Source organism: Shewanella sp. 10N.286.51.B2 (assembly GCF_041469265.1).
GTDB lineage: Bacteria > Pseudomonadota > Gammaproteobacteria > Enterobacterales > Shewanellaceae > Shewanella.
The window spans coordinates 1-52,787 of sequence record NZ_JBFRKH010000035.1; the positions used below are offsets into that span (position 1 = coordinate 1).

Annotated in this window: 40 protein-coding genes and 1 tRNA gene; 20 read left to right on the top strand and 21 right to left on the bottom strand. The window is 40.7% G+C overall.

Annotated features, from left to right (window positions below; translation table 11 throughout):
- Nucleotides 1-319: 319 nt before the first annotated feature.
- Nucleotides 320-970 (bottom strand): YidC/Oxa1 family membrane protein insertase, encoded by a 651-nt coding sequence (locus AB4140_RS09470; protein ID WP_303414319.1) that lies wholly within the window; start codon nucleotides 968-970, stop codon nucleotides 320-322.
- Nucleotides 971-2,127: 1,157 nt separating this feature from the next.
- Here AB4140_RS09470 and AB4140_RS09475 point away from each other — a divergent pair.
- A complete protein-coding gene (locus tag AB4140_RS09475; RefSeq protein ID WP_241904075.1) occupies nucleotides 2,128-3,348 on the top strand; it encodes a DcaP family trimeric outer membrane transporter in 1,221 nt (406 codons plus the stop codon).
- A gap of 162 nt (nucleotides 3,349-3,510) precedes the next feature.
- Here the strand turns inward: AB4140_RS09475 and AB4140_RS09480 are convergent, their stop codons facing one another.
- The 5 genes from AB4140_RS09480 to rmuC all read right to left on the bottom strand — a co-directional run bounded on the left by AB4140_RS09480 (nucleotide 3,511) and on the right by rmuC (nucleotide 11,574).
- Nucleotides 3,511-5,595: a transglutaminaseTgpA domain-containing protein gene (locus AB4140_RS09480; RefSeq protein ID WP_372000729.1), complete on the bottom strand. Its 2,085-nt coding sequence runs from the start codon at nucleotides 5,593-5,595 to the stop codon at nucleotides 3,511-3,513.
- Nucleotides 5,592-6,710 (bottom strand): DUF58 domain-containing protein, encoded by a 1,119-nt coding sequence (locus AB4140_RS09485; protein ID WP_372000731.1) that lies wholly within the window; start codon nucleotides 6,708-6,710, stop codon nucleotides 5,592-5,594. Before AB4140_RS09485 ends, AB4140_RS09480 begins: the two co-directional genes overlap by 4 nt.
- Nucleotides 6,711-6,727: 17 nt before the next feature.
- Nucleotides 6,728-7,639, bottom strand: coding sequence for a MoxR family ATPase (locus AB4140_RS09490; protein ID WP_102439756.1), 912 nt, complete (start codon nucleotides 7,637-7,639; stop codon nucleotides 6,728-6,730).
- Nucleotides 7,640-7,938: 299 nt separating this feature from the next.
- Nucleotides 7,939-9,873 carry a transglycosylase SLT domain-containing protein gene (locus tag AB4140_RS09495; RefSeq protein ID WP_102439757.1) on the bottom strand — a complete coding sequence of 645 codons (1,935 nt, stop codon included), beginning with the start codon at nucleotides 9,871-9,873 and terminating at the stop codon, nucleotides 7,939-7,941.
- A gap of 219 nt (nucleotides 9,874-10,092) precedes the next feature.
- On the bottom strand, nucleotides 10,093-11,574 hold the full coding sequence (gene rmuC / locus AB4140_RS09500; RefSeq protein WP_102439758.1) for a DNA recombination protein RmuC: 1,482 nt from the start codon (nucleotides 11,572-11,574) through the stop codon (nucleotides 10,093-10,095).
- A 195-nt stretch (nucleotides 11,575-11,769) separates the two neighbouring features.
- Between rmuC and msrP the strand changes: the two genes are divergently transcribed.
- The gene (gene msrP / locus AB4140_RS09505; RefSeq protein ID WP_102476121.1) at nucleotides 11,770-12,804 is read left to right on the top strand and encodes a protein-methionine-sulfoxide reductase catalytic subunit MsrP; all 1,035 of its coding nucleotides are present in this window, start codon (nucleotides 11,770-11,772) and stop codon (nucleotides 12,802-12,804) included.
- Entirely contained in the window at nucleotides 12,804-13,451 is a 648-nt protein-coding gene (gene msrQ / locus AB4140_RS09510) for a protein-methionine-sulfoxide reductase heme-binding subunit MsrQ (protein ID WP_303503780.1), read from the top strand. Before msrP ends, msrQ begins: the two co-directional genes overlap by 1 nt.
- Nucleotides 13,452-13,583: 132 nt before the next feature.
- Here msrQ and AB4140_RS09515 read toward each other — a convergent pair whose 3' ends face one another.
- From AB4140_RS09515 to AB4140_RS09530, 4 genes are all read right to left on the bottom strand, one after another.
- Nucleotides 13,584-13,931, bottom strand: a complete 348-nt coding sequence (locus AB4140_RS09515) for a hypothetical protein (RefSeq protein ID WP_303414302.1) — start codon at nucleotides 13,929-13,931, stop codon at nucleotides 13,584-13,586.
- A gap of 343 nt (nucleotides 13,932-14,274) precedes the next feature.
- Nucleotides 14,275-14,351, bottom strand: a tRNA-Pro gene (locus AB4140_RS09520).
- 198 nt (nucleotides 14,352-14,549) lie between these two features.
- Complete coding sequence (locus AB4140_RS09525; protein WP_372000734.1) at nucleotides 14,550-16,340, bottom strand: DUF3413 domain-containing protein; 1,791 nt, start codon at nucleotides 16,338-16,340, stop codon at nucleotides 14,550-14,552.
- A 76-nt stretch (nucleotides 16,341-16,416) separates the two neighbouring features.
- Complete coding sequence (locus tag AB4140_RS09530; RefSeq protein ID WP_076536859.1) at nucleotides 16,417-16,635, bottom strand: YejL family protein; 219 nt, start codon at nucleotides 16,633-16,635, stop codon at nucleotides 16,417-16,419.
- 265 nt (nucleotides 16,636-16,900) lie between these two features.
- On the opposite strand from AB4140_RS09530, the gene yejK reads away from it, so the two are divergent.
- Together yejK and corA are read left to right on the top strand one after the other, a co-directional pair.
- Complete coding sequence (yejK, locus tag AB4140_RS09535; protein ID WP_102439763.1) at nucleotides 16,901-17,929, top strand: nucleoid-associated protein YejK; 1,029 nt, start codon at nucleotides 16,901-16,903, stop codon at nucleotides 17,927-17,929.
- Nucleotides 17,930-18,129: 200 nt separating this feature from the next.
- Nucleotides 18,130-19,077 carry a magnesium/cobalt transporter CorA gene (corA, locus tag AB4140_RS09540; RefSeq protein WP_102439764.1) on the top strand — a complete coding sequence of 316 codons (948 nt, stop codon included), beginning with the start codon at nucleotides 18,130-18,132 and terminating at the stop codon, nucleotides 19,075-19,077.
- A 101-nt stretch (nucleotides 19,078-19,178) separates the two neighbouring features.
- On the opposite strand, the gene AB4140_RS09545 is transcribed toward corA, so the two are convergent.
- Complete coding sequence (locus AB4140_RS09545) at nucleotides 19,179-20,441, bottom strand: HD-GYP domain-containing protein (RefSeq protein WP_372000737.1); 1,263 nt, start codon at nucleotides 20,439-20,441, stop codon at nucleotides 19,179-19,181.
- Between the two features lie 123 nt (nucleotides 20,442-20,564).
- On the opposite strand from AB4140_RS09545, the gene AB4140_RS09550 reads away from it, so the two are divergent.
- A complete protein-coding gene (locus AB4140_RS09550; RefSeq protein ID WP_372000739.1) occupies nucleotides 20,565-21,263 on the top strand; it encodes a 2OG-Fe(II) oxygenase in 699 nt (232 codons plus the stop codon).
- 3 nt (nucleotides 21,264-21,266) lie between these two features.
- Here AB4140_RS09550 and AB4140_RS09555 read toward each other — a convergent pair whose 3' ends face one another.
- The 4 genes from AB4140_RS09555 to AB4140_RS09570 all read right to left on the bottom strand — a co-directional run bounded on the left by AB4140_RS09555 (nucleotide 21,267) and on the right by AB4140_RS09570 (nucleotide 25,460).
- Complete coding sequence (locus AB4140_RS09555) at nucleotides 21,267-22,619, bottom strand: ATP-binding protein (protein ID WP_372000741.1); 1,353 nt, start codon at nucleotides 22,617-22,619, stop codon at nucleotides 21,267-21,269.
- Nucleotides 22,610-23,284 carry a response regulator gene (locus AB4140_RS09560; RefSeq protein WP_102439768.1) on the bottom strand — a complete coding sequence of 225 codons (675 nt, stop codon included), beginning with the start codon at nucleotides 23,282-23,284 and terminating at the stop codon, nucleotides 22,610-22,612. Before AB4140_RS09560 ends, AB4140_RS09555 begins: the two co-directional genes overlap by 10 nt.
- Before the next feature lie 94 nt (nucleotides 23,285-23,378).
- Nucleotides 23,379-24,053, bottom strand: a complete 675-nt coding sequence (locus AB4140_RS09565) for a LysE family transporter (protein ID WP_102439769.1) — start codon at nucleotides 24,051-24,053, stop codon at nucleotides 23,379-23,381.
- 96 nt (nucleotides 24,054-24,149) lie between these two features.
- Nucleotides 24,150-25,460: a dicarboxylate/amino acid:cation symporter gene (locus tag AB4140_RS09570; protein WP_102439770.1), complete on the bottom strand. Its 1,311-nt coding sequence runs from the start codon at nucleotides 25,458-25,460 to the stop codon at nucleotides 24,150-24,152.
- Nucleotides 25,461-25,682: 222 nt separating this feature from the next.
- Between AB4140_RS09570 and AB4140_RS09575 the strand changes: the two genes are divergently transcribed.
- Nucleotides 25,683-30,665, top strand: coding sequence for a beta strand repeat-containing protein (locus AB4140_RS09575; RefSeq protein ID WP_372000744.1), 4,983 nt, complete (start codon nucleotides 25,683-25,685; stop codon nucleotides 30,663-30,665).
- A gap of 123 nt (nucleotides 30,666-30,788) precedes the next feature.
- Here the strand turns inward: AB4140_RS09575 and astB are convergent, their stop codons facing one another.
- Nucleotides 30,789-32,123, bottom strand: a complete 1,335-nt coding sequence (gene astB / locus AB4140_RS09580; RefSeq protein ID WP_372000746.1) for an N-succinylarginine dihydrolase — start codon at nucleotides 32,121-32,123, stop codon at nucleotides 30,789-30,791.
- A 346-nt stretch (nucleotides 32,124-32,469) separates the two neighbouring features.
- Between astB and topA the strand changes: the two genes are divergently transcribed.
- Entirely contained in the window at nucleotides 32,470-35,163 is a 2,694-nt protein-coding gene (gene topA / locus AB4140_RS09585) for a type I DNA topoisomerase (RefSeq protein ID WP_372000748.1), read from the top strand.
- Nucleotides 35,164-35,373: 210 nt separating this feature from the next.
- Here the strand turns inward: topA and AB4140_RS09590 are convergent, their stop codons facing one another.
- Complete coding sequence (locus AB4140_RS09590) at nucleotides 35,374-36,159, bottom strand: hypothetical protein (protein ID WP_102476128.1); 786 nt, start codon at nucleotides 36,157-36,159, stop codon at nucleotides 35,374-35,376.
- A 286-nt stretch (nucleotides 36,160-36,445) separates the two neighbouring features.
- Between AB4140_RS09590 and cysB the strand changes: the two genes are divergently transcribed.
- Entirely contained in the window at nucleotides 36,446-37,420 is a 975-nt protein-coding gene (gene cysB / locus AB4140_RS09595) for an HTH-type transcriptional regulator CysB (RefSeq protein ID WP_102440502.1), read from the top strand.
- A 93-nt stretch (nucleotides 37,421-37,513) separates the two neighbouring features.
- Here cysB and purN read toward each other — a convergent pair whose 3' ends face one another.
- Together purN and purM are read right to left on the bottom strand one after the other, a co-directional pair.
- Nucleotides 37,514-38,158: a phosphoribosylglycinamide formyltransferase gene (gene purN, locus AB4140_RS09600; RefSeq protein ID WP_102440496.1), complete on the bottom strand. Its 645-nt coding sequence runs from the start codon at nucleotides 38,156-38,158 to the stop codon at nucleotides 37,514-37,516.
- On the bottom strand, nucleotides 38,159-39,196 hold the full coding sequence (gene purM, locus AB4140_RS09605) for a phosphoribosylformylglycinamidine cyclo-ligase (protein ID WP_102440497.1): 1,038 nt from the start codon (nucleotides 39,194-39,196) through the stop codon (nucleotides 38,159-38,161).
- Nucleotides 39,197-39,437: 241 nt separating this feature from the next.
- On the opposite strand from purM, the gene upp reads away from it, so the two are divergent.
- Nucleotides 39,438-40,064 (top strand): uracil phosphoribosyltransferase, encoded by a 627-nt coding sequence (upp, locus tag AB4140_RS09610; RefSeq protein WP_372000751.1) that lies wholly within the window; start codon nucleotides 39,438-39,440, stop codon nucleotides 40,062-40,064.
- A 76-nt stretch (nucleotides 40,065-40,140) separates the two neighbouring features.
- On the opposite strand, the gene AB4140_RS09615 is transcribed toward upp, so the two are convergent.
- Nucleotides 40,141-41,460, bottom strand: coding sequence for a Na+/H+ antiporter family protein (locus AB4140_RS09615; RefSeq protein WP_372000753.1), 1,320 nt, complete (start codon nucleotides 41,458-41,460; stop codon nucleotides 40,141-40,143).
- Between the two features lie 409 nt (nucleotides 41,461-41,869).
- Here AB4140_RS09615 and AB4140_RS09620 point away from each other — a divergent pair, with 409 nt between their 5' ends.
- Nucleotides 41,870-42,475, top strand: a complete 606-nt coding sequence (locus AB4140_RS09620) for a peroxiredoxin (protein ID WP_102440499.1) — start codon at nucleotides 41,870-41,872, stop codon at nucleotides 42,473-42,475.
- 123 nt (nucleotides 42,476-42,598) lie between these two features.
- Here the strand turns inward: AB4140_RS09620 and rnt are convergent, their stop codons facing one another.
- Entirely contained in the window at nucleotides 42,599-43,306 is a 708-nt protein-coding gene (gene rnt, locus AB4140_RS09625; protein WP_102440500.1) for a ribonuclease T, read from the bottom strand.
- 139 nt (nucleotides 43,307-43,445) lie between these two features.
- Here rnt and AB4140_RS09630 point away from each other — a divergent pair, with 139 nt between their 5' ends.
- From AB4140_RS09630 to ybgF, 9 genes are all read left to right on the top strand, one after another.
- Nucleotides 43,446-44,315 carry an OmpA family protein gene (locus tag AB4140_RS09630; protein ID WP_102440501.1) on the top strand — a complete coding sequence of 290 codons (870 nt, stop codon included), beginning with the start codon at nucleotides 43,446-43,448 and terminating at the stop codon, nucleotides 44,313-44,315.
- Nucleotides 44,316-44,952: 637 nt separating this feature from the next.
- The gene (locus tag AB4140_RS09635) at nucleotides 44,953-47,127 is read left to right on the top strand and encodes a prolyl oligopeptidase family protein (RefSeq protein ID WP_372000756.1); all 2,175 of its coding nucleotides are present in this window, start codon (nucleotides 44,953-44,955) and stop codon (nucleotides 47,125-47,127) included.
- A gap of 279 nt (nucleotides 47,128-47,406) precedes the next feature.
- Nucleotides 47,407-47,808 (top strand): tol-pal system-associated acyl-CoA thioesterase, encoded by a 402-nt coding sequence (ybgC, locus tag AB4140_RS09640; RefSeq protein ID WP_102440503.1) that lies wholly within the window; start codon nucleotides 47,407-47,409, stop codon nucleotides 47,806-47,808.
- Nucleotides 47,798-48,487, top strand: a complete 690-nt coding sequence (tolQ, locus tag AB4140_RS09645; RefSeq protein ID WP_076536823.1) for a protein TolQ — start codon at nucleotides 47,798-47,800, stop codon at nucleotides 48,485-48,487. The genes ybgC and tolQ overlap by 11 nt, the downstream gene beginning before the upstream one ends.
- A complete protein-coding gene (tolR, locus tag AB4140_RS09650; RefSeq protein ID WP_076536821.1) occupies nucleotides 48,487-48,912 on the top strand; it encodes a protein TolR in 426 nt (141 codons plus the stop codon). Before tolQ ends, tolR begins: the two co-directional genes overlap by 1 nt.
- A gap of 4 nt (nucleotides 48,913-48,916) precedes the next feature.
- The gene (gene tolA, locus AB4140_RS09655) at nucleotides 48,917-49,849 is read left to right on the top strand and encodes a cell envelope integrity protein TolA (RefSeq protein WP_102436501.1); all 933 of its coding nucleotides are present in this window, start codon (nucleotides 48,917-48,919) and stop codon (nucleotides 49,847-49,849) included.
- Between the two features lie 9 nt (nucleotides 49,850-49,858).
- Nucleotides 49,859-51,187, top strand: coding sequence for a Tol-Pal system beta propeller repeat protein TolB (gene tolB / locus AB4140_RS09660; RefSeq protein WP_102476132.1), 1,329 nt, complete (start codon nucleotides 49,859-49,861; stop codon nucleotides 51,185-51,187).
- Nucleotides 51,188-51,205: 18 nt separating this feature from the next.
- Nucleotides 51,206-51,754 (top strand): peptidoglycan-associated lipoprotein Pal, encoded by a 549-nt coding sequence (gene pal / locus AB4140_RS09665; protein WP_102436493.1) that lies wholly within the window; start codon nucleotides 51,206-51,208, stop codon nucleotides 51,752-51,754.
- Nucleotides 51,755-51,818: 64 nt separating this feature from the next.
- Nucleotides 51,819-52,544 carry a tol-pal system protein YbgF gene (ybgF, locus tag AB4140_RS09670; RefSeq protein ID WP_102436491.1) on the top strand — a complete coding sequence of 242 codons (726 nt, stop codon included), beginning with the start codon at nucleotides 51,819-51,821 and terminating at the stop codon, nucleotides 52,542-52,544.
- Nucleotides 52,545-52,787 lie beyond the last annotated feature (243 nt).

Sequence of the window (52,787 nt, forward strand, 5' to 3'; positions counted from 1 at the left end):
GTTATTTTTGGTGATTAATGGTGAAATATTCAGTCCTTTGACAGGGATCGTCCATCAGTAAATGAATTTTGGTGTTGGCAACTCACGAAGGCGTTATGTTATAAGTTTAAAGTAATGGGTGGCTTTATATTTTGTATCACATCTAGGGTTTAAGCGCTAAATAAGCAACCAAATTCGATAAGAATTGGTTGGTGGGATTAGCTTGTTTTTGTGCTGTTGAGGGGTACTTAATGGAGAATGTTGGAGACACAAAATTTAGAGAATGGCTAGTTGATAAAAGGTCAGAATAATGTTTATTCTGACCTTTTATCTGTTCAAATTAAATAGCTTTATATGTGTCTTGTTGATGAAAGAATTTAGTAAGCACCAAGGATTGAAATAAACTCGTCACGCTAGATGTAGCCCAATATAAACCGATAGCGGATGGAAAGCTTATTAAGGTAACAACACAAATAATAGCGGGGATTATAAGCAACAAAGTACTGGTCTGCTCCGCGCTACCTGGCATCATAGTCATAGAAAAGTATGTAATAACGCCAACAAGCAATGCCAGTGCAACATCAGGTTTTGCAATGTTAGCAATCCAAGCAAATTTACTATTAAACACTATCTGTTGAAGGGCTTGGAACATGCATAACCCAAAAGCACCCTGACTGACAATATTAACTGCACTGCTTTTATCCAGAATTTTAATATTGTGTTTTTTATATAGTGCCATTGTACATTTAGCTATTTCATTTGGTTTGTCTTTATATATTGTTTTTATTTCTTCTAACTCTGGTTTTATTGCAGATATCGCTTTTTTATTTCTATACATATTCGCCATAGCTAAAACGTTAATAGGCATTAAAGCTAAGCGGCCAATTAGAGTAAACAATATTATTGCTACGGCCTCAGTCACACCAACTTCGTTAGTAAAAAAACCAATAGTTTGTACAATAAAACTGGTGAAAAAATTCCAAATATCCATTTACACTTCCTTGTTTGACATATTATGTCTAAGTTAGCTTTTGAGACATATTATGTCAATTGTTTTTTATTTGACCATTTAGTGAATGAAATATGCAGGAACTAAGAAAGCCTTCAATTTTTACTGAGATGACTTAACAACTTATTGGGCTGGATTTAGACTAAGAAAAAGGTAAAAGGCTCTGATCTCGACGTGATTTACGTTAAGCGCATTGGTTAAGTTATGGGAAACACATAGCTTCAATTTAACTTATTGCCTGCCGCAGGCCTATGTGCAGATACAACTGCGAGACGCTGCAAGTACATCCTTGTAAGCTCTGCCAAAACGTCCCTGTTTTGGAAGCTCGCTGCTGCATCTACACCGGAATTTTCATATCTTCGATTTAACTTTATATATTGCGTTTAGTAACAGCGAAAAAAGTTGAATATCTATTTGTCTCTGGCTCAACTTTAATTGAGGCATCGAGAAAAGGCCGTGAGCTTGGCATGGATGCCAAGCTAGCTTTCGTTGGGCCAGGGAAGGCCCATCGGAAGCGTTAGGTTTTTTCGACAATGACCGAAGCCATCTACAAACGAAGTCAAAAGCTGGATTAATCCCCATCGAAAATCATGCGTTTTTCAGCATTTTTCGTCTGGGGCGCTGAGGGATTGTTAAGGGGGACAAGCGCTTTTCCCCTTGGCTCTGGTGTGGGCGAAGCACCACGACTTTGATCTAATCATTAATCTAAACGAAGTTTAGAAATAAACAGACCCATCTTAACCTTCCTAAATTAGCGCTTAAGCAACCGTTGATGAAACACCATTTGTGTCACCGATAAATGTTGGTATTGAAGCGTAATAAAATGCTCTCTAAATGCCTGAAAGTTATCAGCCAATCCCCAGTAGATTTACTTCTTTATTTAATAAGCGTTAGTCAACATTCTGGCATTAATGTCAAAATGCTACCGTTGTCACTTTAAATACAATTATGGAACCAAGATTTAACTTATTGGTTACAGCTTGGTTGTTTTTTCCAAACCCTATTGCAATCCTCGTTTTGGAATTCATTCCAGTTCTATGATCACATCATTGATTACACATAGTTTCTCTGTGAGGCACCTTCTTTAAAGCTTAATTATTAGAGAAGGTTTTTTTAACAATAAAAATAATGGTGATGTGATGAAAAAACGTTTATTTCGAAACAATAAAAACTCGGCAAATAGTCAATTTAATCATACCAAAATAGGATTGAATTTAATTGGCGTATTGATTGGGAGTGCGCTTTCTGTGACTGGTGCAAACGCGGCAGTTATTGAAAATACCGATGTACAATTTGGTGGTTATATTAAAGTCGACACCATGTTCAGTGATTATAGCCATGGTGCACCAGATTCAGGGTCTATTTCTAGGCAGTTTTATGTACCTGGGACAATATATGGCGTAGAGGGTAACGGAAATCAGGTGGTCGATTTTCAGGCGAGAGAAACACGATTTAACTTTAAAACGATTACAGATATTGATGACCATAAGTTAACCGGCTTTATCGAACTGGATTTTATGACTCATGCTGACGGTAACGAACGAGTGTCCAACAGTTATTCGCCACGTATTCGTCATGCATTTGTGAGTTTTGATAATTGGACTGTTGGTCAATCATGGACCACTTTTCAAAATCCAGCCGCTTTACCTGAGAACCTCGATTTTGTTGGCGCTGCAGAAGGCACCCCATTTGTACGCCAAACTCAAATACGCTATACCAATGGCGGCTTTCAATTATCTGTAGAAAACCCTGAAACCACCTTAAATGGTTACCAAAGCCCTAGCCGAATTCTGAGCGGTAGTGGCATGGTACCTGATGTTGTTGCACGCTATAACTTCAAAACAGAGGCTGGTGCTAAATTGTCTGTTGCTGGTATTGCAAGGCAACTCAATATTGAAACTCGCATTAGCGATACTCAATTTGATGCAACGGCTTTGGGTTACGGCGTTAGTTTTAGCGGTATTTTACCCGTAGGTGCAGATGATATTAAATTTACTGCGACTTATGGTGAAGGTCTTGGCCGATATATGGCGCTCAATTATGTCAATGCGGGAGTTATCGATGCCGATGGCGATATTGAGGCGATTACCTCTTATGGTGGTTTTATTGCTTATCGCCATTGGTGGAATGACCAATGGCGTACCAGTGTGACAGCGTCAGCGTTTAGCGCGGATAATGATGTCAGCTTGATGGGCGAAAATGTTAATAAAGACTCATATTCTGGCTATGTGAATTTACTTTATTCACCAGTGAAACCATTAACTGTGGGTGTTGAATATATGTACGCTAAAAACAGTAAAGAAAACGGTATTGAAGGCGAACTTAATCGGGTGATGTTTTCTGCTAAATACGTGCTTTAGTTTACTTATAATTAGTGAGAATAGATATATAGCGAGAACAGAGACATAGCATGAGCCTGACAGCAGTCAGGCTCGATTTTAAGTACGTTTACAGGCCGATAGTAAGTGCTAGCCTTGTTATATACTATGTTAAAAATAATCAAATGGCCTTTGATTACCACATTAATTCATTAAATTCCTTTTCAGCTTACTAAAGTAGCGTTTAAACAACCTTTGGTGCAAAACAACTTGTTTAGCGCTCAAAGGTTGATATTGCAAGGCTATAAAGTGTTCAGTCATTTTGTCAAAATTAGCCACCAGTTGTGGTTGCTGCTCACTAAATGCTTGCTGAATAAACTGGGCATAAGCTTGTGGTGGCATCGCATCACGTTGAAATCCTTTATTCGCAAGCTTTGCGCAAATAAGGTTATAGCGTTTGATGCAAGGATCTTGTTTGGGCTGCAGTTTAAACACGCCAGCAAAATAGGCAATGATAAGGGCAATGATGATAAAGCAGATGATCATCATAATAGCCACTTTACTGCTGCTGACATTGCCAAGGAGTTTGGCTAATACTTGTTGCTGGCGTTGCTCATCAAAACCCAGTACCCACACACTCCAGTAAAAATCGATGCTCGCCAGTTGCAGGCGAATATTGTTTAACCACGGAATATTTTTGACCTGTAAACTGGTAAATAGGCTGTCTTGTAAGTAACTGTCTTGGCCTGTAAACGTGGCATCAAAGCCGTCTAATACTCGCTCTGGGGCAATCATGGCGGTGGGGTCAAACCTTACCCAGCCTTGGCCTTCAAGCCAAACTTCAGTCCATGCATGGGCCATGTATTGATAGATGCTGTAATAACCGGCTTTGGGGTTATATTCGCCGCCTTGGTAACCGGTGACCATTCTGGCAGGTATGCCACTTGAACGGGCGAGAAATACTAGCGCTGAAGCGTAGTGGGAGCAAAAGCCTGCTTGGTTAGTAAATAAAAAGTCATCTACTTGCTGTTGGCCAAGCTTTGGCGGGCTTAAGGTGTAGTAAAAAGCCTGCTCAGCAAAGTAACCCATCATGGCATTGATGCGGGCTGCTGGCTGTGGGTAATCCTTAGCAAATTGGGCTGCCAACTGGCGAGTTTGTGGATTGCTATTATTAGGAATGGCCAAATTTATCTTGCTGATGTCTGGCGCGAGTTTGGCATCAAGAGCGCTACTTGGATAAGAGCTCACTTGGTAACTTAAGCGTTGATCAATGTTGCGCAGTGAGAATAGCCTAAAGTCGGATAACTCGACAATGTGCTCAGATTGACTAAAAGCCTGATCTAAACCAAACAACCATTTTTGATAGGTCGGCTCGGTGATCACTTGATAAATTAATGGCGCAGTAAGACCTGCTGAATTGGGCTTAGCGCGCTTAGGTTTATTGCCATAGGCGCTACGTTGTTCATTTTTACGATAAGGCGACTGACTCCAGCGTTGACCATCGTAGTTTTCCATGACCAGTGTGCGCCAGTACAGTTGCTCATTGCTAATGAGTTGCTGCTTATCGGTGTTATTGAGTTCATTTTCAAAACCGACTCTAAATGCCAAATTCGGCGAGCGGGTTAACTTACTAATATCCCCTAATGCAATTTCATCTGACAGGCCGGTAGTAGCATTTTTCATGCTGGGGGCTAACCACAATGGTGGCAGCCTTGGAAACACCACAAAAAGCAGTATGGCTAAAGGCAAGCTTTGGGCAAACAATTTCATCCCGAAGCGAAAGTTCACCTTGCGACTTGAATGCTGATAAATACTGATTAAGACACAGGTATTAATGATGACGACAAAGCTTAGTTGCAGGGTGTCGAGTATGGATTGACGATCTAATAGCGCAAAACCGATTAAGAAAAAGCCCACCAAAACCACGACTTTAACATCGCGCACTTGGCGCATTTCGATGTATTTAAGGGCATAGCCGAGCAGTAACAAATTAACTAATGCGTTTAGTAAACCAATTTCCTGTGATACTAAAGCCAAGGTGACAGCGGCGCCAATGGCTAGCCCTGTGACTAATACTTTAGGAGGCGCCGCTACCTTGCCAAGGTAAATTCCCACACGCCACACAAAGCAAATGGCGCAAATGCCGATGCTCCATAAGGTGGCATGCTGGTATAACGGTGATAGCACCAATACATTGGTAATTAATAACCAAAAGAGGGTATTACGACCAATGTTCTCATTAAATGGATCATTTAACTGATGTTTTAACGCCTCTGAGCCTTGGGTCATTTTCTGTTCCCCACTGGGTGTTTATCAGTAAATGCTGACGTTGACTCAGGTGTATTTGTTGACTCAGGTGTAACTCTTGGTTCTGTTGTAATTGCTGGCTTAGCTACTGAACCATAAAGCGCAATCATTTGCTGACATTGTTTTCTGTGTGACTCGCCACTGTCTTGTTCGATAATTTGTTGGTTTAATGCCAAGCCAAAAACTTGCTGCGATTGAGATAAGGCGTTGACTTGCCACGCCAGCTTACTGAGTTTTTGTTCAAGACTATCACCGAGGGTGTCGTCTAAACTTAGCCACACCGGTTTGCCTTCAGGTTGGGCAAATTCTTTTGTTAGCATTCCGCGCCCTTGTGCCCATTGCTTCCACGCCACTTGTTTAAGTGACTCACCTTCAACGAAGGTTTTAAGGCCTTTATAGTCATCAACCCCTGGTTGTAATTTACCGTGTTCAAATTCGGTTTGATTGTCATTATCTAAACTGGTTAACGATACATGGGTGGCCAGCGGCGCGGCATAAATAATATGCTGGATATTTAAATCCACATAGGACCAAGTGTTAAATAACCCCAGTGGGAAACTGGATGAGACGCGAATTCTACCGGGGTTAACTAGGCCTCTGGATTGCGCGGTACAGCTGACGCTGGTATCGACGCCTTCAGCGACATCGGTAATGCGGCTATGGCGCTCATTAGGTAGATTCAAGCAAATTTGCTGGTGGCTGGTTTGGCTGTTGTCTTTGTTGATTTTACTGGATAATACAATCGGAAAGGCCAAGTTTTGGTTGGCATAAGTCTCAGGCGGGGTTAATGCTGTTAAGGTTAAACCTGCAAGATTTTTATAGCTGTAAATAATGCAACTATGGAACACACTGGCCAGCAATAAACTTAAGCCGATCACCAAATTGTTTTGATAGTTGGTGCCAAATAAATACAGCACCACTATCAGCACAAACCAAGCGACGCCAAAGCCACTGGGTAAAATAAAAATACTTTTATGGCTTAAGGTAATTTGTTTGTTCGCCGGTATTCGCTTATCTAGCCACTTTGACCAGCGCTGCTTAATCGCGGCGGGGATCAAGCGTGAATACCATTTTTTTGCTGCCTTGGAATTATTCATCTGCAATTAATTTCTGCTTAGCTTATTGGGTTAACGCGTGCGAGAATTTGATCTGACAGCGCTTGCCCCTGCAGTTGGCTATTGGTTCTTATGCGGTGCTCTGCTACGCAATGAAATACGGCCTGAATATCTTCTGGTACCACATAATTACGATGATTTAATAGCGCCCAGGCTTTAGCTGCGTCTAGCAGTGCAATACTGGCCCGAGGCGATAGCCCATTGCCATCGATTTGCTGACGAGAGTATTGGGCAAGATTGATCAAATACTTAAGCACAGCATCAGAGGCACTGACTTTTTGTACTTGTTGTTGCAAGCTCATTAGCTCGGTTGGGCTTAAGCATTGTGTGAGCGGCGGGGCATCGCTGCGCTGATGTAGTCCTTTTAGCATGGCTAACTCAGCATGTTCATCTGGGTAGCCAATAGAAATGCGCATCATAAAGCGGTCAAGTTGCGATTCAGGCAGCGGGAACGTCCCTGATTGCTCAATGGGGTTTTGGGTAGCGATAACAAAAAAAGGCTGTGGCAATGTGTGTGTTTCACCATCAATGGTGATTTGTCTTTCTGCCATGGCTTCAAGTAAGGCACTTTGGGTTTTAGGGCTGGCGCGGTTGATTTCATCGGCTAATAACATTTGATTAAAAATCGGCCCTGGGTGAAATTCAAACACTTGATTTTGTTGCTGGTAAATGGATACCCCTAGAATATCAGCGGGTAACATGTCACTGGTAAATTGAATACGTTGATAGCTCATGCCCAGTGAGGTGGCTAAGGCCTGAGAAAGACTGGTTTTACCCATGCCAGGTAAATCTTCAATCAGTAAATGACCTTTAGCGAGAATGCAGGCTAGCGCCAGTTTGATTTGCTCAGGCTTACCTAATAATACCGTTTCTAATTGGCTTAACAGCGATTGTAGTTTTGTTGCTGACACTAAACACTCCGTTAGTTAACAAAAAGGGCCTAATTAAGCTATTTTGCTAACAAGTACATCGAATGGCTTACGTTAACCTGCCAAAGATAATAAAGGAAGATATTCAGTGATAAAAAATGATAGCTAAACTCTGTGATGAGTTTAACTATCGTGGCAGTGAGTTATCGGTTTCGAACACTACTCACGACAGCCTTAGTAAGTCTTAAGCGGCGTTAAAGTGGCTAAGCTATTAAGCTAAGGCTAATGGCTATTGGTTAATGACAAAGTGACCAATAAACACATTGCCGCCGTCAAATCTATCAGTAAGCAAACTTGCGTTCGGCTTCGCTGAACATAGGGGCATCGCGACCCTCTTGTTGCTGATAGATCATTCTATAGCTCAGTACGGCTTGCACATATTCCCGGGTTTCCTTAAAGGGAATGGTTTCGATAAAGCTCATGACATCCAGTTTTCCGTCAGACTCTTTTAACCAACGGGTGACCCTGTGGGGGCCGGCATTATAGGCTGCTGTGGCGAGCACGCGATTTTGATCAAACTGTTTGAGCAATTGGCCGTAATAAGCGCTACCAAGTTGAACATTATAATTTACCTTATATAGGTCATTTTTATTGTTAAATTTGAGCTTATTTTTTCGGGCGGTTTCTTTTGCTGTTGCGGGCATGAGTTGCATTAATCCGCGCGCACCCACACCCGAGGTGGCATAAGGGTAAAACGCACTTTCGCGGCGGGCGATTGCGCGTATTTCATCTATCTCAACCTGATATTTTTTACTGGCTTGTTCAAATTCGTTTTGGGCGGCGTTAGGAAAGCGCAATTGCAAACTATTCCATTGTCTGGCTTGTATGCTGGCTTCGACGCTATAATCAAACCAGCCATTTTTAAGGGCGAGTAGGCCATATTCAGCCTTCATCGCAGTATCATGGCGGCGCAGCAAATGAACCCATTCACTGCGAGCATCGCGGGTTTTATCGATGGCAATCAATTCGATAATTCTGGCAAGCCCTGGGTCATCATGAAGTTTTTTGGCAAGCAGTGGCGATGACTGTAACTTGTCATTATTTAACGCCAGCGGGGCCTTTATGGATTGGGCGGCGTAAAAACCATAAAAATTACGTGCTTGGCTAAGTTGCTTCGTTATCTTGTCTGCTTGGGTTTTATCTGTGGTTTTATTTATGCGTGCGCTCCAATACTGCCAGCGAGAGTCATCAATGACATCATCACTGAGTAAGGTTAGATAGTGTTTGATTGCTTTTGTATCTTGCGCTGCGATTGCCCAGCGCAAACGAATTTGAAATAAGTCATCAGAGTCTAAAATCGGTAAGCTTGCATCAATGTGTTCCAGTAAATCAGCTTCTTTTCTGATTAATGCTCGGCGGACAATATAACGATTAAGTTGTTGGCCTTTGATGGCATTAAAACGGTTAGCTTTATCATATTTCTTATATAATTTTACCGCTTGTTTTAAGTCTTTTCTGGCAAGTTTTCTGAGCCCAACATTAACAATATCCGCCACAATGGGCGTTTTAGAAGAAAACTTTTTGGTATTACGTAGGCTGTTGGGATCGCGATAAACTGAAATTAGTAAATCGGCCTCAGCTTTATTTTTGGTGATTTTTCTGGATAGGTATTGGGTTAAGCCATATTGGTTTTCATTAAAACTAAGTAACATTCTTGACCAAATTAATGCTTGGGTTCTTTTACCGGCCTTGGTCCATTGACTAAATAACACATCACAAGCCTTGGGGCGTGAGCGACCATAAAGCCACAGTTTTTCAGCGCCGTCATAAGCGATGTTGTTATTGCCTTGAGATAATTGAGCGCGGTAATAGTAACACTGCAAGGTGACATCATTAGGGGCGTTAGGTGAGATGGCTAAAAAGTTTTGCCACTGCTTTTTCTCGCCAGCATTTTTCAAATAGCGATAACGTAAGCCGTTATAAAGCGGAGTGGTATTAAACTGCTCGATGGCTTTATGGGCCTGAGTTCCACTCATTTTTATAATGTCGGCTACTTGCTCATGGTAATCAAGGTAGACAGTTAATGGGTAATCACCCAACTGCTTACGTAGCTTTTGGTATTGGTTGAGCTGTTGTTTATCTAGCGCTTTGCGGGCATCAAGATACAATTGTTGCTGGGGGCTTAAACTTGATTCTTCAGCATGGGCGAGATTAACGCTAGCTGACAGCCACAATAACCCTTGAAAAAATACAAAACTAACCAATATGTTGCGCATAATAATGAGAATCTCCGCCTCAGTATGACATCTTTTGCGAACCAAACTGTTTGAATCTAATTAATAAATAGTATCTATTAAGCTGCATTATCAATATTAGCCAAGTGTCTATTTTTGCTTAAGGTGTTGCCACCTCAAGCCAAAGAATAGTGCAATTAGCTATAATTGCTCATAAAAATTGCTCATAAAAATTGCTCATAAAAACTGAATTAAAACCGCTTATGACTCTTTAGAGTCATCTAAGGCTTTATTTATTAGTTGAGGATCAAGGTTTTTACTGGTTTCAACGCCCAACTTTTGCATAACATGGGCTTGCCTTATTAAATTACCTTTACCTTGGGACAGTTTATTCATTGCTTGCTGGTAGGCTTTATCGGCAGTGTCTAAAGCGCGGCCAAGTTTATCCATGTCGTCAACATAGCTGCATAATTTATCGTAAATTTTACCTGCTTGGGCTGCGATACTTTGGGCATTTTGGTTTTGGTACTCATAGCGCCAAATATTGTTAATGGTGCGCAGTGCTACTAATAAGTTGGTTGGACTGACTAACATAATATTATGATCGAGGGCGAAGTTCACTAAGCTAGGATCTGACTCCAGAGCCAGTAAAAATGCAGGTTCTATTGGAATAAACATTAATACATAGTCGAGACTTTTTAGGCCGTGTAGCTTGTGATAGTCCTTATGGCTTAGGCCTTTAATGTGTTGACGAATAGACAAAGCCAGCTCTTTTATCGCTTGTTGCTGTACTAGCTCGTCTTCACTATTAAAGAAGCGCTCGTAGGCAATTAATGACATTTTGGCATCAATCACCACATCTTTTTGTTCAGGAAGGTGAACGATGACATCAGGTTTAAAGCGCTTACCTTGATCGTCTTTTAAATCTTGCTGAGTATGGTATTCATGGCCTTCACGTAGACCACTTTCTTGTAGGACCCGCTCAAGGATGACTTCACCCCAATTACCTTGCTGCTTGTTATCGCCTTTGAGCGCCTTAGTAAGATTGACTGCATCTTGACTCATTCGCAAATTAAGTTCTTTGAGTGCATCAAGTTGATGTTTAAGGGCGCTGCGTTCAGTTTGCTCCTGGCTATAGGATTCTCTAACTTGTTGTCTAAAGCCTTCTAGCTGCTGTTTTAATGGCCCAAGCACGCCATCCATTTGGCTGACATTTTGCTTTTTAAAGTTTTCTGACTTCTCCTCGAAAATACGATTCGCCAGATTTTCAAATTGCAGTTTTAGTCTTTCTTCGGCTGATTCTAGTAAGGCGATTTTGTCATTTAAAGCGGTTTTTTCGATATTAGCCTGCGCTTGAATGCTTTGTTGAATCGCATTAGATTTAGACAGTGCTAGCTGGGTTTCCATGAATTTACGCTGGCCATCGTTTAACTGTTGTTCTAGTAATGGCACTCTTTCGGCAAAGGCTTCCATTTTAGCTAATTGACCAATCAATGACTCGAGCTTATTTTGAGTGAGCATTAGCGCATCTTGTTTGTCATCAATTTGCTCTGTAAGTGATTGCTGTTTAATTTCAAATTCAGCAGTTAATTGGCTCATTTCTTCAGCAATGCGTTGTCTGTGTTGCTCCCAGCGCTGACGGGTTAATCGCTGATTAAGTAGTGCGCCAATTAGAAGAGATAAAAAAGCGACGGCGGCTAAAACGATAATTTCGGGGATAGTTAAACTTGTAGGAAATGTCATGCAAAAAACCTGCAAAAAATGATGCTTAAGATTCTCATGCAGGGCAGTACACTGCAAGGCTCAAAAGGACTAATTAATACTTAAGCGCTTAATTATTAAACTCAAAACATCAAAATAGTAAACTTTTTGAAATTTTAACGCGTATTAGACTGTCTACTATTTATATCAAATGATAATAATTGAATGAGGTGACCTATGGTGTCAAAGAAAGGTTTTTTCAAAGGCATTGCCAACCCACCATCATGGGCATTAAAAGAAAATCAAGTCACTCCAGAAACGGTGTTTCGGGATCGACGCAATATCGTTAAAGCCTTGGGGCTAGGCTCGCTCGGGGCTAGCTTGCCGGGGCAAGTGCAGGCGGGTTTGTTCGATTTATTTGGCAGCGACGATAAACCTGCGTTTGCGGTGCAAGGTATTGATTATACAAAGCCTAGCCGCTTTCAAATCAATGATAAATTAACCCCAGAAGATAAAATTACCCGTCACAATAATTTCTATGAATTTGGCACTAATAAACAAGACCCGTTTGAAAATGCGCAATCATTTCAAGTTAATCCCTGGGAGCTTAAAATTGAAGGCTTAGTGGATAAACCGTTAACCTTAGATTTGAACGACTTAACCAGTAAATTCGCCCTTGAAGAACGTATTTATCGCTTAAGATGTGTAGAGGCGTGGTCAATGGTGGTGCCTTGGGTAGGGTTTTCATTGGCTGAGTTATTGAAAATGGCAGGGGTATCTAATAAGGCAACTCATGTGGCCTTTGAGACCTTGTTTGACCCTGACCAAATGCCAGGGCAGCGAAATCGTTTAATGGGCGGCGGGATACATTACCCTTATGTAGAAGGGGTAACCATTGCTGAAGCCATGAATGAATTGCCATTTCTTGCCGTAGGCTTATATGGTAAAACCTTGCCGCCGCAAAATGGTGCGCCAGTGAGGTTAGTTTTACCTTGGAAGTATGGCTTTAAGAGTATTAAGTCCATCGTTAAAATTCGCGTTACCGATAAACAGCCACCTACCAGTTGGAATCAATTAGCGCCAAGCGAATATGGTTTTTATGCCAATGTGAATCCGCAGGTTGATCATCCTCGTTGGTCGCAGGCCTCTGAGCGCAGTATTGGTGAAGGAGGCTTGTTTTCAGCCAAACGAATTCCAACACAAATGTTTAATGGTTATGGTGAGTCTGTGGCTGGTTTATATAACAATCTCGATTTGAGGAAGTATTATTAATGCGCTTAACCCCGGGTGGTTTATTGTGGTTAAAAGGGCTTTTACACCTTAGTTTTATCTTACCGGTTGTTTATTTAATTATGCTGGTATTGACCGATAATGCTGGTGGCGATCCGGTGCAATATATTATTCATTTTACCGGTATGGGCGCGATAAATGCTTTGGTGGTGACCTTAATGATCTCACCACTGGCTAAGCTGACTAAACAAGGCTTGTTATTGCAAACAAGGCGGCTAGTGGGTTTATATGTATTTGCCTATGCTTGTCTACATATTAGCGCCTTTATCAGTTTAGATTTGCTGTTTGCGTGGGGCTTTTTAGTTGAAGAAGTCATTAAACGGCCTTACATTTTAGTCGGATTTAGCGGTTTTATTATTGCATTATTACTTGCGGTGACCTCTTTTAAAGCATTAAGGCGCAATATGGGCAGGCGCTGGCAATCATTACATAATTGGATTTATGTGTTAGCGATATTGGCGCCGTTTCATTTTTACTGGTCGGTCAAATCTGAGATTATTGAACCGAGTATTTATATTGCTGTGATAGCGTGCTTGTTATGGCTAAGAAGACGCCAAATTAGTCACTGGTTAATGCCGAAATCAAAATTGAGACCGAAAATTAATACGAATGCTAAAAGCCAAACCTGAATATTTAAGGTTTTGAGTAGTTGAATTTTGAACGCTTAAGCTTAAAGGCTATAAGCTTGAAGATTTAGCTGATGACATAAAAATACCGGCAAAGTGTCGGTATTTTTATGGCTAGCATTTATTGAAAATCATTTATCTAAATAAGCTTTGTTTGCTTCTAGCTTGTTTTACTAAGCCATTGACCGAGTAACTGGCAAATAGACTAAATAACATTACCCCAGTCATAATCGCAGCAAGGCGCAGCCAAGGTTGCTCCATGTCTATTCGTAGATCAATATATTGAACAGTGCTTACGCCCCATACCGCGATGGTACCTAATACCAGGCCGATTTGGATTACTCGGTTTAAAAAGTTGCTTTTAAAAGCGAGTAGTAAAGGCATAACCGCACAAGTGATTGCTAATGGCATTTGAGCGTAACGCAAAAAGTGTGCGCCAAGTAACATGTACGCTAAGGTGATTAATAGTACGCGCCACCACATAGGGATTCTCCGAAAAGCTGACAATTACTTAATGAGCTTCTTAAGCAAGGGTGTTGAAAGATGACGCAATATAACCGATTTGCTAATGCTAATTTCTAATCTCTATCACATATTCAATAGAGAATAGTTCTTTAGGTGACAAAGCTTGCTGAAAGCGCTGAAAGTGAGATTTAAGGATTAAATCAAGGCTTGGGGTTATGTGGTGATATTGTCATTGTATGGCAAGCACAGATGAAGTTATTAAGGTAATTTAAGCCTCTGAGCTTAATAATGAGTATTGATTTTATGTGTTATTTAGGCAAACGAGAAACTTAAAGAAGGGGTAACGCTAAAGCAGAAGAATTGGTCGGGATAACAGGATTTGAACCTGTGATCTCTTGTCCCCCAGACAAGCGCCTTACCGGACTAGGCCATATCCCGAACGTCATTCTTTAGCTAGATTACCTAGAAGGTATTTGCGCCGCAACAATAAAATGCAAAATTGAATTTAAATGATTAATAAACAGGCATTTGCTTTGTGGCTTTTACATCTTTAGTTATCTTTTGCTTGGAAAATAGGCAATATTTCTGACGATTAAACCGAGATTGAGTTAAATAGCATCAACCACGGTTCAATGGTTATTTATTGTAAAGCCTTCGACCTTCGCGCATGACCTGAATTAGCTCAGGAGCACTGAGTTTTCGCTTAAGACGTTTTTTGTAGTCGATATCATAAATTCGATATTTTCCATGTCTGCCTAGAACCGTAATCTCATCTTGTTGGTATATTGCAAAGGTGCTGCTATCACCGATATAGACCCAGCTCTTCTCACTGGGTTGTAATAGGTTGTATCCAGAGCTGTAATCGGTGATCGGGTTATTACAATGCAGTGCTTGCCCCATGATTGTCGGTACTACGCCATAGTGGCTAGTACGATAATTTACGGTATCAGAGGTTGTTTTAGGCCAATGCATGACAAAGGGCACTTTGACATTAGCAGGTGAAAGATCCTGATTAACTTCACTAGGATTACTACTGAAAATTTGCCCATGGGTACCGGTGACAATGACTAAGGTTTGATCATCAAGGTTAGTAAGCAGTTGTTGTATTTGCTGATCGATAAAGAATAGCGACTGCCTGTATTGGTTATATAGCACTTTTTCAGCAGGTTTTAAGCTTAGATGGGGCTTAACAGTTTCAATGCCTAAAAAGCCAATTGGGGTGTCATAGTGCTTAGTGGCAGATAAGTTTACCAATGAAAACCACGGTGAGGCTTGCTGAGCTTGCCATTGAATAAATAGCTCAGTATTTTTGATGTCGGTTTGCGCGCTGCCAATATCGCTATGGCTTAGGTGCATATCCATACCGTCAAAAATGGCATGGTTGGCTAATTCGTCGGCATTGTCTTGGGGCATAAATACCGCTTGATGATAGCCTTGTTCTGACAATACTTGGGTTAATACTGGCGCAGTATGCTCGAACGCTTTTTTATCACTATAGCTCCCTTGTAAGCCATAAAGTAAGGCAAACATACCGGTATTAAATTGGTTGCCACCACTAAAGTGTTCAGTGAATTGCTTATTTTGCAGCTGATACTGGCTGAAAAACGGCATTGTTGCCGAGTTCACCATATCAGCTCTTAAACCGTCAATCGAGACGATTAGGATATTTTGTTGTTTTTGCGCTTTGCATTGCAGCGCAGCTATTGGGTAATTCAGTTGTTTTGATTTTGTTTGATAGGTCTTATCTGGCGCAGTGGTGCCTTCAATACCATGACTTTCCATAAATGAACGTGCCGTTGCCGGATAAGACAATGGCATGGTGTCATCAAAACGGGTAATTTGAGTGACATCATTAGCATCTGCCCAAATATGGATAACATGACTACTGACAAAACAAATACCGATAAAGGCTATGACTTTATTACCTAACTGCTTTTTCTCTATTTTTTCAATTCGTTTCCACTGAAAATTCGCGGCTGTGAGCTCAATTAAAATAATGCCGATAGGAGTAGCAATATAAGAGGTGTTACCTAATAGGGCATTGAGATCTGACCAGGCTAAGTCAAAAGCGAATGGACTTAAGTGAATACCATAATCATCAAATATTACGGTGTCATAAAGTAAAATACATAAGCCGAGGGTTGCGATTAAGGCAGCATAACCCCGTAGGATTTTTGAATAAGGTAGTAATAATGTGGCAGGAAAAAGAAAAACGACGTAAACAATAAAAGCCAAAAAGCTAAAATGACCAATACTGCTAATGGCTAAGTAACCCCAACCTATGAGGGTTTCAGGGTAACCCACACTACTGAGGTATCGCGTTCCCACAATAATGGCTAACAAGCCATTAAAGAAGGCAAACCAGTGGCCCCAGTTAACAAGACGTGACACTTTGTCACGGGTCATTTGTTTTTTGCGCTCAACCATGCGGTATCGTTTTCCTAATTCGTATTAATCAAAAATAACAGGATAATTGATTAATTTAAATGCCTTTTAATGATACTTAACTGGTTTTTACAGATTGAGCCAAGGCTTTAGCGAATTGCTCTGCTACTGCTTGACGAGATTCACTGGGTACCTTGTTTTCCAATAAGTGAGAAACGCAGTTACCTAGCACCATCAAGCTTAAATCTGTAGGCGCTTGATGCTTATTCAGCACTGCTAATAGCTCAGAAATTAATGCTTCAACTTGGGTGTTGGTGTATTTAGATTGGATAGCCATATTCGAAATCGTTCAAAAAGTAATGAATTAGCACGTGATTATATCGGATTTAAAGCTGATACGCTGCAAGTTTCTGTTGCTGGGTGTTAGTGATTATGGGGTTTATAGCTGGTGTTTTCTAAAGCGGACAGAACATCAGTTTAACCCTTGGATCTCAGGAGATGCATTTGACGTAATTTGACGGTTTTATTTTTAGATTTTTGAACACGGTCTGTTATGATATCTACCGCTATTTCGCTTCCATCACAAAGATCAGTTAGGGCTTATGAGCATTAATATCGAACAAGCAATTATCCATGAAATTTCTCAAGATAGTCAGGGGCAACTAAGTTGTCGTTTAAGACCTCAGCCACTATTAAATAGCAGCGCCGTAGAAGCGATGTTAGAAGAATTACACCAAACCTATACCGGTAAAGCGGGTAAAGGTTTTGGCTTTTTTGGAACCCACGGCGAAGATGGCGAAGCAAACCCCGCTTTTTCTGATGCATTAAGTGAATACCGCAGTGGTGAATTAGGCTTTGTTGAGTTTAGCAGTGCTGCCAGTAAGCTTTTACAAGAAGAACTCGCTAAATATGATTTTAGCCAAGGCGGTTTTTTATTAATGTCTTGCTATACCAACATGACTAGCGATTATTTGTTTGTCGCCTTGCTTAATGCCAAGCCTTCAATGACGGTACTTGATGATATGGAGTTGTCGCAAAATAATCATCTTGATTTAACTAATGTCCAACTTGCCGCCAGAATTGATTTAACCGAATGGCAAGCAGACAAAGCTTCACGTAAATATATTTCATTTGTCAGAGGCCGCGCGGGCCGAAAAGTGGCAGACTTCTTCCTTGATTTTATGGGCTGTGTTGAAGGGGTAAATACGAAAGCGCAAAATAAAACCCTTATGCATGCAGTTGAAGATTTCGTAGCTAGCAGCGAATTAACCAAAGATGAACGTCAACAGTGCCGCGACAAGGTATTCGAGTATTGTTCAGAAAGAGCTGATGAAGGCGCTGATATTGAAGTCAAAGATTTAGCGGATGAACTTGCCGACTCTGGTATGGATTCGTTTTATGACTTTGCCTGCGGTGGATCTTATGAACTTGATGAAGAGTTTCCAGCAGATAAGGCCAGTTTACGTACCTTGAAGAAGTTTTCAGGTACCGGTGGCGGGGTAACATTAAGTTTTGATGGCGGCCATTTAGGTGAGCGAGTTATCTATGATCCTATTTCGGACACGATTTTGATTAAAGGCGTGCCTGCAAATTTAAAAGATCAATTAGACCGTCGCCTAAAAGGTGAATAAAGCAACGATTTACAATTAAAGTGTCCAAATGGGCACTTTTTTTTGCACTTAATTTAAAGATTTAACGATTTCAGCACATTATTTAGGGGATTTGGCTATTTTTACATTTTTATCATGGCAATGTGTGTTCTTTTTAGTACACTAGCCAGCAAACTTAACCTATTGTCAGTGGACGAGAAATCGACCACATTGGGGGATACATGATTACTGCCTATGTTTATGAAAATCGCAAGTTAACTGTTCACGAATTAAATGTTCGAGACAGTATTCCCGATCGAACATTGTGGTTAGATATGTTTAAACCCAATGATGATGAAAGGGAATGGCTAAGTCGGTTTTCGGTAGAAGAAGTACCCGAAGAAGAAGACATCAATGAGATTGAAGCATCAGCTCGTTTTTTCCAAAGTAAAGATGGCTTACACATCAATTCATTATTCCCCCAACGTGTAGGATCAGACGTTAGAGGCATTAACGTTTCTTTCAATTTACGTAAGGATTTTTTGCTGACGATACGTGAAGAGGATATCGGTTTAATTCGCTTGCTGCGTAACTACTTACGCTTAGGTCGCTTAGATGTCAGCTCTCCTCAGGGGTTAATGCTGGAACTTTTCACCCTTAAAGTCGATTACCTGTCTGATTTAATTGAAGATGTATATTCAGTGCTTGAAAGTGTCGGCGAGCAAGTGTTCGAAGACCAAGAATTAGATGATGTGTTTAAACTCATTACCTTACAAGAAGATTCAAATGGTAAAATTCGCTTAAGTTTGCTCGATACTCAGCGGTCTTTACGTTATATCCAACGTTATTATCGCGAACATTTATCTGAAGAAAATATTAAAGATTTGCGTGAAATGCTATCTGATATTGAGTCATTGATGCCCCACAGCCAATTTATTTTTGATAAGTTAAACTTTTTGCTGGATGCGGCGATGGGCTTTAGTGGTATACAACAGACTAAAATTATTAAGATATTTTCGGTTGCAGCAGTAGTGTTTTTACCGCCAACGGTTATTGCCAGTAGTTATGGAATGAACTTTACCAATATGCCTGAACTAGATTGGCGTTTTGGTTATCCCATGGCCATAGGAATGATGCTCGCGAGCGCCGCAGGTACGTATTTCTTCTTTAAACGTAAAGGCTGGCTATAGCGCTTTTATAAAGCTGATGACTTTAAAGCCATTAACGCAACCGTTAATGGCTTTTTTTGTTGGGTCGATGCTGATGTTAAAACGCAAACTTAGCTATTCGATTATGCATTGCCAATGGCATAACTTATGTTTTCTCTTGGGCTTAGGTACTTGAAGATTTTTTCGGGTAATGCAGAAGCTGGCAAACAGCGCACAATGCTGATGTCTTCTTTTTCTAAATCAATAATTGGTGCTTGCTCTTTTGGTACTATAGGGTCGTAGAGCATAATTTGCGGAAATAATATCTTGCTTAAATTTACTGACATTACCATGCCAAATTGACCACTTGAAAGCTCGATGAGGCTGCCCGGTGGATAAACACCGATAGTTTTGATGAGCTTACCAACGTACTCAGGGTTAAGTTTACTTTTATAATTTTTGTAAAGTAGCCCCAAAGAAGCATAAGGGGTTTTAGGTTTTGATAACTTAGTACCGTTACACAAGTTATCGTACTCATTAATAACACTTATTAGTTGCGAGTATTTGTCTAACTGATCGCCTTTTAGGCCTTTGGGGTAGCCAGAGCCGTCAAGGTACTCATGATGATTAGTAATCATGGGTTTAGCCTGTTCAGGAAAGCTGTCAGCTAATTTTAAAAAGTTGAGGCTCATCAAAGAATGCTGTTTTAATAAGTTCTTTTCCGGCGTCGTTAGCGGCAATTGTTTGCTCAAAATATTACTGGGGATTTTTAGTTTCCCCAGATCATGAAATAACGCACCAAGGCCTATAAGTTCAATTTCATCACGAGGCCAGTTTAAGTTTTTAGCCAGCATCATACACATTGTCGACACATTGAGTGAATGATGGAAAATGACATCATTGGGCTTTGCATCAGTCATTAAATGCAGCACCAAATCATCAGAACTCAATAGCATATTGGTCATGTCTGTGATCATTTCTTTTGCATCACTGACCGAATTTAAAGGGCGACTGCCAAGCTTTGATACGCTTGAGCGCATCATGGCGATAGAACGCTCAAATTGCTGTTCGGTTTTTTTCAAATTGCGGCGTAACTTTTTTTGGGCATCGATTTGAATCTGTTTGTAAGATTCCATTTTAGCTTTAATCTGTTTTAGCTCCTCAGGATCAACCACTGTACTAGCGTTTTTATTCGCTGAGGGTTTTAAGTCAATTAACCCTAAATCACTGCGCTCGGCGTCATAATAAATATCGTTAATATTGAGGCTTTTAAGTAATTCAATTTGTGACTGGGATTTTAGTTTGAAATTACTAAATAAAAATGGGTGATCTTTCCATGAAATAGGTAGTCGAATGAAATGACCTACCTGAAGCTGATTAATTGAAATTTTTATGTTTTTGTTCATAGATTAAAAGAGTATCACCTGATTTATTGTTTTATTTATAGCGGTTATGTGGATGCACTTTGCAGTGCAAAACATTCCGTGGCAGCATGATATCATTACAATATTAAAAAGTGCCTATAGATTATGGATTTTATTGACGTTATACCCAATGCTATTAGTGATGATTTGTGCGACAGGTTACGAAATGCTTTTGATAATCACTCTGGAGTGACTGAAGGAAAGACAGGACAGGGTGTCGATAGGGATAAAAAACGCAGTTTAGATTTAACCTTAGACTTGCACAATAACTTAACCCAGCTTAAAAATGAGTTATTACAGTTAACATTAACCCATGCGGCAAACTACTTCAGCCAGTACCCTATGGCACTCATGGGTGCGGTATCTGTCACCATCGCCAATGATAAAGGTGAAGCTGTTACGCTAAATCCTGATAATTTTTCTGACCTAGGGGCGAATAAAGCCAAAGCGATAACGCAATATTTATACCGCAGTGGTACGGTTAATGTGCAAAAATATCAGCAAAGTTTAGGTGGTTACCCTCATTGGCATTCAGAACACTTTCCGCAGTCTGGTTCCCATGAAGCCTTGCATAGGGTATTACTTTATATGTATTACCTTAATGATGTTGAGCAAGGCGGTGAAACTGAGTTTTATTATCAAAATAAAGTCATTAAGCCTACAAAAGGTACTATGGTGATTGCCCCCGCAGGCTTTACCCACACCCATAGGGGCAATATCCCTATCAGTGATGATAAATATATTGCCACCTCATGGATAATGTTCAATCGCGCTGAGCAACTTTATACCGCGCAAGCGAAGTGATGCTCATTGATTGGGGATCTTAATAGTGAAGTTTGCCCCTTGTAACTGACTTTCTGTAATTGATAAGGTGCCGTGATAACTGCTGACAACTTCATGACACACTGCAAGTCCAATGCCTTGACCGGGGGATTGGGTGTCAGCGCGCACACCACGCTGAATGATGCGCGTTTTGAGTGCATCTTCAACGCCAGGGCCATCATCCTCTACGATTAACACAGTGCTGCCATCGTCATCAATAAAGGCTGTAACCTTGACCTGACTGATACACAATCTAAAGGCATTTTCCATTAAATTACCGCACAGTTCCATCAAATCACCTTTATTGACTGGAAAGCTAATATCAGAATTAATATCACTACTAAACTGCACTGACTTTTCATGATAAATCTTGAATAACATTTGTGATAACTGCTCAACCATGGGTAACACGGGCGTTTGCTCCTGTATTAGTCCTTGTCGGCCCACTAAGGCTCTTTTGAGTTGATATTTTACGAGTTGATCCATTTGTCCTACTTGCTGCATGATTTTTTCGCTCGCATCAGCCTTACTTAACTGCTGGTCGTCAGTAATGGCGTGAACCGCAGCTAAGCGGGTTTTTAGACTGTGGGCTAAATCATTCATGGCATTTTGATAGCGAGTTTGCTGTTCGCTAGATTGGACTAATAATTGATTTAACGCTTGAGTAACGCCTTTTAATTCTTGTGGGTAATCACTTGATAGTGTTTGTTTTTTTCCCTTAGTGATTGCTTGTAGTTCTTGTTTAAGGGTTATCATTGGGTGCATGCCCCAATAGGCTGCACTGATCAGTAGTATGAAGGCTAAACCTAGTACAACGGCCAGTCGCAGATAAGTTAACCGTTTAAAGCGTTTGAAGTCTCTTTCAACGGTTTTTGCATCTTTGAGCACTATCATGTTGTATTGCTGTTGATTCAATTCAACCGGTAATTGATAGGCAAAATAAGACTTATTATTTGCCGTGGTCAGATAATAGGGCGGGGATGTATCGGCAATGGTTTTAAATCGGCTACAAATGTCATTGATGCCGTTTTCTTTTGCCAGTGTAGAGGTCCAAATTTGGCGATAATTATCCCCACAACTGGCCATAATATAGCGTTTCTGTCTATTATTTTCTTGCAGCCAATTGTTATTTTTCGGAATTAAGTCGTGCTCTCTTAATTCGGCTGCAATTTGAGGCATTTCAGCGATTAGTTGCGAAGTTTCGACATTGTAGCTATTTTGGGCGTGTAAAATGGTCAATGACCAAGCTAGGGCAAAACCAACAAGTGCAATAATCGCTAAGGATGTGATTAACATCCTCGTGAGCAGACGCTTTTTGGGTTTAAATCTTAGCTGCATGGTAAGTTAAATTTATATCCTTGACCGCGTATTGTTGCGATGGGGTTTTCAATAGCGCCTTTAGTCAATTTTTTTCTGATACGGCTTACCATTACCTCGATAGTATTAGGGTCACCTTCTTTATCACCATAAATCACATCAAGTAAGCGTTGCTTGGCAACGACTTCATGGCAATGACGCATTAAATATTCCAAAATTAAATATTCAAAGGCGGTGACTTCCATTGGCTCATCATTTAATGAGACTTGTTTAGCGGCTAAATCAAGCTGCAGAGCACCTGAGCTGATGGTCGATTTAACAAAGCCTGCACTACGGCGCACAAGAGCGTCGAGGCGAGCGACTAACTCTTCTTTTTGAAATGGTTTTACCAGGTAGTCATCTGCACCGGCATTAAGGCCTTCTACTTTATCTTGCCAGTTAACTCTCGCGGTTAAGATGAGAATAGGAGCTTTGACGCCTGCATTTCGAATTTCAGAAATCAATGTCATGCCATCTTTATCGGGCAGGCCAAGGTCAACGATGGCAATATCAATAGGGTAGTTAGTTGCTTGATAAAAGCCTTCTTTAGCCGTCAAAGCCACTTGGACTTGATTGCCTAATTCAGATAACTGCACATTTAGATGGTGTGATAAAATCGGATCGTCTTCGATTACCAAAATTCTCATAGGAAATACTCTTACATTGTTAATCGTTAGATATTATCAGCCTAATACTTAACTGTAGCTGACACAGAGGCATTTTATTTTGAATTGTTAACCTCTAGTTCAACAGGTGCGTGGATATTAATGACATTGCAATGGTAATAGCGACGCCAAGGAAAATAATACCGGTAATGATATTAATTATATTATTGCCTTTAGCCATTTTGTGTTGAATGTTGGGGTTGGTTAATATGATGGCGAGAAAGCAAAACCAAATGATAGATAAGCCAAATAATAAGCTAGCTGACGCAAATTTCGTTTCTATAGTGACCTGTGGTGTCACCAGTACGGTAAAAATGGTGATAAAGAATATTAACGCTTTAGGGTTAAGCAAATTAGTATAAAGGCCAATTTGAAAGCCTTTTAAAGCAGACATAGTGCCTTGGTGAGGGAGACGGCCATTGATTTCAGTTTCATCAGATGATGCTTGAGTTTGTGTATATGCCCGATATGAGGCCGCTAAAGCGCCATAACCCATCCATGCCAAGTAACTCACCCCAATAATTTGCACCACTATGTAAGCCATTGCAGATTGCTGGATCATGATGCTTATCCCTAAAAGTGATAGCAAACTGTGCACCAATATCGCGGCACTTATTCCTACCGCACACATGATTGCAGTGCTGCGAGTTTGTTGTGTGGCTGTTTTTACAATAATAGCGAAATCAGGCCCTGGGCTAATTAATGCTAAAGAGTGAATAACGGCAAGGGTTGAAAGCAGGGTAAAATCCATTTTAATCTCATGAGTTAAGCATCTGATTAGTTAGGTTATAACACAAATAAAAAAGGCGCCATAACATGGCGCCTAAATATTTAATGCTAATGTATTTTACGCTTTGACGTTTTTAACTTGATCTTCAAAGCTCGCACTTACTTTACCCGCTTGTGAATCATTGAATACAGCTTCATTGAACTCACCTTCAGATTTGGCAATGACGATAGTTGCGACTGAGTCACCCGTTACGTTAACCGCGGTACGGATCATATCAAGTAGACGATCAACACCGATAATCAATGCAATACCTTCTACAGGAAGGCCGACTTGGTTGAGCACCATGGCGAGCATGATTAAGCCAACGCCAGGAACGCCAGCAGTACCAATGGATGCCAATGTCGCAGTAACAACCACTGTTACATAATCCATTAGGCTCAGTTCAATACCAAATACTTGGGCAATAAATACCGTTGCCACACCTTGCATAATAGCGGTGCCATCCATATTGATGGTAGCGCCTAGGGGTAAGGTGAATGAAGCGACTTTATTATCAGCACCTAAACGGTGTTCACACGTCTCGATGGTAACAGGTAAGGTTGCATTTGAACTTGCAGTACTGAAAGCAAATAATTGCACATCACGGATTTTACGTAAGAACATTAATGGGCTTAAACCTGAGAATGCCTTGAGTAACGTAGGGTAAACAACCAGTGCTTGCAGAAGTAATACAAAAATTACTAAGAAGAAGTATTGAACTACGCTACCGAATGTTTCTAAACCTAGGGTTAAGCTTAGTTTTGCCATCAGCGCAAATACACCATAAGGCGCAAGTTGCATGATTAAAGTAACCACGCGCATGATGACTTCATTTAAATCATTAAATAATGCCGATACACGTGCGCCGCGCTCGCCAATGTGTGAAATTGCAAAACCAAAGATGACTGCAAAAATAATGATTTGCAGCATGTTGCCTTGGCTCATGGCTTCAATTGGGTTTGTTGGTACGATATTAATCACGACTTCAGCAAGGCTAGGGGCATCTTTAGCGCTGAACTCCATCGCAGAGGTTGCCAGTGATGCGTTACCAGGGTGAACGAGAATGGCCATTGAAATTGCGACCGTTAAAGCAATCGCGGTGGTGAACATGTAAAACGCAATGGTTTTACCACCAAGTCGGCCTAATTTGGACGGGTCACTCAATGAACAGGTACCACAAACCAGTGATACGAACACTAGCGGAACCACTAACATTTTTAAACTTGAAATGAAGATGGTTCCAACAACGTGCAAGATACCTTCAGTAATATAATCTTTTACGAATAAACTATCGGGGAACACATTTCTTAGAATTAATCCAAGAATAATACCCGCTGCCATACCTATTAGTATTTTGCTTGTTAAACCAAGCTTACTTTTATTAATCAAAACTACATCCTTCCCATCATTTTTATAAGTATATTTTTTACATTTTTAAGCCTATCAGGAAACGAAATCTTATGAAACGGGGTAAAAGTTAAAGTTTTTGAGGATAAATGTGGAAAAAAACAGTAGAGTAAAGAGAAAGTTGCAATATTTTTGTTTGATATCGCTTACTAAGTAACTATTATAATTCATAAGTACGAGTTTAATGTAACAGGGAGACTGACAATGAGGTCAGCACAAAGACTATTTTTAGCGCTTTTAAGTTCAATATTTCTATTTGCTTGTAGTGGTGGTGGAAGCATTTCCGATGATGGTAGCGGAGGAACGGATCCTGATCCTTCTGTAATTTCTATTACCCTGGATATATCGACTACTGATATATCTTTCGACTCACCAGCTTTGATCACTGCAACAGTAACAGACTCTATTGCAGGAGCTTTAGCGAACCAAGTCGTGGCTTTTACACTTGACGATCCTGAAGCTGGTATCTTTGACCCAGTATCAGCAAGCGTTAAAACTAACTCGGAAGGTGTAGCTTCAATAACTTTAAGCACATCCAGTCAAGAAGTTGCGACATTATTGACTGCCAGTTTAGTGACTGGTGAGTCAGATAACGTAGGTGTGAGTTTTTCTGGCGATGGCGCGATACCTGGCGGAAATTCTATTGAAGTCTCACTAATTGATAATACTCAAACTGTAATAACTCATATTAGTCATGGCGTTCCAGGTTATTTAGAAGTTACTTATAAAAGCCCTGAAGGTAATGCTTTGGCTAATGAGTTAGTTGTTTTTAGTCTTAATGATTCAGCGTTAGCCATTTTTGACCCTTTAGACGGCACCGTATTAACTAATGCACAGGGTAAAGCGACGATTAAAGTTGCGACTCAATTTAAAGAAGGTGCAGGAACAGTAAACGTTGTCATCGGTGAGAATACATCAAGTGTAAACTTTAGCTCACAAGGTGATGCACCTAGAGCAGACCAAAAAGTGTTATCAGCAAGCCTCAAAGATTCATCAGGGAGTGCAATTACCAGTATTAGTGCATCGTCGCCAGGATATGTTCATGTTAACTATTCTGATACAGCAGGTGTAGCGCAAGCGAATCAAGTGATTAGCTTTAGCCTGAATGATACCGCGTTAGGTGCATTCGACCCTGTTGACGGAACCGTGTTAACTGATTCACAAGGTGATGCAACCATTAAGCTAGTGACGTTAAATAAAGAAGGGGCTGGCTCCATCTCTATTAGTGCTGGCACTGATGCAACGCTGGTTAACTTTAGCTCTGTTGGTGATGGGGTACTCCCTGGGAATAATATTATCAGTGTTGCGATGCAAGATGTTGCGGGTAATACGATTTCAAACATTAGTAATGCCGTTCCGGGTTATATCAACGTTTCTTATACTGATGCCTCTGGTACGCCAGTTGCCAATAAAGTGGTGAGTTTTACACTTAATGATTCAGAACTTGCGAGCTTTGTTCCTGGTAGTGGAACAGCGTTGACAGATGCATCGGGTGTAGCAAGTATTAAGGTTGTTGCGGCAAATAAAGAAGGTGCAGGTAATGTCACGATAACGATAGGAGATGAAGTCCCATCAAGTATCAGCTTTTATTCGAAAGGCGATGGTGGCGTTGCTGATATTGCAAGTCTTACTGCTGTAATACTGGATTCTTCGGGAAATTCAACTACTGAAATTTCTGACACTGAACCGGGGCTTGTTGAAGTTACTTATTTAGATGTAAATGGTAATCCAGTACCAAGTGCGGTAGTTAATTTTTCATTGAATGATACCTCAATTGGTATATTTGATCCTACCAGCGCTACAGCTTTAACTGACGCAAATGGTAAGGCTTCTATAATTCTTAGAACTGCTGACGTCGAAGCTGCTGGTACTGTTAATGTATCTGTTGCAGAAGGGTTAACTACATCTATAAGCTTTAAAGCTTTAGGTGACGGGCCCGCTGTTGGAACTAATCGATTATCTATCAAATTATTTGATGTAAATGGAACAGAAATTAACCAAATTAGTAATGCTGTTGCAGGTATTGTACAGGCAACTTATTTGGATCTTGAAGGCAACCCGCTCACTGATAAAGTCGCAACCTTTAAAACCAGCTTAGGTAATATAACGCCGAGTTTAGGCACTGCAATTACTGATACCAATGGTGTAGCTTCTATTAAGCTCACTGCTGGTGAAGAGGCTGGCGCTGGTGAAGTTCAAGTGGTTATAGGAAACGCTACTGCAAGCTTAGGATTTGAGTCATTAGGCGATGAAGTTGTCATAAAACCAATTGATGAGTACCAAATAGAGCTAACGGTCGTTGATTCTTCTGATAATATTATACGTAATATAAGCGAAAGTTCACCTGGTTCAGTTAAGGCAACTTTATTAAAACAAGGTGTTGCAGTTGCTTATGAAAGAGTAGACTTTTCGATTATCGGAGAAGGTAAAATAAACCCTTCTTCAGGTAGCGCTTTAACTGATGTTAATGGTATCGCAAGGGCCACCTTGTTAACAGATACCGTTGAAGGTGCGGGTACTCTGGAAGTTGTATTTATTCTTGAAGGAGAGCAAATTTTTGCAGATTTCAATTTCAGCGTAGCTGGTGACGCATTTGATGGCAACGGTGAGGTTAATAATCTTGATATTGCCTTAGTAGATGTTTCTGGTAACCAAACATCAACAGTAAGCCAAGCTGAACCTGCAAAAGTACAAGTATTTGTAACTGATAGAACTGGTAATCCTGTTGTCAATCAAGTGATAAGTTTCGCGAGTACTTTAGGCGATTTTTTACCTGTATCAGCAACAGCATTAAGCGATAATTCAGGTAAAGCCGAAATATTGCTAACCGCAGGTTCAATCGAAGGCGCTGCGAGTATAACGGCTTCTTTAGGTGCAAATGAAGTCTCAATTGGTTTTGAAACTGCTGGCGATGATATTGATATTGTAGCTGCAGATCCTAGTATCAGTTTTGAAATCTATGATTGTAATGATGTTGCAGCTTTTGATAAGGCTCTTAAGAATTTCGAGGTATGTACTGTAACTGATAATATTACCAATGAACGCCCGGGTATTCTTGGTGCTATCGTTACTTTAGAAGGTTCTAGTCAACCGCTTAGACAAGTTCTAATATCTGCAGGTACGACTCTTGGTGCTGTAAGCCCTGCGTCTGCAACTGCAATAACTAATGAAGATGGTAAAGCTATTCTTGACCTATATTCAGATGGTGCAGTTGGTGCTGGTGAAGTTTCTTTAAAAGTGAAACAAGTAACTTCTACCAAAGCTTTTGAAATTGGCCGAGTCGATATTGATTTAGATGTGTCCACTTATATCGGTACAGGCACAATACCGGCTGGTGGGTCTACGGTTATTGAAGTTACGGTTCTAGACTCTGTAGGGGCTATAGAAACAAGTCAACCTTTCACATTAGAGTTTTCTTCTCAATGTATGTCAGCGGGAAATGCTGTTATTGATTCTCCTGTAGTAACAAATGCTGGTAAAGGTTTTGCTACCTATAGAAGTATCAATTGTCAGGGTACAGATACAATAACGGTTTCTGCTATTACTGGTGCTTCAACAGTCACCGCAACAACCGATGTGATGATTGATGCTATAACCGTTGGTGCAATCCAATTTATTAGTGCGTCACCAACTAAACTTGCTATTAAAGGTTCTGGTGGTTTATCTGATGCTGGTGAACGCTCTGAAACATCGCAAGTTTCATTCAAGTTGTTAAATGAAGTTGGTCAAGCCGCAGCAGCTAAACGGGTGTGTTTCGAGCTAAGCACTGAAGTTGGCGGGATGACATTGTCACCAGCGCCAATCGCTGATGATTTTGTTTATTGTCCAAATATGCCTAAAGTCGGCGATCCTGAGTACCCAACAGATTTAGTCGCAGCAAATAAATATGCCGTTGCTTATACTGATTCAGAAGGTAATGCGTCAGTTACTGTACGTTCAGGATATGTTGCTACACCTGTTAAGGTGTTCGCTGTTTGGCAAGATGAGAGTGACCCATCAAGTTTACCTGTTTCAAATGTATCTGATAGCCTAACGGTTACAACAGGTTTAGCTGATTACAATAGCTTCTCGTTATCAGCTTCAGTGTTAAATGTTGAAGGCTGGGATCGTGATGGTGAAACCAGTGCTGTGACTATCCGTTCAGCCGACCATTTCAATAACCCTGTACCTACTGGAACGGTAATCCATTTTAGAACTGAAGGTGGTAATGTCGGTCAAGGGGATTTAGATGGTAGCTGTACTACTGTATCTAACACAGGTACTTGTTCTGTCATTTGGACTAGTTCAAATCCCCGACCTTTTGACGATAGAGTAGTTGAGTGTCCGACTCCTTTCATTGATAGAGATGGCACAATACATGTATCTCCTCCATGTACTGGTAATGTTTTGGATAGTTATAAAGACGGCGATAATTCTATCATCCCTGAACCAAGACCTGGTCGCTCAACGGTCACAGCCTATGCTATAGGTGAAGAGAGTTTTGTTGATCTAAATGGTAATGGATTATTTGATGCTGTGGAGACATGGACTGATATAACGGAAGCTTTCTTTGATGAAAACGAAGATGGCAGTTATCGTGGCGACCCGGTTCCTGCCGGTGCAATTAAAGAAGAGTATATTGACTATAATAGTAATGGTGTTTTTGATGCGGCTGATGATTTTTATACAGGCTTACTTTGCGCTTCAGGTTCAGAAGCAAGCTGTAGTCAAACAGGTATAAATAATACTCAATCACAATTAAACGTGTTTAGAAATATGACCATCGTTATGTCTGGTTCCACTCCATATGGTCGTTTAGTTGATATTAATGATGTTGGTGATATTACAGATGTTGCAACAATTGATATTAGTTCTGTATTTTTAGATGATGATAATGATCCTTCAACACCAGATGTTGATGTTGGTTTATCAAGTAAAACAGTTTACTTGTTCTTGTCCGATGTAAACAACAATACATTAGCGAGTGGGACAACTATTACAGCTTCTACTGAAAATGGTGAATTATCATCTGCGACTAGTTCATATACTATTGGCAACAATACATCTAATAAGCCATTGTTGTTCACTTTCACTATTGGGCGAGAAAGTTCTTCAAATGATAAAACGGATGGTAATTTAACTATTACAGTGAAAACTTTATATGGTGACCCTGTAACGTATACAGTGAACGTCCATGATAATGGTTAATTGATTAGTATAAGCATTAACAAAAACCGCTCATAGAGCGGTTTTTTTATCTTTGAAAGTGGTTATAACCTCAATAAAAAAGCGCCTAATCAGGCGCTTTTTTATTGTTCTTAAGTTTATGACTTATTTCTGAAATTGATAAACACTGCCAAGTTTTAATATTTGAGTCAGCTCATCTAAGGCTGTTCGTGACTCAATAATTAGCTGAGGGTCTGCTAAGTCGGCTACGACTAGACTGTCACGGTAATGCTTGTCTACCCATAGATTTAAGCGGCTAAATAAAGCGTCATTCATTAAGGTATTTTGATTAACTGCTGAAACTTCCAGTTCGCTCATTGCGACACGTAAACGCAAACAAGCTGGGCCGCCACCATTTTGCATACTTTGTTTTACATCAAAGTATTTAACGTGTTTTATTGGCGTTCCTAACGTGAGCAATTCATTTAAATAAGCATGGACTGCCGGGTTTTCTTGGCAATTTGTTGGGGCGATTATCGCCATTTCACCGTTAGGTAATGTGATAATTTGCGTGTTAAACAAATAGCTTTTAACGGCGTCATTAATTGATACTTGTGATGTCGCGACTTTAATAAAGTGAACATCAGTGTTCATTTTACGGCGTATTTCATCAAACTTTTCTGCGGTATTTAAAAATGCTTGTTCATGATAGAACAACACATTTTGGTTACCGACAGAAATAACATCATTATGGAAAACCCCCTGGTCAATCACATCAGGGTTTTGCTGTATGAAAACGCAGCTTTCGTCATCGATTTGATGTAACCGCGCTACCGCTTGCGATGCCTCTAATGTTTGCCTTGCTGGATATTTAGTCGGTTTAACTGCATTTGGGTTAGTCGCTTCTTGACCGTAGACAAATAACTCAACCCCAGCATGACCATAATCACCACACAAACGGGTGTGATTAGCTGCGCCTTCATCGCCAAAGCTTGCATGTTCTGGCAAATGTTGATGATGTTTAAAAAAACGTTCGTCTTTAAATGTGGCCTTTAAAATATTCGCCGTAGTTATCGGTTCTATACTACGGTGTAACTTATCTACCAAATTTGCTGGCGTAAAATGAACCTTGCCATCTCGACTGTCAGCACTGGGTGACACAGTTGCAGCATTAGCGGTCCACATAGATGAAGCACTACAGCAGGCATTGAGTAATGCAGGAGCTTGCTTGGCGGCTTGTGTTAACACTTCAGCGTCAGAGCCAGCAAAACCCATACGGCGTAGCGAATAAAGGTCTGGACGCTCTTGAGGGGCTAACACACCTTGAATCATGCCAAGATCTGCGAGTGACTTTGCTTTTTGAAGCCCTTGCTTAGCGGCAGCCTTAGGGTTTGATGCTTGGGCCGCGTTACTGTATGAAGCAACGTTACCAAAAGATAGCCCTGCATAGTTGTGCGTTGGCCCGACTAGACCATCGAAGTTCGCTTCAAAGTGCTTCATTTATTTTCCTTAATAGTCATTCTTATTGTTATTTAAATAGGTTTTTTACGATTTAATTTTGTGAAATTACCGTCAGTATACTGATGATATAAGGGTTAACAAGCGGTGACTCGGGTCGCAAATATTGAAAAAGTGACTAAACATGCACAAGTTTTACTTGCTAGACCCTAAATAATGAAATATTACTTTTTATTAACGCAATATTATTTTTTCTCCTTTTTTATAATTGATTAAAAAATGGCTCGCTGGACACATATTAGAGGTATTTACTTGAAACATTCGTCTCAACACTCTATATATGGAACCAATTTATATCTGTTAGAGACTTTTTGGCGCAAATTAAACTATGGGTAAATCACTAGTTATTGTCGAATCGCCGGCCAAAGCCAAGACTATTAATAAGTACCTTGGTAAAGAATTCATCGTTAAATCGAGTGTAGGTCACATCCGTGATTTGCCTACATCATCATCGCCAGACAGCACGGTAGCGACTAAAACGCCGGCTGAAGTTAGAAAAATGGCGCCTGAAGAAAAAGCTAAATACAAACTCGCGCGGGATAAACGAGCTTTAGTTGCCCGTATGGGGATTAACCCAGAAAAAGGCTGGGCGGCTAAGTATCAAATCCTACCAGGTAAAGAAAAAGTCGTTAAAGAACTGCAAGCATTAGCTGAAAATGCTGACCACATCTATCTCGCAACCGATTTGGATAGAGAGGGTGAGGCAATTGCATGGCATTTGCAGGAAATTATTGGTGGTGACGAATCTCGTTATCAGCGCGTTGTGTTCAACGAAATTACCAAAACAGCCATTCAAGATGCATTTAGCAAACCATCTGTACTTGATACCAACATGGTTAACGCACAACAAGCGCGTCGCTTTTTAGACCGAGTTGTGGGTTTCATGGTGTCGCCATTACTTTGGAAAAAAGTAGCTCGCGGTTTATCTGCAGGCCGTGTTCAATCGGTAGCCGTTAGACTGGTAGTTGAGCGTGAAGGTGAGATTAAGGCATTTGTCCCTGAAGAATTTTGGGATGTGCATGCTGATTTAGCAACTTCGCAAGCTCAAAAGCTAAAAATGCAAGTGGCAAAATATCAGTCGGCGGCCTTTAGTCCAATTAATGAAGCTCAAGCTCAAGTAGCGTTAGATGCGTTAAAAGATTCAAAGTTTGTGGTTACCGGTCGTGATGATAAAGCGACATCAAGTAAACCATCAGCGCCTTATATCACCTCAACATTACAACAAGCAGCGAGTACTCGTCTTGGTTTTGGTGTTAAAAAGACCATGATGATGGCGCAGCGTCTTTATGAAGCAGGGCATATTACCTATATGCGTACCGACTCGACTAATTTAAGTCAAGAAGCGGTAGATGGTGTACGGGAAATGATCGCTTCTGAGTACGGCAACGACTATTTACCAGAAAACCCAATTCGATATGGTAGTAAAGAGGGCGCTCAAGAGGCGCATGAGGCTATCAGACCGTCTAACGTTAAAATCCTATCAGCTACAATGACTGACATGGAAAGAGACGCTCAGCGCCTTTATGAGCTTATTTGGCGCCAATTCGTTGCATGTCAAATGAATCCAGCTAAATATGATGCGACTCGTTTGACTGTGACTGCAGGTGATTACGAACTTAAAGCCAGTGGTCGTACACTGCGCTTTGACGGTTGGACTAAAGTGCAACCGCCAATGGGTAAGAAGAACGAAGAAGACAAGACTTTGCCTGTGGTTAATAAAGGCGATGTGTTAGATCTAAATGAATTGTTACCTAAACAACATTTTACTAAGCCGCCTGCACGTTTTAGTGAAGCGTCATTAGTTAAAGAGCTTGAAAAGCGCGGTATCGGTCGTCCATCAACCTATGCAACGATTATTTCAACTATTCAAGACCGCGGTTATGTAAAAGTAGAAAACCGTCGATTCTTCGCTGAAAAGATGGGGGAAATTGTTAGTGACCGTTTAGTTGAAAGCTTCAGTGACATTATGAACTTTGACTTTACAGCTAGCATGGAGCAAACCCTTGATGATGTCGCTCAAGGTAAACTTGAGTGGAAAAAAGTCCTTGATGGTTTCTATGGCGATTTAACTAAGCAACTTAAACATGCAGAGTTAGATCCGGAAGAAGGCGGCATGCGTCTAAATGAGATGGTGCTGGCTGAAGACATTAAGTGTCCAACCTGTGGTCGCCCAATGGGTATTCGTACCGGCACCACCGGTGTGTTCTTAGGCTGTTCTGGTTATGCTTTACCGCCAAAAGAGCGCTGTAAAACCACCATGAACTTAACACCAGGTGAAGAAGCTGTCAGCGACAATGAAGATGCTGAAACTGATGCACTGCGTGCTAAACATCGTTGTGGTAAATGTGGCACCGCAATGGACAGTTATCTCATCGATGAAGAACGTAAATTACATGTTTGTGGTAATAACCCAACCTGTGAAGGTTACGAAATCGAAGCTGGTCAATTTAAGATTAAAGGTTATGAAGGACCAATCATTGAATGCGATAAGTGCGGCAATGATATGGAACTTAAAAATGGCCGCTTTGGTAAATACTTTGGTTGTACCAACACCGAATGTAAAAATACCCGCAAGTTACTAAAAAGCGGCGAAGCGGCGCCACCTAAAGAAGATCCTATCTTCTTACCTGATTTGAAATGTACTAAGTCTGATGCACATTTTGTATTGCGTGACGGCGCGGCAGGTATTTTCCTTGCAGCAAGTACGTTCCCTAAATCTCGTGAAACACGAGCGCCTTTGGTTGAAGAACTGGTTCATTATCGTGAGCAACTTTGGCCAAAATATCAGTACCTTGCCGATGCGCCAGTTACCGATGATGATGGTAATAAAGCCGCAGTTAAATTTAGTCGTAAAACCAAAGAGCAATATGTTGCTACTGAAGTTGACGGAAAAGCCACTGGTTGGTCATCAAAATTCATTGGTGGCAAATGGGTGAGCGAATCAACTAAGAAAAAGCCAGCTAAGAAAGCGGCGGCCAAAAAGCCAGCAGCGAAAAAAACAGTAAAGAAAAAGGAAGATTAATCTTCTTTATCTAACAAATTAGCGATTGAAAAAAATGGGACCATAGGGTCCCATTTTTATTGCTCAATTTTCATGTTTTTTAATCATCTAAATAAACAGCTATAGGATAATTAGCATTGCTGTTTTGATTATTAGGGGGCGATTATATTTCACTCAATAAAAAAACCTCCGAAGAGGCTTTAAAATCTGTAAATTAAATAAGTTAACCCGTTACCACTTCTTTTTAGGTTGAAACAACATATCAATATCATCACCTTCATTTTTATTCGGTTTTACTGCATCTGGGATCACTTGTTTTTGCTGTGAGTTAATCTCACTGAGTAACTCCTTTGCTTCGTCAACTTTGCGGGAAATAAATGGGTCATCCGGGGTTTTCGCTTTAATCGCTTGCAGTGTGGCTAGCGCCTTCGACACCATTTGCTTAGAAGAGCCAAATTGTTTTAGCGAATTAGACGCTCTTGCTCTTGAAAGCATGGATTCAACATTGATGCGTAACTGGTAACTGTCGATACGACTTTCTGCTTCAGCAAACACCTGCGGCTCTATTTTACCTTTATTATTTTCTGCCCGAACAATGGCTTTTAATTTTTTAAGCATTTGTACTAATTCTAGAATTTGCTTGTCATTGTCAGGTAAACGAAAGTTTTCTATGGCTAAGGCTTGCATTGCATTGTTATTTAAATTGGTTATTTGCGCTTGAATATCAATTTGTCTGCGTTGGTAATCCGCCTGCTGAGGCTGATTTACTAAATAGGAAACCGACACCTGTAGGGCTTCATTGATGCGTTTATATAACACCAAAATAATACTGCTAGGAAAAGAAGCTAAGCCGGTGCTGGAAAGTACTGACTCAGTTTCATCTATGATGGCTCGCTGACGTTTTAATTCCATTCGGCGTTCGGCTTCAGCACGCTCTTTTTGTTGTTGTATCAGACTGATACCAATGATGAGGAGAAAAAGTGCACCTATAAGGATCAGTACCAAAGTAAAGGTCATGTGGTTTCCATTCAATAATAAAATTGGACAGTGGCTTAACTGCCACTTTTATAAATATCTAAGCTGGTATTCTAGCTTATGAAAAAGTGTGTGTCGTAAAAAAGTCTTACATTGTGACGAATAATTGTGGAAATAGTGACACAGTGGTCAAGATTAGCATTACAGAGCAATAACATGCAAAACTCTCAATGTTGTTATTACTGTTTGCATTAATATTTTAGATGTTCTATAACATTTAGCTATAAGGTTAAAATAATATGTGATTGGCAAGGGTGAAGGTCGTAACATGAAATTACAGCAACTAAGATATATTGCCGAAGTGGTAAAACATAATTTAAATGTCTCGGCTACCGCTGAAGACCTTTATACTTCTCAGCCGGGGATCAGCAAACAAGTACGGATGCTAGAAGATGAGTTAGGGATCCAAATCTTTGGTCGCAGTGGTAAACATCTTACACATGTGACCCCAGCAGGCCAAATGGTCATTGATATTTCTAATGACATTTTGGGTAAAGTTGAAAGCATTAAAAAAGTATCAGAAGAATATACCCAGCCTAACCAAGGCGAGCTGAATATCGCAACGACAGATACTCAGGCCCGTTACGCTTTACCGCAAGTGATTAAGCCTTTTATTAAGCGCTATCCGAAAGTTAACTTACATATGCACCAAGGTACGCCATCGCAAATTAGTGAACAAGCTGCTCGCGGTGATGCCGACTTTGCCATTGCAACTGAAGCTATGCATCTGTATTCAGACTTAATTATGTTGCCTTGTTACCATTGGAACCGTTCTGTGGTGGTGACCAAAGATCATCCGTTGGCCAATCGTAAAACATTAACCATTGAAGATTTAGCTGAATTTCCGTTAGTGACTTATGTGTTTGGCTTTGATAAAGCCTCAGAAATAGAAAAATCATTTAATAAAGCCGAACTTGAGCCCAGAGTGGTATTTAGTGCCACGAGCGCTGACGTGCTAAAAACCTATGTCAGATTAGGCCTAGGTGTGGGTGTTATTGCTTCTATGGCCATTGACCCAATTATTGATAAAGACTTGGTTGCCATTGACGCAAGTCATTTATTTGCCCACAGCACCACTAAAATAGGCTTTAGACGTGGCAGCTTTTTAAGAAGTTACATGTATGACTTTATGTATAACTTCGCCCCGCATCTCACCCGTGATGTGGTAGAAAAAGCGGTTGCGTTACGTGATCAGCAATTGATTGATGAAATGTTTGCAGGCATGACGTTACCTGTTCGCTAGTTTTGAACTTGAAGGGGGCATAAGCTGTGTTCAAAAAAAAAATCTCGCGAATGCGAGATTTTTTATTTGAAGCTGATAGCAAGTTAACGTGATTTAGTCTGGTGCGTAACCATGCACGCCAATCGCTTTATCATCTAAATAGGCGATGTTATCCACCATTTTTAAACGCTGTAAGCTGAACCACTTAACGACCAGTGGGTAAATAGCATGCTCTTGTTCATGTACACGTGCTGCAAGCGTATCAACATCATCTTCTTCATAAACCGGTACTTTAGCCTGCAAAATCACAGGCCCAGCGTCAAGCTGCGGAATAACAAAGTGCACACTGGCGCCATGTTCAGCATCTTTGGCATCTATGGCTCTTTGATGGGTATTTAATCCAGTGTATTTAGGCAATAAAGAGGGATGGATGTTGATCATCTTTCCCAGATATTGGCTAACAAATTCATCAGATAAAATCCGCATAAAGCCAGCAAGTACAATTAAGTCAGGTTGATATTTCTCGATGGCTTGCTTCAGGCGTTGATCATATTGGACTCGAGTTTCATCTTTGCGTGCAATAACGCAGCTAGTATCAATTTCACTCTGATGCGCACGGATTAATCCATAGGCATCAGGCTTGTTACTAATTACGCCGACTACCTCAGCACTGACATTGTCATCGCAACCATCAATAATGGCTTGTAAATTACTACCATTACCAGAGATGAGTACTAGAACACGACAGCAATCAGTCATCTAGTTAATCTCCACTTGCTCTTCGTCACCTTGGCGAGTAGCAATTTCACCGATTAACCAAGCGTTTTCACCTTCAGCTTGTAGCAAGGTTAATGCGGCATCAACTTGCTCTGCTGGTAAGGCGATTATCATGCCTACACCGCAGTTAAAGGTGCGGTACATTTCAAATTGTTCAATGTTGCCGTTTTCCATTAACCAATCGAAAACCACAGGCCACTGCCAAGAATCACCTTTGACAACTGCTTTGCAATCGTTTGGCAGTACACGAGGAATATTTTCCCAGAAGCCACCGCCAGTGATATGAGCCATGGCATGCACTTCTGTTTGTTCAAGCAGCTTTAAAAGCGGCTTAACATAAATTCTTGTTGGTTCTAACAGATGATCGATTAGCGGCTTACCGGCTAAATCTTGCTTAGGATCCGCTTTGCTTACTTCAAGTACTTTACGAATTAAAGAATATCCATTTGAATGAGGACCAGTAGAACCCAGAGCAATTAACGCATCGCCTGATTTTACTTTAGTACCATCGATGAGGTTTTCTTTTTCAGCAACGCCAACACAAAAGCCTGCTAAATCGTAATCTTCACCTTCGTACATACCTGGCATTTCAGCAGTTTCACCACCGATTAATGCACAACCAGACTGAAAACAGCCTTCTGCAATGCCATTAACAACTGAAGTTGCTGTTTCGACATCAAGCTTGCCTGTTGCGTAGTAATCAAGGAAGAATAAAGGCTCTGCACCAGATACGATTAGGTCATTAACACACATAGCAACTAAATCAACACCGACAGTGTCATGCTTTTTGTAATCAATGGCTAAACGCAGTTTTGTACCAACACCGTCAGTACCAGAAACTAATACAGGGTGTTTATATTTAGTTGGTAGCTCGCATAGCGCGCCAAAACCACCTAAATTGCCCATAACTTCAGGACGATGAGTGCGTTTTACTGCAGTTTTAATGTTATCTACTAATGCATTACCAGCATCGATATCAACGCCAGCGTCTTTGTAACTAAGTGGTGTAGGAGTAGTCACGGAGGATCCTCTAGGGTACATCGTTTTATGGGATTTTATGCGGCGATATTCTAACAGCTTGTGATCGTCGTCGAAAGCCATCATTTGGATTTATGCGCCCATGAAAACAGTTTTCTGTAATAGTTTTATTGTTTTAGCGTGAGATTGTTTGCAAAAATGAAACTTTATGTTTTCTAATGAGGATAAATAAACTAAGATTTGAAGAATTTGCGAAAAATATCTCATCAATAGGAGTGCAAAAATGAAAGTCGTTGAAGTTAAACACCCGCTAATCCGCCATAAAGTGGGTTTAATGCGTGAAGCTGATATTAGTACTAAAAGATTTCGTGAGCTTGCTACTGAAGTCGGTAGTTTATTAACTTATGAAGCCACTTCTGATTTTGAAACTGAAAAAGTAACCATCCCTGGCTGGAACGGCCCTGTTGAAATTGAGCAAATAAAAGGTAAAAAGGTGACAGTGGTACCTATTCTGCGTGCTGGTCTTGGCATGATGGATGGTGTCTTAGAGCATATGCCTAGCGCTAAAATTTCAGCTGTGGGTATTTACCGTGATGAAGAAACACTTGAGCCAGTGCCATATTTTGACAAGTTAGTCAGTAATGTTGATGAGCGTGTTGCCATTGTGGTTGACCCAATGCTTGCTACTGGTGGCTCAATGATTGCGACTATCGATTTACTAAAAAGCCGTGGCTGTGTGTCTATTAAAGCATTAGTGCTTGTGGCGGCCCCTGAAGGTATTAAAGCACTAGAAGCTGCCCATCCTGATATTGAATTATACACTGCCGCTATTGATGACTGCCTAAATGAGCAAGGTTATATTTTACCTGGTTTAGGTGATGCTGGTGATAAGATATTTGGTACTAAGTAACTAACCTCTGTTACTAACATTGTTAAGCAATAAAAAGGGAGCCAATTGGCTCCCTTTTTATTGCTTATTTTATTAACTACAAAACCATCGCAGCAATCCAACCAAATGCGATTAACGGAATGTTGTAATGAATAAAGGTTGGGATAACACTGTCACGAATATGATCGTGCTGGCCATCAGCATTCAAGCCTGCTGTTGGGCCTAAGGTTGAGTCCGATGCAGGAGAGCCCGCATCACCTAATGCAGCGGCTGTGCCCACCAAGGCGATTGTAGCCGCCACTGAAAAGCCAAATGTCATTGCTAATGGAACATAAATCGTAGCAATAATTGGGATGGTAGAGAAAGAAGAGCCAATCCCCATGGTAATTAATAAGCCGACAACAAGCATCAATAGTGCAGCAAGCGCTTTATTATCGCCAATGATGTCGCCTAATGAAGTCACTAGGGTGCTGACTTCACCTGTTGATTTTACCACAGCAGCAAAACCTGCAGCTGCAATCATGATGAAGCCGATATTGGCCATCATTAGCACGCCTTGGTTAAACATATCTTGCCTCACATCCGCTTTGATAATGCCTGAGAAGCGGAAAATGAGAAAGCCCGTCAAGGCGCCAAAAATCATTGAATCAGTTTGTAGCTGCACCACTAAGGTTGCAAAAATGGCGAACAAAGAAATCACGATAGTTTTTTTGTTGATACTCACTGTTTTTTCAGTGGACTCGACATCTTTAATTTCATACTGGCGTGGTTTACGGTAAGTGATAAATACCGCTATTAATAAGCCAGTGATCATTCCAAGAGCGGGTAGCATCATTGCCATTGGAATTTGCTCTTTAACAGCGCCAAGGCCGTTATTGTTTAAATTAGCTAACAAGATGTCATTTAAGAAAATACCACCAAAACCAATGGGTAAAATCATGTAGGTGGTTACTAAGCCAAAAGTGATGACACAAGCCACTAAGCGGCGATCAATGTTGAGCTTACTTAATACATGTAATAGTGGCGGAATTAAAATGGGAATAAAGGCGATATGAATAGGTAAAATATTTTGCGAGCTAATGGCCATGATTAATATTGACGCTAAGATCAACCAACGAACCACTAAGGTATTGGTGCTGTTTGGTTCTTTTCCCACTTTTTTAATGATGTTGTGGGAAATGAGCGTGGTTAAACCTGAGTGTGATAGCGCAGCAGCAAAGGCACCTAAAAGTGCATAACTTAACGCAATTTGCGCTCCGCCACCGAGACCATTATTAAAAGCGGTGATGGTTTGATGTATATCTAATCCACCAAATAGGCCAGCCGCGAGGGCACTAATGGTGAGCGCGATGACAACATTCACACGCATAAGACTTAATGCGAGCATTAAGGTGACAGCAATTACGACGGCATTCATATTAATTAATTCTTATTGAGTTGTGTTTTAGATAATTATTCTGAGCTTATTCTTATCTGTATAGGTATACATGTCCAGTTTATCTCTAACGAGTTTAAATGTTTTGCCTGCTTGTGATTGGGGTTTGTGATTCTTGTAACAAGGCTTGTGAGGATGTTATTTTTATTCTTCATGTCACAGAATCTTTTTAATATGGAGCATTTATCAGCAGCTGAAATACTTTTCAGCATAAAGGGCTTATCTCTTTTATCAATAACGGGTAAGGTATAGCTCAAATATGAGAACAATATATCTATTTAGGTATGCATTTATGCGAGCTATCTCGCATATTGCTGCAGTTCGGGTATAATGCCATCCAGATTAACAGGCATTGTTTTAAATTTTTTCAATCCATAGATGGAGATATAAAATGAGCGTATTAGTAGGCCGTCCGGCCCCAGATTTTACTGCCGCTGCGGTTCTTGGTACTGGTGAAATCGTTGATAGCTTCAACCTAGCGACTGCTATTAAAGGTAAGCAAGCTGTTGTTTTCTTTTACCCACTTGATTTCACTTTCGTGTGTCCTTCTGAGTTGATCGCATTTGATCACCGTATTGAAGAATTCACTAAACGCGGTGTTGAAGTTATTGGTGTTTCAATTGACTCTCAGTTCTCACACAACGCTTGGAGAAATACTTCAGTAGATAAAGGCGGTATTGGTGAAGTTAACTACACGTTAGTTGCTGACGTTAAACACGAAATCTGTAAAGCTTACGATGTTGAGCATCCAGAAGCTGGTGTTGCTTTCCGTGCGTCTTTCTTAATCGACAAAGAAGGTCAAGTCCGCCATCAAGTTGTTAACGATCTGCCACTAGGTCGTAACGTTGATGAAATGCTACGTATGATCGATGCATTACAATTCCACGAAGAGCACGGTGAAGTTTGTCCTGCTGGTTGGGAAAAAGGCGACAAGGGTATGACTGCAACCACTGAAGGTGTTGCTTCTTACTTAAAAGATAATTCTGACCAGCTTTAAGTTATTAGCTAGTTAGATCTAAAAAAGCTGCCAATGGCAGCTTTTTTGTTATTGGGACTTAATTAGTCCACAGTTTCTCTTTTTTAAAGCTGTTATATTTTTGCAAACAGCTAACATGCATGACTACTGAGCTGTAGGTGTTATCGCAGTCACAGCACTGGTATCAAGCTCTGCAGAAGAATCTTCAGTGTCTTCTGCAACTGGCATAGGCCAGCCACCTAACGCTTTCCATCGATTGACGATATAGCAAAAAAGTTCAGCAGTACGTTCAGTATCATATAAGGCGGAATGCGCTTCTTTATTATCAAAATCAATGCCGGCCATTTTACAGGCTTTGGCTAATACCGTATGACCAATAGCAAGACCTGCAAGAGTTGCGGTGTCAAAGGTCGCAAAAGGGTGGAATGGCGACCGTTTTAAATCATTTCGCTCAATGGCTTTATTTACAAAGCCAATATCAAATGCTGCATTATGGGCAACGATAATACAGCGATGACAGTCAGCAGCTTTTTGCGCTTTTTTAACCATCTTGAATATTTCTAGAAATGCTTGTTTTTCGTCAATAGCACCACGTAATGGATTGGTTGGATCAATCCCATTAAATGCTAAGGCTTCTGGTTCAAGATTGGCACCTTCAAAAGGCTCGATATGAAAGTGAATGGTTTTATCCAATTCGATTACGCCATCATCATTCATTTTAAGGGTGGTGACAGCTATTTCTAGCAACGCATCAGTTGCAGCATTAAATCCCGCAGTCTCGACATCGATAACTACAGGGAAGTAACCTCTAAAGCGGTGTTTGAATTTGTTTGCGTCGCAGATATCGCTCATTAAAAACCTCATTCTTCATTCTGGCGGCTATTATGCTAAAACTGCGCCTCGGTGTCATGTTTGATCGGCGAATAATTCTGCTAAAGGAAAATTAAATACTGCCGATAAAAAATATGTGATCAGCAATCGGGATGTTTTTATGTGGCGTAAATTACTTTTAGTAAGCAGTTTTTGTTTTGTATCTTCAGCACAAGCTGATTTACAACAATATGTTGCGTCTCTTGATGACTCTATGTGGCGCCTAAGCGAAAATAGCCCGATAGAGTGTCGGCTTGAACATGACATCCCTGCATACGGCAAAGCTATTTTCACTAGTCGTGCTGGTAAAGACTTAAATTTGAACTTTAGTCTTGATATGTGGAATAAACCCGATCAAATCACCGAGGCGCAACTGATAAGTAAAGCGCCCCAATGGCGCCCAGGCGTTAATGCAAAAGAGATCACCACCTTAACTTACCATAAGCAGTTTAACGGTGAAGTGCCACGTAAAGCAGCTTGGTCGATGCTGACTGAATTAAGTAAAGGCATGCAGCCGACTTTTTATTATGCTGATTGGTATAACCGCACTGATAAAGTCGCGGTAGGGTTATCAGCAGCTAATTTTGGTGGTGAATATCGTCAATTCCGTTCTTGTTTGGCTACGCTATTACCTTATAGTTTTGACGATATCGCATTTACTGTACTTAACTATGAAGCAGGCGGCACCGCATTAACCCGTTTCTCTAAGCTTCAATTAAACCGAGTGCAGGAATACTTATCTTATGACTCTGATGTTGAGCTAGTGTTTGTTGACGCTTATACCGATAGTTATGGTGGGCGTTCGGTTAACCAAAGGGTATCGGATAGACGGGCCGATTCTGTGGCTGATTTATTAGTTGCCAGTGGCATTGAGCAAAGCAGAATCCATAAAACCGGTCACGGTGAAAGACGCCATGTTGCATCGAATCAACTCTCTGAAGAAAGAGATCGTAACCGTCGAGTAGTGATTAAAATTTCTAAAACGATTTAACCTACAGATGATAAATTTTCTAATTGGCTTAGTCGGGTGATTAGGCCTTTTTTGTCTTTACTATTTCTGTATTATTCTCGAAAAATAGGCAAAAAAATACCCGCTTAAAGTAAGCGGGCAAACAATTTGTATTCACAAATTCAAGGAAGGAAGTCAAGCATAAGAACCAGGGATAAGTTGAGGTATTGGGATACATCAACTAGAAGTTCTTGGTTTTCTATAACTCAGTAAGCTATGTCAACTTAATAAGCTATGTCCTGAAAACAAGGCGTATATTAGAGACTTTGCTCTAAGCTGACAAACTAGAAAAATTTCGACTTCGCATTAAAAAAACTAATGTGACTTTAGGTTGAGCTTTAGCGTTTAAGCACCCATTTATGAAGTAATAGCGCTATAAGTAAATGAATAATCATCTGGCGTGCATATTTAGTCGAAAGTGTGCGGTATTGGATGATAATCAATTGTTAAGTTATTCAATTAAAGTACCTGGCTAATTATTTTTATTCGAAATTATCTTGTGATAAGCCTATGAAATAGTCTTGTAATCCCTAAATAAATACAGATTTTCGCAATAATTATATTTTGAGGTATATTACTTTCAGGCATGAAGCCACAATGCAAAAGAAGGTTGCTTAAAATGATAATAAAAATGCCCTTATTACAGGGTTCACTACTCTCCATTGTCCTTGGAACTGCACTTACTGCTTGTCAACACGCACCAGACTCTACGGTAGAACAAGTCACAAGTACCACTAAATATTCTTATCCAAATACAGTCGAACAAGATTTGGTTGAAACACTACACGGTGTGAGTGTTGCCGATCCTTTCAGACATTTAGAGCAAAATACACCAGAAACTGAACAGTGGGTTAAACAACAACAAGATTTTGGTAGCCAGTATTTAAATAACATTAACAACAAGCAAGCTGTGGTTGATCGCATTACAGCATTATGGAATTTTGAGAAAGTGTCAGCGCCATTTGAAAATGGCTCAAATACTTTTTTCTATCAAAATGACGGGTTGCAGTCACAGTCTGTGTTGTATGTAACTGATAAAGCTGGCAATACCAAAGAATTACTTAACCCCAATACACTTTCTGAAAACGGTACCGTTGCGCTATCTGGTGTTTCGGTCAGTAATGACGGTAAAACACTGGCCTACGGCGTTTCAAAATCTGGATCTGACTGGCAGCAGTGGCAGTTCATTGATATTGCCTCAGGCGCAGCGCTGGCCGATAAACTGCAGTGGATTAAGTTTTCAACCGCCACGTGGGACGCCAATAACCAAGGTGTTTATTATTCTCGCTATGATGCACCAGCCGGTGGCGATGCACTTGCTGATGTCAATTTTAATCAAAAAGTGTATTACCACAAAATTGGTACCCAGCAAGCTGAAGATATACTTATTTATGAGCGCCCACAAAACAAAGATTGGGGCTTTGGGGCTGAAATAACCGAAAAGGGCGACTACTTATTAATAACTGTCTCTCAAGGCACTGATAGCCGCAATCGGTTCTTCTATAAGTCACTGCAATCTGCTGATGCTGAAGTGGTTGAGTTAATCACCGATTTAGAAGCTCAATATGTTTTCCTTGGTAATGATGAAGAGCATTTCTATTTTAAGACAGATTTAGATGCGCCAAATGGAAAAGTTATTGAGATAAATATTAATCGTCCAGAAAAAGCCCATTGGCAAACCATTATCCCTGAGTCTAGCGATCCCATTAACGATATTGCGATTGTCCATGATCATTTTGTAGTGAGTTACCTACATGATGTATTAGGTAAAGTATCGATATACGGTTTAAATGGCACCAAAAGGCAAGATGTTGCGCTTCCAGGTAAAGGCCGTGTTTTAGGACCATACGGAAAACGCAGTAAAGATTATTTCTATTTTGCCTTCAATAGCTATGTGCAACCGCAAACGATTTATAAATTTGATTTTAGAAGCGGTGAAACCAGTTTATATAATCAGCCTAAAGTTTCGTTTAATCCCGATGACTACGTTTCTGAGCAAGTGTTTTATACCAGTAAAGATGGCACCCGTATTCCAATGATGGTGTCTTATAAAAAAGGGGTAACCCTTAATGGCAACAACCCAACACTGCTCTATGCCTATGGTGGCTTTTCGATTTCGATGACACCACGTTTTAGCCCTGCAAATATTGCTTGGCTCGATATGGGCGGAATATATGCCGTTCCCAATATCCGCGGCGGGGCAGAATATGGCGAAAGTTGGCATCAAGCAGGCATGTTCGATAAAAAGCAGAATGTGTTTGATGACTATTATGCTGCTGCGGAATACCTGATTGATAATGGTTACACCAACAAATCAAAGTTAGGCGCTTATGGTCGCAGTAATGGTGGTTTATTGATGGGCGCGGTATTAACACAGCGACCTGATTTATTTGCCGCAGTACTGCCAGCGGTCGGTGTGCTAGATATGCTACGGTTTCAGAAGTTCACCATAGGTTGGGCCTGGGTCAGTGAATATGGCAGCGCGGATGTGGCTGAGCAATTCCCTGCATTATTAGCTTACTCTCCGTATCATAATGTCAAACCTGGGGATTATCCTGCCACTATGGTGATGACAGCAGATCATGATGACCGCGTTGTGCCACTGCATAGCTTTAAATTTGCTGCTATGATGCAAAAACATCAACAAGCAGACAAGCCGGTGATTATGCGTATTGAGTCCAATGCTGGTCATGGCTCTGGTAAACCTACTGCCATGAAAATTGATGAAGCTGCGGATATATACAGTTTCTTGTGGCACAGTTTTGGTTTAGCCATTCCCGCTAAAATTCATTAGTGATAATTTATGTTGAGATTACTATCTTGAAAGGCCTAGATTTACAGCCTATTCGTGATGTTAATCTCAATTTTTATGTTACCTAAATGTAACTGCGAAAGGCGCTAACATTAAACTTTATTCATTTGCCGCTAATATCTCTGCAAAAGCCATATTTTAATGCCAAATTAAGTCTTAAACCCTAAAATAATCCCCGTTTTGCTAGGTCGCTTTGTTCACAAGCGTGGTGGTACTCGGTATAGTAAGCCATCTTTTATTACGCAAAATTCACAATCGCTAATTATGTTTACATGGCCTATTTCTATTTATTATGAAGACACCGATGCTGGTGGTGTTGTTTATCATTCGAATTATTTAAACTTTTTCGAACGTGCTCGCACAGAGTGGTTAAAAGCTATGGGAATAAAGCAAACTGAATTGTTAGCTAATGACATTGCTTTTGTGGTGAAACATGCTGAGCTAGACTTTAAAGTTGCAGCAAGATTCGAGCAGAACTTAATTGTTGAATCTGAGCTGACAGAATTAAAAAAAGCTTCGCTGATATTTAAACAGCGATTGCTAGATGATAATGGTGTTAGCTATTGTGAAGCCACTATTGTTGTCGCTTGTATTGCTTTATCTCGAATGAGACCTAGGGCTATTCCATCCAATATTGTGCAGGAGTTTAATCGTGCAAGCTGAAATTTCTTTTATCGGTCTTTTTTTAGAGGCAAGTCTTCTCGTTAAGTTAGTGATGCTAACCTTATTATGTTTATCTATTGCCTCGTGGGCGGTAATCATTCAGCGCCGTAAATTGCTCAATTCAGCCCGCGCTAAATCAATAAAATTTGAAGATACTTTTTGGTCTGGTGTGGATTTGAATAAACTTTACAAAGAGTTGTCAATTCGTGGTGAATCATTGACAGGCCTTGAAGCATTATTTGTCGCAGGCTTTAAAGAGTACTCTCGCTTGAGTTCAGCAAACAGTAAGTCTCCTGAAGCTGTTATGGACGGCACATCAAGGGCTATGCGAGTCAGTTTATCCCGTGAAGTTGAAAAACTTGATACTCATTTACCTTTATTAGCCACAATCGGTTCAACCAGCCCTTATATCGGCCTGTTCGGTACAGTATGGGGCATTATGAATTCATTTATTGCATTGGGCACAGTAGAAAATGCCACTTTAACTATGGTAGCGCCGGGTATTGCTGAAGCTTTGATCGCGACAGCTATGGGGTTATTTGCTGCTATTCCAGCTGTTATTGCCTATAACCGTTTCTCGACACAAGTAGAAAAACTTGAAATGGCCCACGTTAACTTTATGGAAGAATTTTCTAACATATTACAACGCCAAGCCTACAGCGAGAAGGAATCGGTGTAATGTATCAACGCAAGCGCCGCCGTCCAGTTGCCGAAATTAATGTTGTACCCTATATCGACGTAATGTTGGTGCTGCTTATTATTTTTATGGTGACAGCGCCAATTGTTTCACAAGGCGTAAAGGTGGAACTACCTCAAGGTAAAGCTGAACCATTATCGGCAGAAAGCAAACCGCCTATCGTTGCCTCAATTGATGAGTTTGGTGAATACTTTCTGAATGTGGGCAGCGGATCAAATAACGATCCACTCTCATTGGATGAAATTTCAGTGCAAGTGGGTGCAATGATCCAGCTTGAGCCAGAAAGACCTGTAGTTGTAAAAGCCGATCGTCGCATAGCATATGAAAACGTGATTCAACTCATGGTCAGCTTACAAGGTGCGGGTGTGCCTGCGGTGGGCTTAATGACTGATTCGCCTGAGGAGTAGTTTGGTGGCTGTTAAATCTGAATTAACTTTACCCGTTGTTATTTCTGCCGGCATTCATATTGGGGTAATCGTGGTGCTTGCTTTAGGCATTAGTTTTGAAGATAAACCTAAACATTTACCACAAACTCAATCTGAACCCATCGTTCAGGCCGTTGTGGTTGATCAGCAGCGTATTAATGACCATGCTGAAAAACTTAAACAACAACGAAGCGATGCCGAGCGAAAAGAAAAACAACGTCAAGCTGAAATCGATAGGCAAGCGCGCAAAGCTAGAGAAGAAGTGCGAAAAGAACAAGAACGTATTAAGCAGCTTGAAATTCAACGTAAGCAAAAAGAGCAAGAAACCATAAAAGCCAATAATGCCGCTAAGGCTGCGCAGCAAAAAGAAGCTGCAGAAAAAGCCAAAGCAGAAAAGGCCGCTGAACTTCGTAAACAGCAAGAAGCGCAGCGTATAGCTGCAGAGAAAAAAGCTGAAGAAAAGCGCCAGCGTGAAGAAGCTGCAGCTGCTAAAAAGCGTGAAGAAGACAGAAAACGTAAAGAAGAAGCTGAACGTAAACGTAAAGCCGAAGAGGCTGAGCGTGCTCGCCAGGAAAAAGAAATGGCAGATGCAATGGCTGCTGAGCAAGTTGCCTTATCTGCAACCCGTAATAAACAGGTTGTATCTGAGGTAAACAAGTATACCGCGATGATTAAATCAACTATCCAACGTAATTTGGTTGTTGATGAGTCAATGCGTGGTAAAAGTTGCCGCGTGTTAATTCGATTAGCGCCAGATGGCTTTGTTACCGCGAGTCAAACATTAAGTGGCGATCAAGTTGTTTGTCGTGCAGCGAAAGCTGCGATAAATAAAGCAGGGCGGTTACCGGTTTCTTCTGAAGCTGATGTGTATAACAAAATGAAAGAAATTAATTTAACCGTATCACCGGAATTTAATTAAAGGGGTCACATGAAGATTTTGGCAAAATGGTTAACACTATTTGTAGTTCTTGTAAGTAGCAGTGCGAATGCCGCATTAGATATCGTTATTACTGAAGGTGTTGATGCTGCAAGACCTATCGCGGTTATGCCGTTTGTATGGCAAGGTACAGGGCCAGCACCTGAGCGTATCAGTGATGTGGTGACCAGTGACTTAGCTCGCAGTGGCACATTTAGTCCGCTTGATGCGCGCAGTTTACCGCAAGCAAATATCAGCACTGTGAAAGAATTTACCTCTCAAGTGTGGAATTCAACGGCATCTGAAGCGTTATTAGTGGGCTCAATTAAGCCTTATGGCAATAATCAATATTTGGTGAGTTTTGATCTGATTGATTTAGTCAAAGCCCAGCTACAAACTGATAAAGGCCCAATGAAAAACAGTGAACTACTGCTTGAGAGCCGTGAAACTGTTATCAGTGAAGCGCAGTTTAGACAATATGGTCACCGCATTAGTGACATTGTTTATGAAAAACTAACCGGTATTCGTGGGGCGTTTTTAAGTCGAGTCGCTTATGTTGTCGTTAAACAAGGTGAAAAATCTCCTTACCATTTGATGATTGCCGACTATGATGGTTATAACGAGCAAATGTTACTTCGCTCGCCAGAGCCGTTAATGTCACCAAGTTGGTCACCAGATGGCAGACGTTTAGCTTATGTGAGCTTTGAAAACCGTAAAGCGGAAATCTTTGTGCAAGATATTTATACCCAAGAGCGTACTAAAGTCAGTTCTCATCAGGGTATTAATGGCGCACCGAGTTTCTCACCAGATGGTAAAAAGCTTGCTGTGACACTATCTAAGGATGGTCAGCCTGAAATTTACGTAATCGATATTGCCAGTAAAGCGATAAAGCGCATTACTAATCATTATGCTATCGATACTGAAGCATCGTGGATGCCAGATGGAGAGTCACTTATTTTTACCTCTGAGCGCGGCGGAAAACCGCAAATTTACCAAGTGAAACTCAGCACAGGTAAAATTTCACGTATGACCTTTGAAGGCGAGTGGAACTTAGGTGGCACGATCACTCCAGATGGTCGCAGTATGATTTTTGTAAACCGTACTAACGGAAAATACAATATTGCACGAATGGACTTGCAAACCCGTTTTATGCAAGTGCTGACATCAACGACCCTTGATGAGTCGCCAAGTATTGCACCAAATGGCACCATGGTTATTTATGGTACTACACACCAAGGCAAGCAAGTGCTCGCTGCGGTGTCTATGGATGGACGATTTAAAGCAAGATTACCCGCAGGTCAAGGTGAAGTTAAATCACCAGCCTGGTCACCATTTTTATAATATTAATAAGGATTTCCAATGAATCTGAATAAGTTGTTTAAAGCTATGTTAGTTGTTGTACCTGTTATGGCATTAGGTGCATGTAGCACAACTTCAGAATCTGAAACCGATGCAAGTGGTTCTACAAGTGGCTCAACCACAACTACTGGCGGTGAATACGGTTCTGGTGGTGTTGAAACAGGAGGCGTTGCACCAATCTTAACGCCTGAAGAGCAACAACGCGTAGAGCAAGAAGAATTACGCGCTCAAAATATCATTTATTTTGATTTTGACCGCAGTGAAGTACAAAGCGAAAACGCTGCCATTATTCAAGCTCATGGCAATTACTTAGTTGAGCATCCAAATGTTCGTGTATTAATTGAAGGTCATGCTGATGAGCGTGGTACACCTGAATACAATATTGCTTTAGGTGAAAGACGCGCTAAAGCTATTGCGAAATACCTTCAAAGTATGGGTGTACAACCAAGTCAAATGAGTGTTGTTAGTTATGGTGAAGAAAAGCCATTAGATTTCTCTCGAAGCGAGAGTGGTTTTGCTAAAAACCGTCGTGGTGTTTTAGTTTACTAATCATCGCGGTTGAACTGACGTAATAGGAAGGCCAGCACTTGTTGGCCAGTTTAGGAGTTTATTGATGAAACATGCTGTTTTATTTGCTGCAATGTTTTTTGCTGCTGGTGCCACTGCTGCGCCAGCGCCGGTGCAAGATCTTGCTGGTGGTTCAAATGACGATCGTATATCTCGTCTCGAGCGTATCATTAAAGCAAAACAACAAACGGAATTTGAAGCGCAGCAGCGTTTAGATACTTTGCAACGTGAAGTGTTAGATTTGCGAGGCATTACTGAGCAGCAAGACTATCAAATTAGTCAAATGTTACAGCGTCAACGTCAGTTGTATGAAGAAATTGCTAATTTATCAGCTAGTGCCGCGGCGACTACGGTTACCGTTGCTGAAAATAATGCCGCTTCAGCAGGCCCATCTAGCTTAGGTGAAACTGCAAGTTACGAGCAAGCGGTGAATTTAGTGCTTAAAGAGCGTAAGTACGATGAGGCTATTCCTGCTTTTAGTGATTTTATTAAGCAATACCCTGATTCCACTTATGCAGCAAATGCAAATTATTGGTTAGGGCAACTGTTGTTTAATAAAGGTACCTTTACTGAAGCGAAGCAAGCTTTTGATGCAGTGGTCACTAAATATCCTAATTCTAATAAGCGTGGTGATAGTTTAGTTAAGTTAGGCATGATTGCTGAAAAAGAAGGTGATAAAGCTACCGCAACTGCTTTTTACAATCGAGTGCTTAAAGAATACACAAATAGTGCATCGGCACGTTTAGCACAGCAACAATTGTCTGCGTTGTAACCCTAATTTAACCTAAAAACAGCCTCTTAGTTTGTTTTTAGTGCAAACGGCAAAAAAACGCTAAATTGCGCTTGCATGAGCAAATGAAAAAGGTATTATAGGCGCCCTCAGAACGGAGCGACGTTCTGGGGGCATTTGAATGAGTTAGATTAACTTATTTTGATGGCAGATTGATTGAATACTATTTATAGGCTTCAATTATTCTGAAAGCTTTAAGATGGGACGTTAGCTCAGTTGCTTGTT

What these genes read in the sequence shown, in the direction of transcription:
- tolB (WP_102476132.1), top strand. Translation starts at nt 49,859, where the DNA reads ATGAAGATTTTGGCAAAATGGTTAACACTATTTGTAGTTCTTGTAAGT.
- AB4140_RS09615 (WP_372000753.1), bottom strand. Translation starts at nt 41,460, where the DNA reads ATGAATGCCGTCGTAATTGCTGTCACCTTAATGCTCGCATTAAGTCTT.
- AB4140_RS09470 (WP_303414319.1), bottom strand. Translation starts at nt 970, where the DNA reads ATGGATATTTGGAATTTTTTCACCAGTTTTATTGTACAAACTATTGGT.
- msrP (WP_102476121.1), top strand. Translation starts at nt 11,770, where the DNA reads ATGGTGTCAAAGAAAGGTTTTTTCAAAGGCATTGCCAACCCACCATCA.
- ybgF (WP_102436491.1), top strand. Translation starts at nt 51,819, where the DNA reads ATGAAACATGCTGTTTTATTTGCTGCAATGTTTTTTGCTGCTGGTGCC.
- rmuC (WP_102439758.1), bottom strand. Translation starts at nt 11,574, where the DNA reads ATGACATTTCCTACAAGTTTAACTATCCCCGAAATTATCGTTTTAGCC.
- tolR (WP_076536821.1), top strand. Translation starts at nt 48,487, where the DNA reads ATGTATCAACGCAAGCGCCGCCGTCCAGTTGCCGAAATTAATGTTGTA.
- rnt (WP_102440500.1), bottom strand. Translation starts at nt 43,306, where the DNA reads ATGAGCGATATCTGCGACGCAAACAAATTCAAACACCGCTTTAGAGGT.
- cysB (WP_102440502.1), top strand. Translation starts at nt 36,446, where the DNA reads ATGAAATTACAGCAACTAAGATATATTGCCGAAGTGGTAAAACATAAT.
- AB4140_RS09560 (WP_102439768.1), bottom strand. Translation starts at nt 23,284, where the DNA reads ATGAGAATTTTGGTAATCGAAGACGATCCGATTTTATCACACCATCTA.
- msrQ (WP_303503780.1), top strand. Translation starts at nt 12,804, where the DNA reads ATGCGCTTAACCCCGGGTGGTTTATTGTGGTTAAAAGGGCTTTTACAC.
- AB4140_RS09630 (WP_102440501.1), top strand. Translation starts at nt 43,446, where the DNA reads ATGTGGCGTAAATTACTTTTAGTAAGCAGTTTTTGTTTTGTATCTTCA.
- AB4140_RS09590 (WP_102476128.1), bottom strand. Translation starts at nt 36,159, where the DNA reads ATGACCTTTACTTTGGTACTGATCCTTATAGGTGCACTTTTTCTCCTC.
- corA (WP_102439764.1), top strand. Translation starts at nt 18,130, where the DNA reads ATGATTACTGCCTATGTTTATGAAAATCGCAAGTTAACTGTTCACGAA.
- AB4140_RS09575 (WP_372000744.1), top strand. Translation starts at nt 25,683, where the DNA reads ATGAGGTCAGCACAAAGACTATTTTTAGCGCTTTTAAGTTCAATATTT.
- AB4140_RS09475 (WP_241904075.1), top strand. Translation starts at nt 2,128, where the DNA reads ATGAAAAAACGTTTATTTCGAAACAATAAAAACTCGGCAAATAGTCAA.
- AB4140_RS09620 (WP_102440499.1), top strand. Translation starts at nt 41,870, where the DNA reads ATGAGCGTATTAGTAGGCCGTCCGGCCCCAGATTTTACTGCCGCTGCG.
- topA (WP_372000748.1), top strand. Translation starts at nt 32,470, where the DNA reads ATGGGTAAATCACTAGTTATTGTCGAATCGCCGGCCAAAGCCAAGACT.
- astB (WP_372000746.1), bottom strand. Translation starts at nt 32,123, where the DNA reads ATGAAGCACTTTGAAGCGAACTTCGATGGTCTAGTCGGGCCAACGCAC.
- AB4140_RS09480 (WP_372000729.1), bottom strand. Translation starts at nt 5,595, where the DNA reads ATGACCCAAGGCTCAGAGGCGTTAAAACATCAGTTAAATGATCCATTT.
- purN (WP_102440496.1), bottom strand. Translation starts at nt 38,158, where the DNA reads ATGACTGATTGCTGTCGTGTTCTAGTACTCATCTCTGGTAATGGTAGT.
- pal (WP_102436493.1), top strand. Translation starts at nt 51,206, where the DNA reads ATGAATCTGAATAAGTTGTTTAAAGCTATGTTAGTTGTTGTACCTGTT.
- AB4140_RS09565 (WP_102439769.1), bottom strand. Translation starts at nt 24,053, where the DNA reads ATGGATTTTACCCTGCTTTCAACCCTTGCCGTTATTCACTCTTTAGCA.
- AB4140_RS09530 (WP_076536859.1), bottom strand. Translation starts at nt 16,635, where the DNA reads ATGGCTATCCAATCTAAATACACCAACACCCAAGTTGAAGCATTAATT.
- AB4140_RS09555 (WP_372000741.1), bottom strand. Translation starts at nt 22,619, where the DNA reads ATGCAGCTAAGATTTAAACCCAAAAAGCGTCTGCTCACGAGGATGTTA.
- AB4140_RS09515 (WP_303414302.1), bottom strand. Translation starts at nt 13,931, where the DNA reads ATGTGGTGGCGCGTACTATTAATCACCTTAGCGTACATGTTACTTGGC.
- AB4140_RS09545 (WP_372000737.1), bottom strand. Translation starts at nt 20,441, where the DNA reads ATGAACAAAAACATAAAAATTTCAATTAATCAGCTTCAGGTAGGTCAT.
- AB4140_RS09495 (WP_102439757.1), bottom strand. Translation starts at nt 9,873, where the DNA reads ATGCGCAACATATTGGTTAGTTTTGTATTTTTTCAAGGGTTATTGTGG.
- yejK (WP_102439763.1), top strand. Translation starts at nt 16,901, where the DNA reads ATGAGCATTAATATCGAACAAGCAATTATCCATGAAATTTCTCAAGAT.
- upp (WP_372000751.1), top strand. Translation starts at nt 39,438, where the DNA reads ATGAAAGTCGTTGAAGTTAAACACCCGCTAATCCGCCATAAAGTGGGT.
- AB4140_RS09550 (WP_372000739.1), top strand. Translation starts at nt 20,565, where the DNA reads ATGGATTTTATTGACGTTATACCCAATGCTATTAGTGATGATTTGTGC.
- AB4140_RS09485 (WP_372000731.1), bottom strand. Translation starts at nt 6,710, where the DNA reads ATGAATAATTCCAAGGCAGCAAAAAAATGGTATTCACGCTTGATCCCC.
- AB4140_RS09635 (WP_372000756.1), top strand. Translation starts at nt 44,953, where the DNA reads ATGATAATAAAAATGCCCTTATTACAGGGTTCACTACTCTCCATTGTC.
- AB4140_RS09525 (WP_372000734.1), bottom strand. Translation starts at nt 16,340, where the DNA reads ATGGTTGAGCGCAAAAAACAAATGACCCGTGACAAAGTGTCACGTCTT.